Source organism: Bacillus sp. TCT6, from assembly GCF_056033845.1.
This window is the reverse complement of record NZ_JBVYHX010000002.1, coordinates 346,028-392,714: the sequence shown is the minus strand read 5'-3', so window position 1 is coordinate 392,714 and position 46,687 is coordinate 346,028. Positions and strand designations below refer to the sequence as shown.

Genomic DNA, 46,687 nt, shown 5'->3' with positions numbered 1-46,687 from the left:
TTAAAAACCATTATGTAAAGTACTCTAAAGCACATTTCCAAACTAAAGAAAGTATACCAAAAGAGATTTATTATTCTTCAGAAGGCTTTAAGGGCTATATACAGGCAAGTACCGTTTGGGATATGGGAGATCATTTCGCAACACTATATTCCGGAACCGTTATTCGATGTTAGACTTTTAATCCCTTCTCTCTTAATGCTTATAATGATCAGTAGCTTACTGCCAATACTGTAATATCTATTGTTCATAAAATAAACCACAAAATCTTTCGATTTCATGGTTTATCAAATATAAAAATAATGCTAAACAAATACTCTAACATTACCTTCCCCAAAGTTAATTATAGAGTATTTTCAAAAAAAAGACACTCTTGTAGTGTCTTTTTTTTATTATTTAAAAAATTACACCTACTAACATCTTATTGTTGAGACTATTCATTTATTTCAATATGATACTTTTTCATCTCGTATATGCAATAGACAATGATAGCTAAACTCCAACTGACACCATAATAATCATGTGTGTAGAAGTCATATCCCGCCTTAATACCTTTCTCTATTACAACAAATGTAAATCCTAAAGCCACCCATTTGTTAATTTTCATCTTTATAAACGTTAAAGAGATAATTATTAAAAATAAAATATTTGTAAGATGATCTATCATTAGCTCATATTTTTGAATGTATACTGCCATTATACAAGCAACGCTATTAGTCGCAATACCAAAGGCAACCACCGCTCTCCAAATCCTGTCCGAAAGTCCCACTCCTGAGTCAGTCCCTTCCTAAACAAATATCCTTTTCTTTAATTCGTTCCTACACCCTATTCAAGGTATGCTAAATTATCCTTGTCTGATGAATATCTATTTATCTTTTCATATAGAGCAAACAAAATCTCTACTCATAATTTTTTCTTTATTAGACAAACTATGTCTAAGCCGTTTGAACTAGCGGCTTCACTCTTCTGGTAATGGGATAGCAATTTATTGCATTGACTAACTCATTCAACCCACTGGCACCAGCAGACAACAAAATAGTTGTCTGCCATTTTCATGTATCCTTTTTCTAATTTCATTACAAACCAAGTGTGTGCTGTAATGATTTCAAAAAGGACGGAATTTCATTTTTGAAAATGTAAAAAAGATGAGATTCTGTCTACTTTTGGTATAGAACTTTTTCTTTTCACATATGCTATTTTGGAACCTGTTTACCAATACGTGTCCTTATGGTGTCTTGAATTCCTCCTAAAAAGGGCTGCAGATACGACTGCATGCCCTTTTTATTTACGTTGCTAATATGTATTCAATAAAATAATTAAAAACTAAAAATGTAATATAACATATTTTATCAGTTCAGATTATGTTAAGATTTACTTCATAGTCGAATTATGGTTTCTTATCTAATTCAGCAATATGTGAACTGTTTACCTAAAGAAAAGACACCCAGAAGGTGTCTTTTCTTCTTTTAATCTAAAAAACATTTTTCCTTTTCAGTAAGAACCAATTATCCCTCTAATATAAACCTCATATTTAAAGGAAATTTAATCATGGTACTCAAGAGTTTTCGTTTAATTCAATATACCAATAACTTAATTTTCAATCACATTTCCAGCACTATATTTGCTTTCTTATAGATTTTCTGTCTTGTTCTTAATTCTGTCAAAATCCTCATGTAGCTATACAAAGAATATATGCTATTATGATTCTAAGAAACTATGCGTTCCCTTAACCCTGTATCCGAACCTGTATTTTTACAGGGTCTTTGTTTATTTTATTTACTTTTATTGGCTTTTAAGAGTTAATGCACAACCAATTTCAAATAAATCGTTTAAATGTTAGTTAGAATTTGAAATAATATAGCTATTAGCTTTTTCAACAAATGAAATCTAATATCAGATTTCTAAATGTATACTGTACTAAATGCAAGTTAACACTATATACATAGTGTTAACTATATTAATTGAATATTGGTAATAGAAAGTCTAAACATTATCAATTTACTATATATTACATATATGTAAAAATAGATGTATGTTAAGCTTATTCAAAATCTTTCCCCTAATAAAGATTTGAAGTAGCATTTCATGATTCTCCTTACTGTTAACATGCCTTGAAAGAGAACCCTATAGGGTTCTTTTTCTTTTCATTATAACCCTCAGTCAGTCCTTATTTAACGTGAATTAAATACTTAACACTTTATTGTATTAGGCATTTATACAAACTAAACATACCATTATCAATCCCCTGTTTTTTACTATTAATTCCTATCATATAAGATTATCTTTCCTTTTTAGTAATAATTTATTAAACCATATTTCTCTAAAAGGATTTTATTACCCTGCCATTCAGTTCAATAAGCATTATTTCATTGTACTCAAAAATATAACTATAAAGTCTTTTAAATCTAAGAGTTATTTAAGAATCACTCCTTAACCGGTACAGTTTATACTTCATCCTTGCCCCGTACCTCTTGCGGCCAAACAACTTACAATAAATTACAGAGATTACTCACAATTGTATAGAATTCAGCTATCCCCCATCCTAACTCTCTATCTTTAAAAAACTTTTTAACAGAATCTTTCACACAATATGCCATATTTGACAAGCGATTTTAGCACTATTTCAATACATTGTAGGATATTATAACCAAAATAGAATCGATACCCCACAAGTAATTGAAAATCAGGCTAAAGAAGTAGCTTAGATTCAACTTTTCTTATCCAAATATTAACTCAAATCCATCCTATTCCTTCTGTAGTTACTATTAATACATTTAGAATTAATTCCTTTTTTTATACTTAGTATAAAAAAAAGGAATTAACAAACTATATATCTTGAATGAACAATTCAATAATTATAAGGAGAGATGAATGAATGTCAAACATTTATCAAGAAATATGGGATGCGGATATGCATGGAAATGGCATCAAAGCCACTTTCAATAAAGAAGATGTAGATATTCAAAAAGGATACGTTCTAGTTGAACCTACTAAGGTTAGGGGGAAAGAAGAAAAACAAAATCATATGTTATTAAAAGAGGTAGTAATACCTGAAAACAAGAAAAATTCATATGATTTGGTCGAAAAATTATTTAATAATTTCTACTTAGATCCACATTTAAGAGAAGACAATACTGTTGAAGAACAACAAGAAGTAGATGCATTATTAAAACATGCTATACAGTCTGAACCTATGAAGATTTGTAGGACTTTTGTTGAGTCTAGGAAGGGTACAAATTTATCTGACGAGCAGTGGTATACTTATTTGCATAACATTTGGTTTCTACAGTTCGATAGTGGTTCTGGTATTAGCCTAAATGGATTTGAACATGTATTTATTGGAGAAGAAAAGAAAGAAGGTAGTAGCCTAAATGGATATCACTTCTGGTATAAATATTATCTTGAAGATCAAACTGGGCCAAATGATAAAATAGTCTATTTAGGACCAAAAGATAAGAATAGCGTTCCTGACGTTATTACTTTTGGTTATACATTAGAAGCTTCAGATGTTCATATTAATAACGTTTTACTCTTTAAGAAAAAGGGTGGTTTTTTTATAGGCCTTAGCCCAGAAGGATTATTAGCTTTAGGAGTTGCACGTTTTGCCGACACTCTTAGTGAACATAATACTATTGAGATAAATAATCAAGAATATGATTTGGCACTATATTCTTTTGGTAAAAGATCTATGCGAACTTTTTTCCCTATTTATAAATAAAAATCATTTACCTTTATTTATAAGAGATTCGTTCCAAATAAAATACTATGTAAAACAGAAAAGTTTTCTAACTCAAAAAACCTTGTATGGTTATTCTGCCATATAGCATTTTTATTATGTATAAAACTTTAAACTATAAAATTTTTTTAATCGCAAAGATAAATATTCACCTTATACATTTGAACTATCTCAATAAAATTGACAACATAATAAGAGCTTTTTAAAAATTAAATATTGAAGAGATGGCTCCAATATTGTACCGGAGTCCTCTCTTTTTATATCTTTTAATAACAATAGTAACTATATGTACCTTTATAAATTCAATTCTTATTTTAATGTACAGGAATGCTTAACGATTTTATATGCGAATTTATCTCTCATATAGCTGAAAAAAAACTTCATTCAAGCTTATCTAAACAGTGTCCTCTTTATGACATCGATTTTTAGAATCTAACAACTTGACTACATATGAACTATGTCCCCCTAATCATTCTTGCAATTTCCGCCATCGTTTCCCCCTAGATTCTTACATATCGTATATTCTTATATGGCTTTTTCCATACATTCATGTTGATTCCTAAAGAATTCCTCCGTCATTAAGTTATATTCGTGCATGATTAGTCCGCTTGATATTTAATTTATTTTGACTCCCTTCTTGTTTCCAAATAATTTCATGCCAGTTTAATGAATTGCATATCACATTTTTATTGTTTCTTCAAATGATTTTTTAAGTTCATTTACATTCTTTTTTATCACTTAATGCATTCATTTGAACGAGCCTCACTTTTATGAAACTACTATAAATACCTATTTCATACAAAATATCGTATATAGAAATAATGGCTTTTTATTGAGAAGCAAATCGATATTTTTTGTATTACGGGTATATATTTTCATAATGTGATTAGCGTTTCTTTTTCAGTACCGCCCTTTCGATTTCCTCTAAATACAATATGAATTTCCGCTTTCTTTAGTTTTTTTCTAAATAACAATTAAATTAGAATGAGGACGACTTGTACGTCCCTTCCCATGCAGTTCTTCGAAGAGATGTTCTTTTTCAGACTGTTCATAGACTTTCTACCAACGAATTAGGCATAATTTCAATTTACCCTTTCCAATTATATACAAAAGTTATTCTAAAAAGAAATTTGTGTAGATTCTTTACATTTTTTTAGTTGTTTCTAATGACTTTCATTATAAAATAAGATAACTTAATTTCCGTTTATCTTTTACATTGTTTGAGCGAAGAATAAGATATAAATCCATATAAAAACCCCAGATAGGCAATTTATTTGATGTTTGCACTACCTGGGTATGATTAACCAATATATTACGTATTGACGTTAATTACGATAAAGTAAGTGTCGTACAATATCTCCAGGGTGTACCACAAATAAGGGTCCCCAAGAAGGATTAGAATCATGCATTGCTTTTAACGACGTAATCATCCTATCAAAAATAACAGCAACATCTCCATCTTTCGAAATAGCGGCTGTAACAGCAGCAGCAACTATATGAGCCGCATAAATTCCTGATTTGTATTCTTCAGGCAACGAACCCAATGTATTTAATGAAGAGCGTAACTGAGCAACAATTAACTCATCTTTATTTTTCCAGTTTTGAATCTGATTTAAACTATGATTTTCCAAACTAATTAATTTTCTCTTCACTATAGTAGAAGCAACAATTTGAGCTGATTTCTTAGCCTCATCATTACTTATTGCTATTCCCTCTAGTTGAATCTCTGAGAGATCTTTATCTACTTCAGTTTCAATTATCTTCTCCCATTCTTTCGCTTGATCAAATTCAAGCAACCCTACAGCATACGCTCCTAAATACCCTCTTAATATATCAGCTGGATGAGGATCTTGATCAGGTCCCTCATTTCTAAGGATAGCTTGTCTTATAAAGGCCGCATTTAAACCACGAAAATAACCGACTAAACCTATCGCTGCCGCAGGACCTAAATTCAATATACCTAAAACATCAGACGCAGTTTCATCAATACGGGAAGCCCAATATTCAGATAAATCATGTCCAAAATTTTGTTCCTCCAACTCTGTTCTTACACTTTCAGCTAACTCAGCCAGTAATCCAGTATCAGCATGTAATATGTCATGACCGCCTGTTTCATGTCCTATACTTGACCAAGCCAAAAGACCTTGTGTCGCATTAACTGGCGGGAGATTAACAACAGCTACCTCCACCCCAAAAATAGAAGTTGCATCTACTGGCCAAGTATATGGGCCAGCCTTTGGATTTCCCCATTTAACAAGTGGCGGAATAATACTCAAATCTGGTGGTTTAACTCCTGCTCTATCTTCTAAGCTCAAAAAACCATCATAAAGATCACTTACTAATTCTTGAAAAGCCCCTGTAGCATTAGGTTTATACCCTTCGCCATGCTGAAGAATAGCCTGAGCAATGTCTAGCATTAAACCTGCTTTTTTTTCTCTTTTTGGGTCCCTCAATAATATTCTAGTAAACCCTTCTTGTCCCAATTCATTGAGTTTTTTGATAAAAGGTTTATACATTGTATCACGGTATAAAGGAGGCAACTTATCTCGTAAAGTTTCTAATCTCCCACGTAGTTCATGGTAATTAGTTGGATCCTCTGGTCCATCAATATTGGTTAATGCTGCTTTTCTAACATCTTCAATACAATTTTTAAGATTACTTATATCTGGTTTACCTGTGACTAAATTTTTCTTTGTACCATCTAGATTTTTCATTATTCGACCTCCAAACAAGATTTATCACAAGTATTATTTCCCTCCCCTAAAAATATATTCCAAACCATTAACTTCAATTCGAACGATTAAGATGGCTTCCTGTCATCCCTTGCCCGATGCCATTTCATCTCACACCTACATAATTTCGTGTTAAAGTAATTACATCCTCTCTTCTAACAAGGTAACCCCTATCCCACAAGTCCGCCTGGCCTCCTGCATATAACCAGTCTCCTACCTGATTTTTATTCTTAAGCCTCTCATCCAGGTGCCCGTTATCACATCTATCCAACTGTATATTTTTTCTACATCGGTATTATTTACTCCATAAAACGCAAATTTCCGTTCTTTATTCATAACAATTAAAAAATGTGTAAATGCATAAATTTTAGCTCTTTCTAATGCAATTTGACTTATATCTTCACGTAAACACGGAAATGAAATAGGAAACTCTTCTCCTAAGAAAATAGGATCAAATCCTTCATTTGAACCCATTATAGAAAAGCCTCCTTCTCTACAAATTTTATGTAGATTATTTTTTCTTCCTGCTGCAAAAAGCCTAGGAATAAATCTCTATGTAGCATTTATAATCTGTAAATATGTTGATTACCCCATCGATTTTTTTAGTTAAAACAAATTTGCCACACCGTTTAGATTCTCCTATTATTTACGATATTTATGCATATCAAAGTAAAAACTATAATCTAACGATTATATCGATTATTATCCAATTTAAAAGGATTGGTTTTTAATCTTTTAGCGGTCACTTAGATTTAATTCTTTCTGTAATAAAAACCCAAATAACAGTTAATACTACACTTTGAGTTGGAGGTTTTTAAAATGATAAACCATTCAAACCCTCTCAATTTGACTAATGAAAATGCGCAAATTAAAAATGAAGCCCTTTTCTCAAAACGGTAGAGTTATACCCACAAATAGAGGAGGATTGGCAAGAATCTTAAGAACGTTCGGGACTTTCCCTGCTTTTTTGGCTATCTTTGGAAAGCCCTCTACGATTCTCAGGCATTAGAATTTTAAATATCTGAGAATATTTTCGAGTTTCAAAGGTTTTATGGATTAGCAGAAACTAAGACGTTTACTGAGCGGACTCGTGAGCTAATGACAAAGTCCACATGCGGAGTACCCGATATACTAGCGGTTACAGCAATAGACTTTTCAGCACTATGTCCCTGGGACGAGAAACGGATAGCCTATGCATTTGATATTGAAACGAAAGATATTTCTAAAAAATGGGGAACGCGATACGACTTGCCTTCAAGTCGTGAGAAGACACTACTTCAATAATATTATGGGAGGTTTTGATAATAGTGAGCACACTTGAAGTATTGGGACTTCTCCGAACGCATTTGATGTAGAACTGTTGCATTGCGCGAAATGGGACATATATTAGGTTTAGCTCATTCCAATGGTCCATGAGCGATTATGTTTCCTTCAAATTCTCCAAACCTTATTAAGAATGTCCTGTCACTAGATATTATTGCAGGAACAGAAAGACTTTATCAAATTCATAAACTGAAAAATAACTTTCTCATTCGAGGATGCTGGTGTAGTGAAAATCTGGATCCTAATTGTTAATGTAATAGTTTCGTCTGAATCTGAGCAGAATCAGATGTTTAAATCCGTCTACTATTTACCAATAAAAATCAATTAAGAGAGGAATAATCATAATGACAATTGTAAGACGTTTTCATTCTCCAGGTAACTTAAAGGACTTTGACTCTATCCCTAATCAGGTTGAGGCTTGGCATGAAATCATCTCCGATTTTTTCAATAGTAACATCCAGGACGTTCAACAGGAATTGGCGGCATTAGGAGGTATACCCCAATTCTATAATCCGTCTATCACTGAAACTTCATCGGACATGCAAACGCTTGACATTACTTGGAACGCCTTTCCACGAGTGATTCAAATCCGTAATCACAACAATCCAGATTTATATCTGCCAGCGGCAGAAAAATTGAATCCTAATGGAATTCGGCAACATGATGAGTATTGCGAGTGGCATACAGAAAGAGACCAAGAAAATAAAGTGTTACGAGTCACCTTTACTTGTGAGGGACCTGAGTATTGGCAAGCATTAGCGGATGGGTATCCTACAAGATATAGTGGTCCTAGAACGGCAGGCGCTCAGGGTAGTAAAGACGTACTCTTGGCAATGTATCAAAAATACATTAGCAAGGACGTAAGCTTGACGGATCTCCTGAATCCAGATGGGACCTATAACCCTAACAACAAGTGGAATACCACGCATGGCGCGATGCATCTAATCCAACCAAACAACACTTTATCTGCTGAAATTAACATTGCAGCTCGCGCAACAATTTTGCGTAAGGACGCTCATGGGGAAATGATTAATGAGCCAACTGCTCTAATCAATTGCTCCCGTTTCGGTGAAGCTCAACGATTCAGCGATCCGACTATCGGATTTCAGGTAAATAAATTGGCTCAGCAAGGATTGATGATTACACTGCAAGATCCCGTAGGTCTCTATATTTCCGACTTAGATACAAGCGGTTTTGAAGCGCCTGATGGTAGTGATCCCGCTCAGTACTGGACCATTTTGCGCGGTCAGAAAGGACAGGTTTTACGAGCCGTGTATGAAGTTCCTGCATCTGCAAATTTCAAAGTAGGTGATATGACAATCGATGGCCGCCCTATCGAATTTGGTGGACAAATTGCTGAAAGTATTACCATGAAATTGACTGGAGTAGCCAGTAAGCATCATTCTATACAAAACCCGTTGCTTACATGTCCTGGTTCATCGGATGATGCGGTTAGACCCGCAGGTCTTGTCGCTGGAGACAATGAAATATTACCAACGCGCGTCATCAGGTAAAAAGGAGGAAAGTTGCTATGGCACCCTTTGAAAACGAAGAGCTCAATAAAAATAATGTAGCCCCTCTAGAGCAAGAACCTTTATTGCATGTAAATCAGATTCAAGGTAATATCTTGGGTGGATTCAACAAAGACTTTCAGCAATTTCTCTTTTTCGAAATTGTTGACCCTAATTTGGCGAAACAATGGATTCAGTCCATCAGTTCACAGATTTCCACCACACAAGAGGTTGTGACGTTCAATCGTTTGTATCAAATGATGTGGGCCAGGAGAGGATCGGAACCAACTGGCTTAATTGCTACTTGGATGAATATTGCCTTTTCATATGCTGGACTAAAAAAACTGGTTTCGGAAGAATCACTTAAGGACTTTTCAAAAAATGGACCTTTTGCACTTGGAATGAAAAAGCGTTCGGGAAAGCTTGGAGACCCTAGGGACCAAACTTCGGAAGGGAACCCTAAAAACTGGGTGATTGGAGGCGACGCTAATTCCCCAGAGATTCTTCTCATTATTGCCAGTGACTCGGAGTTGGAGCTCGATAAAAAGGTGCAAGAGATAAAGAAGAATTCAACCATCGAAAGCGGCTTGAAATTAGTTTATGAAGAAGCTGGGAGAAATCGTAACGACCTGCCAGGGCATGAACATTTCGGTTTTCGGGACGGGATTTCACAACCAGCCGTAAGGGGACGTTTCTCCACTGCATCAGGAGATATGCTCACCAAACGTTGGATTGACCCATCAGATAAAGCATTTCTCACTGATGCAGAACCGGGTGAAAAATTAGTATGGCCAGGGGAGTTCGTTTTCGGATATCCAAGCCAAAACGATCAATCTCTAGATCCAGTTCCCGTAGAGAACGAAGACTTGCCTATAAAATATGGTGTGCCTGTTTGGGCAAACAACGGTTCCTTTCTGGTCGTGCGTAGACTTCGCCAGGATGTAGCAGGCTTTTGGGAATTTGTATTAGAGAAGGCCAAAGAGTTAAATATGTGCCCGACACTTATGGGAACGAAAATGGTAGGGCGTTGGCCAAGCGGGGCACCGCTTATGCGTTCTCCTGAAACAGATAACCAGGAGTTAGCTGAAGATAATCACGCAAACAACCATTTCTTATATGGATCTGATACTACCAATATAAAATTGAGCCCCAACTTGAATTACGCTGACCCTTTCCCACAAGCGAAAGAAGATTCTTTTGGCAGACGGTGCCCTATATCGGCACATATCCGAAAGGTTAACCCAAGGGACTCGGCTACAGATATAGTAAGTGAATTTTCCAGCCTGACCCGACGAATACTCAGACGCGGGATTCCTTTTGGCAGCCCACTAAACGTGAACCTTTCAATGCCTCCATATAACGATATGGAAAATGGTAACCGGGGATTGATGTTTTTGTGTTATCAGACCAGAATCGATTTTCAATTTGAGTTTCTGACCAAGGGATGGGCCAATTCACCGGAATTGCCTGTTGGCTCTAAATGTACTAACTCAGGCGATATTTGCCCGCCACCCGGAGAGGACCCAATTATTGGACAAAATGGTGATGGAAATAGGGGCCGCACTTTCACGTATACGACGAACAAATCGATGGATATCATGAAGGAGTTTGTTATTCCTACAGGTGGAGAATATTATTTCCAGCCCTCGGTCGATGCGTTGAAAACAGTCATAGGGAGCCAGGCTTAAACATAGATGCAGTCCATTGATGATAAATATTAATTCAAAACCCCGATCCTCCGTTACCGGACTTAATCGGGGTTTTATTGTACGTGTTCCTTTTTACACATGTGATATGTTGGTTGGTTAAGCAAACTTATTTAGCCCCCCTAAAACTTAGCAGAAGAGTGTAGAGCTGCTTTAATTTTTCCACATCATGCTCAAATCAATTGTATCAACATCACTATCATTCATATGTAATCCTAGTAAATCATTTAATTCACTAATATGTACTTTACCTTCTACAACAACATGTTCTTTAATCATTTGCTGAATCGGTGAAAGCTCATCTCCATAATATTCATCACGGATATCACCTAAAATTCTTCAATTGTTACCTAACCAGCTGTACCGCCATATTTATCATATAATACAGCAAATGGTATACGTTTCTTTTGCATTTTTCATAATAGATCATGTATTGGTATGGTTTCATTTGCTTCAATATCTCGTAAGTATATGGCTATGTAAGAAAGGTTTGAGGTCGCTTACTCTGGCACTCACCCAATTATAAATAGACAATCAGCTAAAAGGTATACAATCAAATATAGTATTATAAAAACTAAGTTTAAGATAAGGAGTGATTGTCTTTGTATTATCGTCAATATCAACATGAATATCCACCTGAATATTATGAATGTATGAAAAAATGCGAAAATCCACCTTATTCATACCCTTCTTATGAATGTGATATGCATTGTGCCCCTAAATACCCACCAAGACCTAGCTACTTGTCCATTCCATACTCAATGCAGACCTCACAAACACCTACAGCACTCTATGGATATAACCCTTACTCAATACTAGTAACTCGGCCTCCTTGGGAAAATAATCCTTGTTATATAGAATGCAGAAGATTGGGAGTGGATGATTATCACTGTAGAATTAGATGCGAGTGGTTGTAACAAACAAACTTAGAATAAAAATTTAAAAAATCCATCTTATCTAAGGTGGGTTTTCTTATTTTATCTAATGTAACAAGCTACATGAAAAGTTACATTCGTTACGCTTATTTTAATAGGATTGTATAAAAAGCTTGTTATGCTAGGGCTAATTAAAAAATATGTTACATTCAAAACATTGATTTCAAAGAGATTGAGGCAATGGCGGATAATTCAAAAGAAATTAAAGACGTACAACCTATAGAACATTAGAGAAGTTAAATAATATGAAATGGGTACTAAAACGCCACTATTCAGAACTTGACTACATACTATTTCTTCTAGGTTTCTTGGCGTAAATAGGCAAAAAAGAGGCAAACCCTTCATGTAGGAAATTCTGCCGTTATAAATGGCTTATTTCACGTGTAACTTTTCTTTTACTTTCGCAGGAAGTTCGACTTTCTTAACCTCTTCCCAAGCTGTTACGCCTTTTTTATCAGAATGGAACACGCGTAAGAATGCTTCTTTCCGAAGTTATTTAAATCCATTAAGTTTCACCGCTTTTTCATTACCTTTTCGTCAAGCCCTTGTAATTCATAATTATACTCTGTGTATTTATTTCTTTCTTTAGATACACTCGACTTTACCAGCTTCCCCGCTGCCATGAAGAATTGTACAATGAATTACATTAATAGACATGCTAACACTTATTGAGAAAATAGTATGTACATCATTATGTTTTTCCGCTTAAATAATCTTTGAAGAAATAGTTATACAGCTAGGTTATGTAGTCTAATATTATTAATTAGAAGGGATACTGATGTACTTTTTATAAAATAAAATTAAATTGAACCTCTTTACACTTAATGAATAATATAGGCAATAGAGGTGAAATAGCATGATATATATAGTTAAACCTGGCGACACTTTAGCTGGAATTGCTGCACAGTTTGGCTTCACGCCCAAAACCATTATGGAAAATAATGTGATTTGTAATCCCAATTTAATTTTTATTGATCAGCCAATTTATATTCCCAATCCTGCCATAGAATACGGCAAAGTAGGTGGATACCCTTACTATGTAGTACAATTCGGCGATACTTTAGAGTGCTTAGCAGCCCATTTTAATCAAACTGTAACAAACCTAGCTGCAGCTAATCAACTTTCTAATCCTAATCAGATTTTTGTTGGTGATGAGTTGCTAGTTGGAGTCAATAGACCTAATCCTGAAGTACTTTTTTCTCGTTGGAATCCAGATGATTGTGAATATACCAATAATAATATTGCCTTTGATTATCATTTAAGTGGATCCTATCTATGGGAATCCCTTGGTGAAAATGCAGTACCCTATCTAATTCGATTATTAAAACATAAATGCGCGACTATACGTTTTTTTGCGGTAGTAAGTCTTGGAAGAATCGCAACAGGAGACAGTACGCGCCTAGCGTTAGAAAAGGCTTTAAAAGATGAAGATTCTAAGGTAATAGAATTAGCTCATTTGGCCTTGTATCGAACAGAATTGGTGAAAACATATACAAAAAGACTGCATTTAGTTACCAATAATCTAGAGCTTATGCCAGAACCTAAATTTGAATCTCCTTCGGTTTCTGTTCCTGTTCCTAGAGGTACTGAAGTCATCTCTTTGAGATGGAAAATCCCAAGCACAACCGATGAAGAAGGACCATGGGGTGGTGCTCTATTCTATGACCAAGTACAAATTTTGAAAAGTGGAAAAGTGGGCTATCTTCCTCGATTAGGTTTGGGGCTAATATAAAATAAATCACTGTTGTATGATATTGATAGAGAATTGAACTACTAACACTTTAAACAGTCCAGCAAAGTGTTAAGCGTTAAGTAGTTCAATTCAATCCATAAATAAACAAAAAGTTTAGTTTTTTTAGATGGTTATTTTCGTTTCCGTATTCGGTTTCATGCGGCTAAATTTGCCAACCAAGTACAGGACATAATATTTGTACTATTCGCTGTTATCTAATTAAAGATTATTTTACAGATATAACTTTTAATCTAATTTAAGAACAAGGCTGCCAATGCTGATTTCCTTCATGCTCCTATTCCCCTACATTACTTGCCAAACTCCGGTAAATAGAATTAGCAAAAGCAAAGCGATCAAGAAATCCAGGGTCACCTGCAAGTTCAAATGAACACTCAAAAGCAATTACTGCTTGATAAATGCTCATTTTCTTTAAGCTTTCGTAACCACCAAAGGCATTCAAAAATGTCGCACCTACCCAACCTGTCTCTCCTTTTAAATCTTTCAAAATGTATTCAAGTTGAAACTGTAAATCCCATTCCCGACCATGGGCACTACTCTTTAATTTATCCCAACGTCCTGGAGTTTCCCACTGACCAATACCTCGTCCAGGTCCACCACGGTCTTGATACGTTGTTGGTTTCATTCTAGACTCTTGTTGTAAGTTACCCATAATACCAGCAGTTGCTGTAGCTGAAAACCCTTCATTTATAAAGAAATTCCAAACTTTATGATGGATTGAAGTTATTACAACATGTTCAGATGATATTGGTATGCTTGCGGTAGGTATAACGATTATAGTTCCTTCGCTAGGTTTATTGTTTATTCCTGGATTCGCATCTTTAATCGTAGCTTGTTTTATTTTGAATTTTCTTGCTATTGCCTCGATGGTGTCATTACGGTTACCGTAGTGATGAACCCTATACAAGAACGCGCTAGCAGGATCGTTACTAGGTTCTCTTGCATCAATGGGGATATTGACCGTAGACCCAATTTCGAGATTCTTTGCGTCAATACCTGGATTTGCTTTTTTCATCTCCTCCTCATTGACACCATATTGCTTTCCTATTAAAAACAGGGTCTCACCTTCTTGAACTATATGCTTTCGTATTTTAGGTGTGGCGTTTCCAGGTTCTCTTGCATCAATAGGGATATTGACCGTAGATCCAATTTCTAGATTCTTTGCGTCAATACCTGGATTTGCTTTTTTCATCTCCTCCTCATTGACACCATATTGCTTTCCTATTAAAAACAGGGTCTCACCTTCTTGAACTATATGCTTTCGTACTTTAGGTGCGGCATTACCAGATTCCCCCGTACTAACCTCATCTAAATATTCAGGACGTCCAAAACCAACGATTTTCCACTTTGGAGTTCCGCTAATGGAACGCTTACGACGTTGTACTTGTCCACCATCAGCGTTCGAACCACTTCCTGTGTTACCCTCGATAGTTTGTACGGTGTCACTATCAATAACTTTCTCTACCCATCCGATATGGCAAATGCGCTTGCCATTATGGAAGAATGCATAATCACCTTTTTGCGGGTTTGTGTACCACGCGCCTTTGTTCTTAAAAAAACTAGCATGATACGGAGTGTAAGCAAACTTACCGCATATATCCGTAGCCCCTACTTGATTTGCACACCATGCTTGAAACATATCACACCACGGTTGACCGTCTTGTCCGTACCACTTTCCGTATTTTGTTTTATTTGAATCAGCTGGCGTTTCGGTACTGCCAATTTCTGCTGCTATAACAGCGCCGAGCTCTGAAATTTTACATGCCATTAGTGATCGCCTCCTAGATATTTCGGGGTTTGTTCAGGTTGATTTTCTGGGTCTGCCTCAGATAGTCTATTACCAGTATCTTCTAGCAAACCTTGCTTGATAAGGTCCTCATCACTCATTATTTCATTTTTAGTATCTGTCATTACGTCTGAAAGGACTGGCGTCAGTTCTTCTGAATAGTCATCGTCTCCTAGATATTTCGGAGTTTGTTCAGGTTGATTTTCTGGGTCTGCCTCAGATAGTTTATTACCGGTATCTTCCAGAAAACCTTGCTTGATAAGGTCCTCATCACTCATTATTTCGTTTGTAGTATCTGTCATTACGTCTGAAAGGACTGGCGTCAGTTCTTTTGAAGCTTCTGTTTGGTATTGTAGTGTGTTTGCTGGTCGTTGTCTTGTTAATCTGTCAGACAGAATATTTTTGGACAAGTAACGATGGAACATGTATTCAAATAATGCAACACCAATAGCAGCGATGAGCGACATAATCAACTCATCATCCCCGTATGTTAGGTTCTCACTCATCAACCAGATGACTACAAATGCCAAACCAAAATCAATAATTGTTGCCACGGTATTATTTGTTCTAGGTAATATCAATAAATCACCAATTAAATACGCTGCAGCACACAAAACAAGTGTTATTAAAAAGATGTTTCTAAATTGCATGTTAAAAAAGAAACCGAGAATGACGGACAAAAGGATAAGATTTGATACAAATTTTACTGCAAAAGCCTTAACATGTTTCATGTAAAGAACTCCTCCTTTTTTCGTAGTGTGCTAAAACTTTTAAAATTTTTTCAAGCTTCGAGTTCATATTTTAAATATTCACTCTTCTGTTTTCGTCCTCACTTTTTCATTTATAAGAGATTTTAGAAAACACGACTTTATTAAGGGGAGTGAAATCTAACCATACCTATCATTTGTTATACAACAAGGTAATATAAGTGCTAGTTCTTACCAGAATGATTAAGGATAAAAAATACAAGTAACAAAGAAAAAAGCCCTATTGTGAGGATTTTTCTTTATTATAAATTAAGGATATAGTTGTTGAAGCTTTGAAATAAAGTTTGATTAAAATGAAGTCTTTCCTTGTGAATTACTATGTAATTTTTATAAAAAGTACGATTGTTTTGTTATCCATTATTTTGTTTTGTTCTCCGCTAATTTAGTATCTTTCTTTACATTATATTGACTATTAACCATTATATTAGAGATAATAAATGTAATGATATAAATAATGCCATGGAGGTTTAGAATATGAAAAACATAATGGAATTCCTCAACAATCCATATATTAAATATCCATTAACTGTGATTTCAGCTATAGCTATAATAAAAACAGGTTATGATTTAGGTTCCTTTATTACAAAGTTAAAATATTTTTAAATCGTAAAAAAGAAATTGACTTTGTAACAAAAGAATAATTTCCTTAAATGATATAAAAAAGCACTGCTGAAATCTTCAGCAATGCTTTCCCATTAAACGTGCTATGATAATAAAAGTCTATTTTTTTCTGCTCATGAGTTCTGTATACTCATATATATTTATTTTAGCTTTAAGATACGTTCTATTTCTTCCACACTCAACTTACTTGCTTTTGCAATAGTTTCAAGTGGTACACCAATTTCATGCATTCCTCGAATCATCTGCATCTTACCTTGCTCAATGCCTTTTTCCATGCCCTCTTGTTCTGCATGAGCTAACTTAGCTTGTTCATCTAGAAGTAATTTCTCTCGAGCTTCATATGCTGTTCGGAAAGAAGAATCATGGCTCATATTTTCCCATTTATTTATTGCCTTTTGTAAAATTGGATCTTGATTCATCGCAATCTCCTCCAATGTTTGAGTTAAATGTTCATCTTCATGTGCTGGTAATAATAACATCCAACGAACAAATGTATTTTCCCATGGGTTTACTTTTTCTTCACGCCATTGTTTTACTAATTTCGGTATCTCTACAAAATGGATTTCAATGTCGTCACTTAAGAGTTGCTGTAATTTTGTATTCCATAATTGTCCGATGGTATGAAATTCATCATCCTGAGAAAATAAAATAAAGTCTAGTAAGTTAATGGTAATTGTTTTCCGAAGTGAACGATATGGCATTCCTTCTTGTATTTGGGAAGTATAAAGTTTACTCCAGTAATATAAGGAGCGCTTCACCATATCATGTGTATTTCGAAGCTGGATTTCGATATTTACTTGCGCCCCATTATCCAGTGTTGCTAATAGGTCTAAAATCGATAACTTATCATCTTCATAAGATTTATGGAGATGTGGATCATCTAATTGTAGCGAAGTAATAGGTGCATCTAAAGATTCTTCTAAAATTGCATTTAGGAAACCCGTTAAAATTTCCTCATTTCCTTTTGTTCCAAATAGCTGTTTAAAAGCAAAATCAATGCGTAAATTTACTAATTTAGTGGACATGGATTTCCTCTCCCTGTCTATATCATCTCTTATTACTATTGTACATAAAAAAAGGTAGAACATGCAAACAGGCTCTTACGTTACCTCACATAAGAGCCTGCCTACATTTACAAAAAATTAGTGGTTCTTAGCAAAAACAATTGCAAGTAACATCGTTTTTGCCCAGAACCTTTATTTTCATTTATTCTTTTTCCGGCCAAATTTTCGCATTTGGTTCTAATAACCACTTATGTTCTTCCTCCATGATACGATCATCCCATGGGTTATTCTCAAGGTGTCGAATCATCCAGCAAAAATACATTGCATATCCAGGCGCCGTTGCTTGTGGATGGTCTAACCCACCAGGAATTGTAATAAAGCTATTATGTACAACGCGATAAGCATCCTCACCAACCATTGCACATCCAAATCCCTGGGGTTTGTTAAAGCGATAATAATATACCTCTGGCTGATCATGGTGGTGTGGTGGATAACTGGACCATCGCCCTGGATAAGAAATAACCTCTCCTACTACCATATTAGAATACGCTGCATTGTTATAGTCAAAAATTGTACGAATAACACGCTGCGCTGTTCCCTCCCATACTCCTTCTCCAGCTACAACACTTTGACACTCATTTGGAGTATACAACTTGGACGCAAATTCTTGATCATTATCTGTTTTTTGAACAAGCACTTCACTATCTGAAAGAGCAGTAATTGTAACCTTCACATTTTTAGCCACATGTAAGCACCAAGGGTTTTCTTCAAATACAGATTGTCTTTGAAGAACTTGTTCCATCCCTTCCCATTCTAAACGTATTGCCCCTTCTAGTAAAAGAACTGCCGTTTCATTCTTATTATCAAATAGCAACTCTTCTTTTCCATTAGACATCTTATATATGCCTATATCCATTAACATATCACTGCATTGACCGTTCATTTCTGTTAATACATTATAGCCTTCATTTAATTCACCTAATTTTCCTAACATGATGTTCTCCCCCTTTTTTTAATGGCTACTTTATTATTCTCTACCTTTGTCAGCTAACTAAATTATGAGTTCCTTCTATTATTTAATGAAGAAAGCTTTTCTGGTTATGCTTTGTTTTCACTTCCGAATATGAGCATATGATTTTTAACGTTTTCGTATACGGCCTCAATTACATCTTGATGATACGTAAAGTAATCTGAATAAGGAGTATTTAGGGCAGCAGTGTTAACCGCAGCAATTACATTCTGAAACGTCGCTGTTGCTACATTAATTTTTCGAACACCATGTTGAATACATTGCTTGAAATCCTCTGGACTAATGCCAGAGCCACCATGTAAAACGAGTGGGATATGAACTACCTCATTAATTTCCTGCAAGCGGTCTAATCGTAAAGCAGGATCTCCATTGTACATACCATGCGCATTTCCAATTGCAACAGCTAATGCATCTACGTCCGTTTCTTCTGCAAATCGTTTTGCTTCTGTAGTGCTTGTCAGCAACATTTCAATATCTTCTGACCCGTCCTCACTACCACCTACTCTGCCAATCTCAGCTTCTACTGTCGCTCCATACTGTTTCGCAAGCGCTACAATTTCTTTTGTCCTTTGGATATTCTCCTCTAATGGGAAGTGAGAGCCATCAAACATAACCGAACTAAAACCAATTTCTAACGTCTCTTTAATTGTTTTAAATGTTATACCGTGATCAAAGTGAACTGCTACTGGGACAGTCGCTTTTTTCGCCGCAGCTACCATCAAAGGACCAATCAGATGAATCGGCGAATGATTCAAACGAACTTCCGCAATTTGTAGAATAAGCGGTGAACTTAACTCTTCTGCTGCTTTGATAGCTCCCATTACCATTTCCATATTAGCAACACTGAAAGCTCCGACCCCATAATTCTCTTGATTTGCCTTAATTAAAATATCCTTCATTTGCACTAATGGCATTACACATTCACCTGTTTCAATATTATTTATAAATAGAAAACAAACGTCTCGTCTTTTTACTCCATTTGTAAGAGGACATGTCGATTGCCGAATCATTAACTTAGATATAGTCTCAAAATGCTGAAACTAAAGACCTGCTTTTTCTTGTATAAATTTTCGGGCTTTTAATGCGTATTCAAAAGGATTCGCTAAAGCTGGGTCTTGCTCTGCTTCTACCACAAACCACCCTTTATAATCAGAGTTTGCAAGAATAGTAAACACTTCATCAAATACAATTACGCCATCCCCGGGAACTGTAAATGCACCATTCTTCACTGCCTGTAAGAAGCTTAATTCGTTTTCCTTTACAGCATCTACTACTTCCTTACGAATATCTTTTAAATGTACATGTTTAATACGAGGTAAATATTTTTTCAGAATATAAAGCGGCTCTTCTCCTGAAAAAACAAGATGACCTGTATCAAAAAGCAGAGATACCAGATTTGGATCCGTTATATCCATTAACTTTTCAATTTCCGCCGTTGTTTGAACACCCGTGCCCATATGATGATGGTATACAATATGTAGACCCTTTTCCTGAGCTAATTTACCGAGGTGATGTAACCCATCTACAAGCTTATCCCACTCTTCGTCTGTAAAAACGGGCTTATTTTGAAATAACGGTACGTCGATTAAACCTTGAATACTATGCCCTTGCTCTGAAACAACGATGACCTTTGCACCCATGTCATGCAAAAAATCCCTATGCTTAATAAATTCTTGTACCGTCTCTTCAAGCGGCTTCGTTGTCAAGAATGTACTAAACCATGCACTAGCAATCTCCAAGTTTCGTAATTCCAAAGATTTTTTTAATACAACAGTATTTCTCGGATATTTATTCCCCACTTCACTTCCATTAAATCCAGCTAGTGCCATCTCACTAATACATTGTTCAAATGTATTTTCTGCCCCTAGCTCCGGCATATCATCATTTGTCCAAGCAATTGGTGCAATTCCAAGCTTAATTGTATGTTCTTTGAACATCCCCTTGTCTCTCCTCTTTACAAAATGTGATAGAATTTCGCCAAATTCTCTTAACTGGTCATTAAATAGAGAGCTTTCTAATCAATATGCATGTAGATAAAAAGTTCTCTTTGTGTCTCAATCTAATAAGACCTTGCCTGTTGCAAGTTACTTACTTTACCCTCGTACGCAGCTTGTACACTTTGACTTTTAGATACTTCTGCAACACCCACATGCCACCATGACTCGTATCCATTTGTCATTGTTTTTGGTAATACTTTAATATCAAGTAATGTAGAAACTGTTTGTTTTTTCGCATCTATAAGCGCTTCTTGTAATTGTTCTAGTGATGTAACATGATATGTTTTCACACCATACCCAGCTGCGCTAGCTGCAAAATCAATTTTCATAATTGTCCCGTCTAATTTACGAGTTTCCTGGTTTCGGTAGCGAAACTCTGTTCCAAAGCTCCCCATGCCATTGCCCATTTGTAAGTTATTAATGCAACCAAATCCGGAGTTATCAAACAATAAGACGTTAATTTTTTTGTTTTCTTGAAGACTTGTGACAAGCTCAGAATGAAGCATCTGGTAACTACCATCCCCTACCATTGCATATACTTCCTTCGATGCTTCAGCTATCTTTGCACCTAGTGCGCCCGCAACCTCATAGCCCATGCAAGAGTATCCATACTCCATGTGATATGTATTTGGTTTTCTTGATGCCCACATTCTTTGTAAATCACCTGGAAGACTTCCTGCCGCTCCAACGATAATTGCATCTTCATCAAGTAATGTATTGATTTGTCCAATGACTGCAGTCTGTGTTAATTGTGTACCAAGTGCGTCTACATACTCATTTAAATTTTCATCGAAATGGCCTTCGACTTCTGGTGTAAAATCTTGACCTGTAAAGCGAATATTATGTAGACGTGATAATTCTGTTTCCCAAGCATCTTTTGCATCAGCAATTTCTACTGTATAACTAGATTGATAATCAATTTCTTGCAGTTCATCTATTAGAGCAAGAAGTGCTTCTTTCGCGTCCGCTATAACCTTTAATGCATCCAGCTTATTCGCATGGAATTCTGAAATGTTGATGTTTAAAAACTCAACTTCTTCATTTTGAAATAATTGTTTCGATGCCGTTGTAAAATCAGTAAATCTCGTCCCGATGCCAATAACAAGATCCGCTTCCTTTGCAATTGTATTAGCTGCTACATTTCCCGTTACCCCAATGCCGCCTAGATTATATCGATGACTACTTTCAATCGCACTTTTTCCAGCTTGTGTTTCTCCAAATGGAATGTGGAATGTTTCAGCAAACTGTTTTAACTCTTCTGCCGCTTCTGCGTATCTTACACCACCACCGCAAATCATAACTGGCTTTTTCTTTCTCTTAATCATTTCCACTGCATCCGCTAGGCTGGCTTTTGTAGGTAGACGGCGTTCAATACGGTGAACACGCTTTTGGAAGAAGTAACTTGGAAAATCCCATGCTTCTCCTTGGACATCTTGTGGTAAACAAATTGTTACAGCTCCTGTATCTGCCGGATTCTTTAAAACACGCATCGCTTGAATCATAGCGGTCATCAATTGTTCAGGACGATTTATCCGGTCCCAGTACTTACTTACTGCACGAAAAGCATCATTTGTAGAAATAGATAAGTCATGTGTTTGTTCAATTTGTTGAAGAACAGGATCAGGTTGTCTCGTTGCAAATACATCTCCTGGAAGTAATAAAACGGGAATATTATTTGCAGAAGCTGTTGCTGCAGAGGTAATCATATTTGCTGATCCAGGACCAACTGAAGAAGTACATGCCATAATTTGTTTTCTATGTTTTTGTTTTGCAAAAGCCATCGCAGCATTTGCCATTCCTTGTTCATTTCTCCCTTGATATACCTCTAATTCCCCTGCGTCTTCTTCTAAAGCTTGACCTAGGCCTACTACATTTCCATGACCAAAAATCGTAAAGATTCCCTTAATAAACTTTTGTTGCGTTCCATCAAACTCTACGTATTGCTGATTCAAAAATTTCACCAATGCTTGCGCCGTCGTCATTCTAACAGTTTGCATGTGATTTGCTCCTTTCTATCTCTAACAGTCATTCTGTATATGAAAAAGGAGTATTAGGAATTTGATAGACTCCTAATACTTCCTTCTTATGTTTTACCACTTGCGTTACTTTCGCTTACAAACAACTAGAAAGAGTCTACCTCTCTCTTAATGATTACTTTTCCCAACGAGATGTAAGCATTTTCTTTCTTGTATAAAACTCAACGCCGTCAGTACCATTCGCATGAAGATCACCATAGAAAGAGTCTTTCCAGCCAGAGAACGGGAAGAATGCCATTGGCGCCGGAACCCCAACATTCACACCTAACATACCTGATTCAATTGTTTCACGGAATTGACGTACACTTGCCCCACTATCTGTATAAATGCAAGCTCCATTTGCAAAACGAGACTCATTGGCAATTTCAATCGCTTCATCCAATGATTTCACACGAACAATAGATAAAACAGGAGCAAAAATCTCATCTTGCCAGATTTTCATTTCTTTTGTAACATGGTCAAAAATTGTTGGCCCAACGAAGTAACCAGCTCCTTTTACAGCTGTATCTTCGCGTCCATCACGAACTAATGTAGCGCCCTGTTCTACACCTGAATCGATGTAACCAATTGTGCGCTCTTTATGATTTTCACGAATAACTGGCCCTAAAAATACATCTTCATCAAGTCCATTGCCGATTACAATTTTATTTACTTCTTCTACTAGTCTTCCAACTAATTGATCTGCAATATCTTCTTCTACTGTTACTACAGAAGCAGCCATACAACGCTCACCAGCTGAACCAAATGCAGCACTAATAATTTGCTTTGTTGCTAGTTCAAGATTTGCATCATTTAATACAATGGAATGGTTTTTCGCACCTGCTAATGCTTGCACGCGTTTTAAGTTTTCTGTTCCTTTTTTATATACATATTCTGCGACAGGCTGAGAACCTACAAATGAAATTGCCTTCACTAATTTATGTTCCAGAAGACCGTTTACTACATCGTGAGCGCCATTTACGATATTTAATACACCTTTTGGTAAGCCCGCTTCTTCAGCTAATACTGCTAATCTTGCTGCTAGAAGTGGTGTACGCTCTGAAGATTTTAATACAAATGTATTGCCACAAGCAATCGCAAGTGGGAACATCCAGCATGGAACCATCATTGGGAAGTTAAAAGGTGTAATGCCACCTATAACACCAATTGGATAACGATACATACCAGACTCAATACCTGTTGCAATATCCGGTAGCTGTTTTCCCATCATTAATGTCGGAGCACCCGCTGCAAACTCCACACACTCAATACCACGAAGAACTTCACCGTAAGCCTCGTTATAGCTTTTTCCGTTTTCAATCGTAATAAGTTTCGCTAACTCTTCCCAATTATCTACTAGTAATTGTTGATATTTAAATAGAATACGAGCGCGCTTTGGTACTGCAGTTTTAGACCAAGATTTGAAAGCTTCATTTGCTGCTAATACAGCTTGTTCAACATCTACTTTTGTTGAAAGTGGTACTTGAGCGATTACTTCTCCTGTTGCAGGATTATATACAGCTTCCATCTTAGTTGAAATAGATTCTACCCATTCGCCGCCAATGTAGTTTTTTACAATTTGTGCTGTTTGTACTGTCATATTCATTCTCTCCCTTTTATGTAATGTAGAAGCGTATATAAGATACGCCCTTTCTTAATTAATGGTTTATGATGTTTCTATACAATTTCCTCAGCCGTTTCCATGAATGCGGAAATCTCCGCCCTTGTTGGCATTGCATCAGAACAGCTATGTTTCGAAATAACAATTGAAGCAGAAGCGCCACCTAATCGCATCGCTTGAGGAATCTCAAGCCCTTGCATTAGGCCATAAATAAACGCAGAAGCATACGAGTCGCCAGCGCCAAACGTCTTTAACACCTTTGTTTTAAAGATACCGCCGCGGTGAGATTGACCGTCTCTCGTATAAGCGATTGAACCATCCCCGCCGTGCTTAATTACGACGATTTTGGCATGATGAGAAAACCATCTTTCAGCCGTAACTTGGTCATTAGATTGTTCGTAGTTTAATAGTTTTTCCATCATATCGAATTCTTCACGCGTTCCAATAATGACATCAGATTTTTCAGCCGCTAGGTTGTAATACACAGCCGTTTCAGCTTCTGACTGCCATGTATAAGCGCGGTAATCCACATCAAAAAATACAACTACATCATACTTACGCGCATATTCTAATGCTAAAAATACCGCCTCGCGAGAAGGGCTTTTCGCTAAAGCTGTTCCTGAAATTAAGAGTGCTTTTGATTGTTTAATATAGGCCTCAGATATCTCTGTTGGATCAAGGTTTAAATCTGCGACATTGTCGCGGTACATTAAAATACTGCAATCCTCAGGGCTTTTAATTTCTGTAAATGCTAGACCTGTCACTGCACCTGTACGGTCGATACATATCTGATTTGTATTAATCTTATTGTCCTGTAGATACCCTGTAATAAAGCGGCCCATTTGATCGTCGGACACTTTACCGATAAATCCTGTCTGTAAGCCAAGACGTGCCGCACCAATCGCAATATTTGCAGGAGATCCTCCCACATATTTAGTAAACGTTCTTGTTTCTTCCATAGGACGTTGTGTTTCATTGGCATTTAAATCTACGCATAAACGTCCAACTGCAATTAGGTCTAATGGACAATCTTCTTTAAAAATAAGTGGATTCATTATTACTACCTCCCATGCTTTATGAATGAATGATAAGGTTCATATTTTTTAAACCTACTATTCATTACTCTTTATATATACCTAGAAGTAAGCGCTCTCTTTATTGATTTAATGCAGGCTGTTTATATTCAATTTGTACAGGTTTTCCTGTTAATAAGGATTCCTTCGCAGCCTTCGCAATTCGCTCTGCTTGTAATCCATCATTACCACTGCAAATAACAGCTTGTCCTTCTATAATTGACTTTGTAAATTGTGTTACTTCCTCAATGTAAGCCTGCGTGTAACGCTCTAAGAAGAAATAAAGCGGCTTATCTTTTACAACACCTTCTGTTTTTGACACTTGAACTGTAGTCGGGCAGCAATTATCCGCAGCAACCGCGCCTTTTTCACCAAACACTTCCACACGCTGGTCATATCCATAAACAGCTTGGCGGCTATTATCAATTACCCCTAAAGCTCCATTCGCAAATTTTAATGTGACAATTGCTGTATCAACATCATTCACTTCCTGAATGGATGGATCAATTAATGTTGTTCCATATGCAAATACTTCAACGACTTCACTATTCATCACATAACGAGCCATATCAAAATCGTGAATCATCATATCCATAAACAATCCGCCTGAAGAACGAACATATTCTATACTTGGCGGTTGTGGATCGCGTGACGTAATTTTTAAAATATGCGGCTGCCCCACTTCGCCTTGTTGAATAAGATCATATACTTTCCTGAAGTTAGGATCAAAACGACGATTAAAACCTACTTGAAGAGATACTCCCTGTTCTTTTACCACTTCTAATGCTTCTAATGTTTCTTCTACCGAAAAACTAACAGGCTTTTCGCAGAAGATATGTTTTTTCGCAAGAGCCGCTTCTTTAATAATTTGCGCATGTGTATTTGTTGGTGAACAAATAAAGACAGCATCAATTTCTGGATCTGCTAATAAATCCTGATAGTTTGTAGTCAGAGTGGAAATCCCTTTATCCTGAGCCCACTTTTCTAGATGACTAATTACTACATCTGAAACCGCTTTAATTTTTACTTGTGGCATAAGCTGCAAATTATCAACATGTAGTTTCCCAATTCGTCCAGCACCAATAATCCCAATTTTTAAAACGTTCATATGATTTCTCCCTCTATATTAAAATTTAAGAAACAAAATGAAGGTCTATAGGGTTTAGCGTATCAAATTAGTTAAGCGCTTTCCCTATTTTTCTTCATTATACACACTTGATTCTAAATTGAAAACATTTTTATTTTTTTGAATGCTCCTCTTTTCATCCGAATTTTACATTCCCTCAATAAACGTATTACATAAAAATAAAAAATAATAATTAGAAATAAATCATCAAAAAAGCTACAAATATAATCTTTTAAAATACTGATATAACAAAGATAACGAAGCCTTTTATATAGTAACCCTCCATCTATAAGGTATTTCTTTCTTTTCATACTCACTATTATTTTATTGTCCAATAAGTAAATAGAATGACTCTATAAAAGAAAGTTGTAAATTGTCAAAAAATTCAATTGACGACCTCATAATGTAAGCGTATACTTTTTTTATTAAAAAGAATTAAGCGCTTAACCAAAAAATAACTTATCGGTGGTGGGAGAATGAACGCTATTAGTTCAAACAAAACATTTATGGACAAGATTGGGATCCCTTCTAATTTAACTTGGGGATACATAGGGATTATCGTTTTTATGATTGGGGACGGGTTAGAACAGGGATGGTTATCCCCTTATCTCGTTGAAAAAGGACTAACGCTAGAACACGCTGCTTTCCTGTTTACTATTTACGGAATTACTGTATCTGCTTCTTCTTGGTTTTCTGGGGTATTTGTACAAATGTGGGGACCAAGAAAAGTCATGACATTTGGTTTAGTATCATTCATTTTAGGCTCAATCGGGTTCATAGGTATAGGAATTCAACATATGAATTATCCCGTAATATTAATTTGCTATGCCCTACGAGGGTTTGGTTATCCCTTATTTGCTTATTCTTTCCTAGTTTGGGTATCTTACAGTACGCCTCAACAAATGCTTTCAAGAGCTGTTGGCTGGTTCTGGTTCGTATTCCAGCTAGGGCTTAGTGTTATTGGAGCCTTTTATTCTAGCTATATGGTTCCGAAAATCGGAGAAATCGCTACTTTATGGAGCGCTTTAATTTTTGTTGTCGTAGGGGGATTATTCTCAATCGTTGTAAATAAAGACAAATTTAAAGCACAAACCGTAAGCGCTAACAAATCTAGTGAATTACTAAAAGGCATTACTATCGCATTTGAAAATCCTAAAGTTGGTATAGGCGGTATTGTAAAAATTATAAACTCGGCCGCTCAGTTTGGATTTGTTGTTTTCTTACCTACCTATATGATGAAATATAATTTTACGATGACAGAATGGCTTCAAATTTGGGGTACTCTATTCTTTGTAAATATGGTGTTTAATATTATTTTTGGTATTGTTGGAGACAAGTTTGGTTGGGTAAATACGATTAAATGGTTCGGAGGAGTCGGTTGCGGAATTGTAACTCTTGCACTCTATTATGTACCACAAATGGTAGGACATAATTATTGGGCAATATTATTTGTTGCTTGTTGCTATGGAGCAACACTTGCCGGCTATGTACCTCTTACCGCATTAGTCCCATCTTTATCTCCTGAAAATAAAGGAGCTGCAATGTCTGTCTTAAATTTAGGTTCAGGATTATCAGCATTTGTTGGACCATTAGTAGTAACTGCCTTCATCGGTCCTTTAGGTGTTGGCGGCGTGATGTGGATCTTTGCTGGTTTGTATTTCTTTGGTGCATTTTTAACTCATTTCCTTACTATTCCAAAGGAGAATGAGATGAAGCAGGATTTAAATACGAAAAGCGGTGAGCAATTCTCAGTATAAATCCTAAATATAAAAGAAGGTCATCCTAACTATACTTAGTTACGATGACCTTCTTTTGTTACATTCAAATAGGCTTATAAAAACTCTATCATGTAATATCCTTTACTGAGGATCGCTCTACTAACTGAGGAATAATTGTAATTTTTTGCTTAGCATGCTCCTTCATTTCCATCGTTTTTAGCAGTTGTTCAAATGTACAGGCTGCCATTTGTTTAATTGGCTGTTCAATTGTTGTTAACCCCGGATCTGCAATCTCAGCATAGATTGTATTATCAAATCCGATAATTGATAAATCTTCCGGAATTGAAAGCCCTTGTTTTCTTGCTTCATTCATAAGGCATATAGCAATTAAATCTGTACAAGCAAAAACCGCTGTAGGCCTGTTAGGCAAATGAAGTAATTCCTTACTTGCACGTTTACTATCTTCCACTGTCGAATAGCAGCTAATGATAGCCTCATCATCTAACGAAATCCCCGAATCCGTAAGAGCTTGTTTGAAACCATTCAATCTCCCTAAGCTACTTTTTCTATCCTTCTCCATCATAATTGTTAAAGATGAATGGCCTTTCTGCGTTAGATAACTTCCAGCTAGATAGCCTCCCCTCATATCATCAGTTGTCACAACATGAGTCGTGATGGAAGGATGATCTACAGTGAATAATACAAGTGGCAAATCTCGATTCACAATTTTTTTAACAAGTTTATAATCATTTAGCTCCGTCGCAATAATAATGCCATCTACTTGCTTTTTAAATAATAAATCAATGTATTCATGCTCACGTTTTGTTTGATGGTCTGTACTACATAAAATGAGTGTATACCCTGATTCTCGTGCACTATTTTCAAAAGCTCTTGCTACTTCTGCAAAAAATGGGTTTGAGATATCTGGGACAAGTACCCCAATTGTATATGTTTTTTTACCAGTTAACGCTGCTGCTACACTACTAGGCTGGTAATCTAATTCATCCATTACCTGATTTACTTTGTTTATTGTTTTTTCACTAATACGACCAGTTTGATTAATTACCTTGGATACAGTTGCTATTGATACACCTGCTTTTTCCGCAACATCATAAATTGTTGGTTTCACTTTGATTGTCCCTTCTTAATCATCTTTTTCTATATTTTATCATAAATATATTTTGCTTCTTGGTACACAAATGGAATTCTTTTAAAATTTGTAAGTATTTCTATCTTATAGCATAACGCTTCATACTTACGAGCTAATCAACCTTGATAAAGCACCGGTAGAAAAGTATTTGACTAATTTGATTATTAGACATTTAATATCCACATGCAAGACACTACAATATTACTCATAAAATTATGTAATACAATTGACTACATCTTAAGTCGCTAAAAAGAATTATCTCCTTTATTTTTTATCGTCACCCTTCCATAGTACCTCCATATGTTGTATAGAGATATCTCCTTCTACATTTCATTGATGCCTCTTTCAAGTCCTAATACACACCTTAAAAAGAGCACTTTTAAAAAGTGCTCTTTTTACTTTGCATGTCACTCATCCTACAATGAAGTAAGATCTTAACTTATGAATAATTTATTGAACCCCTGCTAATAATATAAATAAATTGGTAATAGCCAATCTGTATCCATAATGAATCTCTAATTTTCTTGAATTCTCCCTGAGGCAAGGCGGCTATTTTTTATAGCTGCCTTTCTTGCATGAATTTTGAACTACCCCCACTTTCACTTTGTTTAGAAGTGAGGGATTCCTAAGTAAAGAGTTATACCGAACTCTAATTGATTAGGCTAACCCCGCAGTCCTTGCGGTTAGAAGCCTTATCGCTTCATTCTTTATATTGATACTTGCGTTAATATCCCTATCATGGTGTATACGACAAGAAGGACAGTCCCATTCACGTAGGTTTAAATTTTTAACGTCTTTATTTTGATATCCACAACAAGAACATAATTGACTGGAAGCAAATGTTTTCGATACGACGATGACTTGTTTGCCATACCATTTTGCTTTATATTCCAACATAGTTCGAAATTGTGACCATGATACCTCACTAATTGCTTTTGCTAACTTATGATTCTTTAACATATTCGATACTTGCAAATCCTCTATACCGATAACATCGTGGTTTTTGATGATTTCGGTTGAGATTTTGTCCAAGTAATCTTTTCTAGCATTTGATATGTATTCATGAATTCTAGCTACCTTGACTCGTTGTTTATTCCACCAAGAAGATCCTTTCATTCTTCTAGAAAGAACACGCTGTGCTTTCGCCAACTTATCTTCTAATGATCGGAAAAACTTCGGATTTTTATAGGGTGTTCCATCTGACAAAATAGCGAAATCTTTTAGTCCTACATCTATTCCAATGTAAGAATGTGTTTTCGGAAGTTCTTGTACTTCTGTTTCAACTAATAGTGACACAAAATATCTGCCAGAAGGGTTTCGTCTAACAGTGGCACTTACAATACGTCCCTCTACTTCACGAATTTTGGCACATCGAACAAGGCCTAGTTTCGGCAACTTTATTTTGTTCCCTACAACGGCAATATTTTCATTTGTTTGTTTTGTGGTATAAGATTGTACGTTGTTCTTCTTAGATTTAAAGCGCGGGGCGCTGTTTTGTTTTTTGAAAAAGCGCGTATAAGCATCCGCAAGGTTGCGAACAGACGACTGAATCGCAATACTATCCACTTCTTTGAGTCAAACAAAATCTTTCTTCATGGCAGGGAGTTTGGCAGAGCATGTACCATAGGTCAAGCCTTGTCCTGTCTCTTTGTATGCGTGATCCCATAAGGATAGGAAATGATTGAATACAAAGCGGGGACAACCAATCGTTTTGTTGATTAGAATTGCTTGTGCTTGATTTGGATAGATACGAAACTTATAGGCTTTATTAATCATCATTTCATTCACCTCCATTTCGGTATATAACTATTATAAACCAAACGTATATTCGATATATAGTAAAGTAACACTTTCTATATGTCGAACAATTAAGATGGCTTCCTGCCATCCCTTGTTCGAAGCCAATTCAGCTCCCACCTACTCCTGGGCTGTTGCCCTTCACACACTCCTTGAGGAAGGAATCTTCTTGGCTAAAATGATAAATATATGCACATACTATTAACGGAAGGCTTGAATCATTGTCATTGAAAATGTTCAGCACTTCCGCTCCTTAAGAGAACAGTCTACGCAACTGTTCTCTTTCCTATTTCCTTTTTTCACGCATATAATCTGACAAGCATTATTAACTCTAACTCCCCTACAATCAATCGCATTGCAACATTTTCAATATTCCCTCAACAAATTCTCAATATTTTTCACGGACAACAGCACACTTTCTCAACGGTTTTAATATCTTAATATTAGATACTCAAAGGAGGTATTGAAAAATGACTTGGTTCATTATTTTAGGATTTATGCTTATTTTAATAATAAGCGGTTTTCATGCACATAGTATTCATATCGTTTTCAAAATAGGTTCAGATACAAAAACTGTGCCAAGTTGGTCTTTCGTTAATAAAATAAACTTCCAAACATTAAAAGAATTAATAAAAGGACTAAATAAGGATAAGCTTAAAATCCTTACAATAGGAGAACTTGTTATTCCTTTAAGTTTCTTTAATAGATTATTTAGCAAAACATTAATTTTTCTATTCCTATTCTTTTACTCTCAATACTTAAACTAACGTAATTTAAGATCAGTTAAAGAATAACAATCACTAAGCTTAGCAAGCCAACATTATTCAATCACCTATGATGAACTGGCCCCAAAGAGTTAAACAAAAATTAAGCGACCATCTGAATGTGAGTCCGGTATTGTACTGGACTCATTCCTTTTAACTGTACTTTGATTCTTTTGCGATTGTAATGACCTAGATAATTATCTAATACTATCTTAATATGTTTCATACTTTCAAATTTCATAAGATAAATTACTTTTGCTTTGTCTTGTTCTGGAATTCCTTCTCTTTTTCAACTAAAACCTTTAACTTTTTTAAATAATCTATTTCCATACGTAAACATTCATTTTGACCTTTTAATGCCTCTATAGCCCCTTCAATAGCTGCATTATCTAACTTTGATCTTGTATTTGTAATTCCCATAGCTGGATCCCCTTTCTTCTTTTATATAGGAAATCCATGTCTTATAAATCATATATTCCCCTTCATCTACGGACTGTTTCAATGAATTCCTTAAGAAAAACGATTCTTTTATTTCCTTTGTTTTTAATCTATTTCTAAACATTTCAGATATACTCTTTGAAAAATCCCACTATATTCATTCCATATTTTTCTCTCCTAAATGAACCGTAGTACATATTATCCACAACATATTTATAGGTTTTAATAGTATTTTTAACAAAATCTGCTTACATTTAAATAGACATACCACTTTAATCTGTCAACTCCACCTATATTGATAAATATGAAAAATCAAATTCATTTGACATTTCGATGACTTATAACAGGAAAATATATACATCAAATGAAACCTGATATATCTTTAGTTTGTAAGTTGTAGTTAGTTGGCCAACTTTCCATACAATTTAAGAATATAAAATAAGGGGAGTCTAAAATGAATCCAATATTAAGAAAAAGTAAGAAAAAAATGATGTATCTAGTTGGTTCACTTCTAATTTCTCTATCAATGTTTTCAAATACTAGTTTTGCAGCTACAGAAGGCGCTGTAAAAAGTGTTACAAATAGTACCTATACCGGAATTGCAGCTGATATAAATCTACCAAAATCAGTTGTTGTTAAAGATGGGTATGTGAATTGGTATTTAGGTATTGGGGCATCTAAAGTTGAGGGTGGTATTTCCAAAACACCAAGTGGATATAAAGTATTTCTAAATTCAGGATATAATGAATCAGGTCAAAACAGTAAGTATTGGAACACACAGTTTGATGCGTCAATTAAAGATGGTGATCGAGTAAATCTTAAAATAGTTAATAACGGAAATGGTACGGTTACTATGTATGTAAATGGAAACCCTAGATATGCTAATCAGCCTGTATATGGCTCATTTTCTCAATATGAACCAGTAAAAATGGTTCAGGGGGTTGAAGATACTGGACGTAACTCCTTTAGCCAAGCTAGCTTTTCAAATGTACTTCTAAGAACAGATACATCCGGGGCTACCTACAAAAGTTGGAACAGTTTAATTTCTTCCTCATTTTCAAGACACGGTACTTATGGTAACAATTTCACAGTTTATTCTCAAGTACCATTAAGCGCAAGTTTACGCTAAAGGTTTTATTTGAATAATAATGTTTTTGTGAAAAAGTAGTTGCACTTGCAGCTACTTTTTTCTATAGAGTACATTGTAATAAATATCCACGCCAATATAAATAACATCTTTCAACTTTTTCAAAAAACAAGCTGTTTATTTAAATGTTATGTACAAAAAAACGTAGAAATATTTAATTCCTACGTTTTTATAGGTTAATCAATTAATTCATTTACTATTACAATTCAAAGTCATACTTCGTTTGATAAGCCACTAAGTAAAAATAATACTCCAAAAAAATAACCCCAACTGGCTTTACGCATATATCTCTTGAAAAAACAAGAAACCACCCATTTGGATGGCCTCTAAATTTACTAGTTTTAATATTTTTCTGCTACTAAAATATAATCAAAGTTATTATCTTCATTCCCTCTTACCGATGAACTTACTTCAATATAATAGTCTTCCCATTCTTCCGCTTCAAAAATAATTTTTTCCATATCATTAGAAAGGTTCAAAGATTTTTTTATTATTTTACCTTTCGAATTTCGTACAAATAGATCAAAATCATTATCATCATGCATTCCTTGCAAAGTAACTTCAACTTTCATAGTATCACTTGGGGAAAATCTAAAGATATCTATACCGTCTTTATCGTTTAAATTTAAATTGCCATAAACCACACAATCATACCCCAAATCTAGTCTATTGGCTGTTTCAAGAGTATTATTTGGCTCCGTATCTCTAAATTCTTTCTGTTTTCTAGCAGCGTCCACAAAATTTGTACTACTAAACACAAGTGTTACGGTTCCTAATAATATAATCCCTAATTGTTTTAAATTCATTTTCCTCATCCCCTCTTTATTTTTTGTGTTTATTATGAAATTACATACCTATATTTTACTATTTTGTAAATATTTTTACTATTGAGAAAATCTATTTATCCTTCTTTATTTATTTTACAATCATTTTATAGATGTTTTCTAAGAGTCGAAGTTTTCGAGTCGGTATGTTAAAATTTGTTTCCCCAGCTTTTAGAGCTCAAAAAAATAGGTGGATTCAGCGGATTAATTTGTAATAAAAAATAGAAATAGACAGTCGTGATGGCCTATCTCGTCTTTTTAGATGTATTAAGTGGCTTTTATTTAGCTCTTAATCCTTCAATTTTCTTACCCTTCACCTTAATATCCTCTCGAAAAGATAATATAACCGTGTATAATTTTTTCACGGTTATAATTTTCCACTGTTTAATTAGGAATTTTATATGTTGACCATTTACGCCTAGCATTTTTCTTTCCCCATTTCGCACGACAGTTCCTTTTTGCTCTACGGTAACAATTTCACACATACACATCTTACTTTCCATTTGAATGATAAATTATTAAATCATGATTTATTATTATGCAAAATTACATTTCAATTATAGTTGATAATCATTCTTATTGTAACTATAATGATTACATGTTAGGTGATATACGAAAGTTATTTACGAATTAAACCTAACTGCGTATTTAACTACAACCGGAATGGAGATGTTATAAGGTATGAAAAAAATCATTTTAGCTGGTGCATTAGGAATTGCAGCTCTTGCAGGCACAAATCTACCAGGATTAGAAGTAACAAAAGCAAGTGCAGCTTCTATCGAGTCAAATTTATCAACAATTGAAGGGCGTGTAGTTGAGGTTACTGATAATGTTATCTCTGTTGAGTCAACAAAGTATTCAGAACCTATTAGTATCTATTTAAACTCTACACCAAATGTAAAAGTTGGTGATCAAGTAAAAGCTACTGGTGCAATGATGCGTAATTTTACGGACTATATGGTTGCAGAGTCAATTGAAAAGGTTCAAGATACTGATACATTACACCAGGGAAGTTATTTAAAACATGTTTTTGCATATGAATATGAAATAGGACATGTTACAAAAGTAGATAAGTTTAAATCTGGAATAGAAGAATATAATTATGTAATTGTTCAATATACTGGAAATGACGGAAGTAAACGTAATGTTACAGTTTATTTGACACACGGGCAGAAATTTAATGTAGGTGAAAAGGTTAAAGTTCATATGGCGAACGCTGAAAGAAGTAATGAGTGGTCGATAACAGATGAGATTGAAAAAGTTAATGATTCTCAAGCATTAACTGATGATCGATGGATTTGGTCTTAATATAAAATTGTATTTTTTCTCTTATTGAAAAGAATTATTTGTCTTAGTTAATTTCTTCTGTTAGTAATATGAAGAATTGAAATATTATCCAACCAACTAAATGTATAAACCTTTTAATCGAAAAGAACTTGTAGATAAAACTACAAGTTCTTTTTACTTTTCCAAATAACAAGCGAAAGTAAACAAATATTCAAAACTTCATATTTATAAACCAATCTGTTCAAAATCGATAGTATATTCTATAGCAATATTGGTTCTTTAATGGTTGGTAAAAACTCGATACTCATAGCGTAATGTAATAGCAAATTGATATATTCTTGATTTGGCTCTAAACAATGTATATTCTTCAAATATCTTTGCGTGTATAAACAAGATGGTATAGCTACTGATAGCTCTTCTACAGATTCTAATAAAGGCATTATGAGCTCTAAAGCTTTCTGTTCATCAGTAGTTAAATTTGTATTAAAAAACTTCTCTATATACTTCTCTTGTTTCATTAACAGGATATCGTATCCAAAAGCTTGTAAACTATTAATAAATTGATCCCATTTAAGCTGATTTGGATTACAGATATGCATGGTTTTATTTACTGTATTGACCTTATAAGATAATTCAGTAATAGCTAAACTTCCATAGTCTACAGGCGTTAAATCTACATACGTATTGACGTCAGGAGCTATGCTAGATAGGCATATCCCTTTTAATAATCTATAAAATGCGTTTTCATTAATATTGTATTGAAATTTACCTGTTTTAGAGTTACCCACTAAATTCCCCACACGATATATTGTGGCACGAACTCCTTTTTCCATTGCTTCTCTAACCATTTTCTCGCCTTGAAACTTACTTTCTAGGTACAGATTATCTAAATTTTGCCCTCTATCAAAATTAGACTCAAAGAATTCAAATTCTTTTGGATCGCTTTCAGCCTGACCTACTACACTTAAAGTCGATATATAATGAAAACGTGCATTTGTGTTCTTAGCTAATTCCAATAAGTATTTTGTAGACTGAACATTTACCTTTTGAAAATGCTCACGTTCTCCATAGTGTCTAACTTCTCCACCACAATGTATGATTGACTCTATCCTATTCTTTAAATGGTCCAATTGCTTTGAATCTAGACCTAGATTCATCAAGGATAAATCTCCTTCAATTAATTCTACTCTCTCCTTCAACTTTTGGAGGATTTCTTTACCAAAATAAAACTCCATTCTTTCGTTTAACTTTGCACCAATTACTTGATCCTCATTTTTTCTTACTAAACAGTAAATAGTAGTAGTTGGCAACTGTAATAACCTTTCTAAAATATGTGCCCCTAAATATCCTGTTGCCCCTGTAAGGAAAACTGTTTTTGGATAATTCACCATATCTAACTCACATTCTTCTAATTTAGTTCTTTCATAAACAGAAGTCGTTTTCGTTTCATTTTCCATACATGCCACATTCATATTTTTATCTTTCTTGGACGACATATCTTCCATCTCTTCAATATGAGAGGCTAATTCTTTTATTGTTCTATACTTAAAGAAATCTTGAATTTTCAAGTTAGGGTATAACGGTTTTAATTTGACTAATGCCGGCATAACTTTTAAAGAATGTCCACCCAAATTAAAGAAATCATCTTTTAAACCTATAGATTTTACGTTTAGAACTTCAGACCATACCTTTGCAATGTTTTTTTGCACTTTAGTTTGAGGTTTAAGTTTACACTCATCATTTTGCTCATAATCAAACTCTATTTCTGGTAGTTTTTCAAAATCAATTTTCCCATTCGCCGTTATAGGTATTTCTAACACATGAGAGTAATATTTAGGGATCATATATTCTGGCAATACATTTGATAAATGTATTGCTAGCTTATTTTTCTCTATCCCTATACCGTCCACTGTTTTATAATAAGCTTGCAGTAACATTCCATCTTTCGTTTGTGTTACCACAGCCTGACCTATCCCCTCAAGTTGTAACATTGCATCTTCTATTTCTCCTAATTCAATTCTGTGCCCTCTAATTTTAACCTGCTTATCTTTTCTTCCCATAAATTCTATATTTCCATTTGGTAACCATCTTGCTAAGTCACCTGTTCGATATAATCTTTTACTATTGTCTTCTGAAAATGGATTTGAAATAAATGCCTGTTTTGTTTTCTCTTCCTGCTTCCAATACCCTTGGGCCAATCCTAAACTTTCAATATATAATTCACCCATGCTCCCTACCGGACAATGTTGCATATATGAATTCAATATATGAACCTTTGTATTAGAAATTGGAATACCAATCGGTATGCTTCCTAAAAGATTATTTTCGCCTTCTAATACTGGTATGAAATAATACATTGCTGAGACTGTTGCTTCAGTAGGGCCATACTCATTTACCAGCTGTACTTGGTTTTTAAAAGTATTTTGCCAACTTCTAATGGCATTTGTTGATGCAGCTTCCCCTCCCATTATTATAAATCTTAAAGAACGTATCTTTTCGCTATCCAGTTTAGTTAATGAAGACGATAATTCATTGAAAAATACTGTTGGTATGTCAGAAATAGTTGCTTGTGTTTCTTGAATGGCTTGAGCATATGCGACAGTTGAATAGCGCTGTTCATCACTTAATAAACATAGTTCCGCCCCATTTAACAAGGTAGAAAAAATTTCCGATACAGAAGAATCAAAACTATGGGAATAAAACTGTGTTACTTTATCATTTGGAGAAATCTCAAATACTTCATTTCTCCATTCAACTAAATTTAATACTCCTTTATGCGTTAATAATGTACCTTTTGGTTTTCCTGTTGATCCTGAAGTATAAATTACATATGCCAAGTCATCTGGTTTATTTAAAATTTTCACATCATCATTTATAGTCGTACGATATATATCCTCTATTATTGAAACCTTATAATCACTTAAATTCAAATGACTTTTGTATTTGTTACTCGTTATAATTCTACATGCCTCACTGTTACAAACTATATAATTTATTCTATCCTCAGGGTATTTTACATCGATTGGTATATAGGCAGCACCGGCTTTTAATATTCCAAGCATAGAAACGATACTATTCATGCTTCTATCTAAAAATATGGCTACCTTATCACCTCTTTTTATACCTTTTTCGAGTAAATGTTGAGCTACTTGATTAGAGCTCATATTTAATTGTCTATATGTTAAAGATTCCGTTTCAGTCGCTATAGCAATCCGATTGGGTTGTCTATCTACTTGCATATAGAATTGCTCCTGTATATTTTGAAAATAAAGATATGGTCTTTCTGTCTGATTTACCTTTTTATATAGAGATTCTTCTTCCTGTGATAGGAATGAAAGATTTTCATATGCTACTGTTCGTTGATGAATAAATGCGTCCAGTATATTAAGTAAATTTTGAGTAAATCTATTAATTGACTTTTCCTTGAAAAGGGTAAGATCATACTCAAATGAAATCCCTAGATAATCCAATCCTTCTTCAACAGCTAAAGAAATGTCAAACTTACTAATATCTTGTTTATTAGGTAACAACTGAAGCTTATACGCATCATGTTGCTGCAGAATATCTTTCTGATAACTAAACATAGTAGAAAAAATCGGGTTATTTCCAAAGCTTCTATCAGGATTTATTTGTTCAATTACTTTATCAAATGGGTACGATTGGTTTTGGAATGAATTCAAACATTTCTCTCTTACTACTTTTAATAGCTGTGTTAAATTTTTCACATCATTCAATTGTGTTCTAATCGCTAAGGTATTTACAAAAAATCCTTGTATTTTTTCAAATTCTTGATGATTCCTTCCAACAACCGGTGTACCTACAATAATATCTTTTTGATCCGTTAGATAATGTAACAATTGAATATACGCTGCCAAAAATAGCATATACATAGAAACATTCTCTTGTTCACATACTTGTTTCAAAGACTCTTTCATTTCATTATCTAACTTCATTTCAAATACTGTACCTTTATTTTTTTTATTTGTACTTTGACGATTCCTACTAAAATCTAAAGGAAGATTTAATATAGGAAGAGGTGCTGCAAGTTCGGCCATCCAATAAGATTTTTCTGTATCCCACCAACCTAGATTTAACTGCTCTTGTTCCCACTCAACATAATCTACATATCGATTAGAGATAGTTGGCAACTCAGGATTTCTTCGTTTAGCAAAGGCACTATATACCTTCATTAATTCATCTAATAAATTCCTTACACTCCACTCATCAGTAATAATGTGATGTAAATTGATATATATATAGGATTTTTTCTTATCAAGATTAAAAATTCTAATCCGGAAAAGCGGTCCATTTTCCAAATCAAATGGTGTATGATCCGTTTGATTTATTGTTCTACGTATATATTCTTGTTGTTCCTTTTTAGCCATGTGTTCAATCTCATGGTGTATCAAGTCAATCGCTATTGATTTTAATATGACTTGTCTAGGCTCCCCATTTTTTTCAATAAACACTGTGCGGAGCATCTCGTGTCGTTCAACTAAAAACCTTATGGCGTCCTGTAAAATATCTTTTTTCAAACTCGGCTCAATATATATGTGTAGTGGTGTATCGTATACTCTATTAATAGCGTTTGATTTATTTAAAAACCAGATTCTTTTTTGAGCACTTGATAACTGATAACTTTCCTTATCTGCAACTTTTAATATTTGCATCTTCTGTTCTTCCCTATCATGATTTACTGCCATTAATTTATCGATGTAAGCAGATAGACTAGCAATAGTTGTATGCTCAAAAATATCTCTAATTTCAATTTTTAGATGAAACTCTTTTTGAATTTGATTTAACACTTGCACAGCAATTAATGAATGTCCCCCAAGTTTAAAAAAGTCATCATCTCTGCTGACTCTATATTTCCCTAAATTTAAAATATCAGCCCATGTTTTTGCCAACCTTTTTTCTGTTTCACTTATCGGTGGTACATATTGCTTTTGCATGTTTTCAAGTAAAGATGGGATTTGTAATTCTAATTTTTTTCTATCAATCTTACCACTTGGTGATAATGGAAATGTTTTAAGATGAAATATATAATTTGGCATCATAAAATCTGGTAAACTTTTACTTAATAATGTTTTTAGGTCCTCTTGTTTTATCTCCTTATTGTCTTTTGATAAATAAAAGCTAGCAATTTTGTCATTTTGATAAGTTACCACTACTGTATCCTTTACCTCTGGTTGTTTAAATAATGCTCTTTCAATTTCATCAAGCTCAATACGATAACCACGTAGTTTTACTTGATTATCTTTCCTTCCGATAAATTCTAAGTTTCCATTTGGCAAAAGACGTACTAGATCTCCAGTACAATACATCTTTTTATCATGATTATAGGATTTATCGAAAGAAATAAAAGCCTCTTCTGTTTTTTCCTTTTGATTTAAATATCCGTTGGCTACTCCATCACCGCCAATGAATAACTCACCTACTACACCTGACGGACATAACGTATTAAACGGACTAACCACGAAAACTTCACTATTAGCGATTGGTTTACCTATTGGAATATTAGAAGATTCTTTTTGTATCTCATGATTTACTTTATAAATGGTTGCACATACAGTAGTTTCAGTAGGACCATATGCGTTAAGAACCGGAATCTTTAACCCTAATTTACTTTGCCATTTATGAACTGATTCAGCAGGTAAGGTTTCCCCTCCCACAAATACACATTTTATAGAATTTAATTTAAGCAACATTTCTTTTGGCATATCAGCTATTAATTTAAAAAATGCTGTTGGTAAAAGAACATATGTAATACCATTCTTTTGAATTACATTTATAAATTCCTCTGCTGAACGTTTTTCGATTTCAGAAATTAAATGTATTCTCCCTCCGCATAACAAAATCGGAAACATTTCCATAATAGAGGCATCAAAAATCATCGTTGCAAATTGTAAAAACACATCATTTTTGTCTAAATTAAATTGATTCATTAATGAATATGATAAATTAATTACTCCTTTATGTGGCACAACTACTCCTTTTGGTAAACCTGTTGAACCAGAAGTGTAGATAATATAAGCTGCATCTTCTATGGTATGTGTAGGTGCAATATTATCTATAGAATTAGCGTAATGAAAATCCTCTAGATAAATTGTATGAATCGCAAAACTTTCAATCAATCCCCTGTATTCTTTCTTTGTAATAATCATTTGACTTTCACTATCTTTTAAGATGTATTCTATTCTTTTTTCAGGAAACTTGGGATCGATTGGTACATAAACTCCACCTGATTTTAGGATGCCTAGAATCCACACAATTGTATCAATTTCTCTCACCATAGTAACGCTTACACGTTGTCCCTTTTTTATATCATTTTCACGTAAATAATTCGCTATTTGATTTGACCTTTGCTGCAAGTCATAATAGGTAATCGATCTATCTTCCATAGAAATCGCTATTTGATTTGGTGATTTTAATGCTTGTAGATCGATTAATTGATCTAGTGTTTTTGAATTAGGATATGCAAGAGTATTCGAGTTTATATCTTTGTATAAACGATGATCCTTTTTTAAAAGTAAATCCAATGAATGGATAGGTTCGTTCACCTGCTTCATTAGTTTTTGTAACAAATATATATATCTTTCAACTAAATCATTAATACTCTCTGGCTTATATAAGGCAGAGTTATAGTCAACCTCAATTTTATTCCCTGTTTCCCCTTCATATCTCATTATTCTCCAGGTCATGTTAAAAGGATTTACTCTTTTACAATCTGTTAAAACTACGGACTCAATATCAGGAATTTTCAATTGAGGCAACCTTACCGTATTAAATGCCGTTGCATATATCATATTATGGTGTGTATTTTTATTTAGATTTAAATCTTTTACGATATGTGAATACGGATTATGTTTATATTTAATAGCTAAATGAACAAATTTGTTCACCTTGTTAAGTATTTGCCTAAATGTATCCCCTTTTTCTATTGTTATACGTATAGGTAATGTATTAACAAAATAGCCAAAAGCATTCATTTCTTCCGTATGTGGTCTAGTATTAATCGGAATACCTACAATAATTTCTTCAGCATTTGTCATTTGATGAAGCAAGATACAATACGTACTTAACATAACCCGATAGACACTTATGTTATTACTTTTAGCAAAACATTGTATTTGATAAAAGAGAGCGGAATCTATACTCTTGCTTATATTTTTGTTCGTATATCTCTGTTCATCCCTTTTATTTACAGTAACAGGAAACTCCGTAGGAGGTAATTCACCTTGTAAATAATCTTGCCAATAGGATGATCCTTCTCTATATATTGCGCTGTCAATAAAACCTTCCTCAAATTCTACAAGGCTCTTATAAGGAGATTCTAATACTAAACCCGTATTTTCTTGAAGTAATTCACAATACGTATTAGATAATTGTCGGACAAAAATTCCTAAACTACATCCATCATAAATAATGTGATGAAAAATCATATGCAAAATAAATTCATCTTCACTTAATTTAATGATGTGGAATTTAAACAAAGGGCCTTCTTCTAAATTAAACTTCTCATTCACTCTAGATTCTACGAATTTTTTTAAAATAGATTTTTGTTCTTTATTTTTAAAAGCAGTTAAATCCTTAATTGGTATATCAAAATCTATACTCTTTCGAATTAATTGTTTAATTTTTCCGTCCTTTTTCATAAATAGTGTACGCAGCGCCGGATAAGATTGCACTATTAAAGTAAGCGTTTTCTTAAAGGTCTCTATTTGAAGATTTCCTTTTAGCTTTATAATAGTAGGTTCATTGTTCATTCCTTTTTCTAATTCCATTTGATGCGCTATCCATAATGCTTCTTGCCCTACTGTTGCATCCAATTCTTCTACAATTTCATATTGCTTTTGTATTTCTTTCATATGAATTTCTCCTTTTATAAATATTTCAAAACGGATAATATTTACATTTATAACTATATGTACAGATTCTACGATTTGTACATATATATTTTCCGACTAAATTCAACATTTATTTCGCTTAATGCATAGTTATTAAAATTATGAATAAAGTTCATATTTATACCGTAAAAATCCATACTTTTATTCAATTCAAGCATAAAAAACCATTTAACTAATAATTCTAATTACTTTTTATAAAATATTTATATGTATATTTATTAAGATATCTAATCCATATCCAGAAAACAAATTCTAGAATATTCCATCTGTTCGCTATATATATTTCTAATAACATAAACTGAAAAGGAGGAGTCCGTACATAATGGAATATAGATTATTAGGAAACACTGGATTAATTGTTTCAGAGATAGGATTCGGTTCTTGGGCAATTGGTGGAGATGAATGGGGAGCAGTAAAAGATAATGAATCCATTGATGCAATAAATAAAGCGATTGATCTAGGGGTTAATTTTATTGACACTGCTGATGTTTATGGACTAGGTCATAGTGAAACGTTAGTTGCAAAAGCTATAAATAATCGCAGACAGGATATAATTCTTTCTACAAAAGGTGGATTAATTGGTCATCATTATGACCAAAATCAACCAGCCGTTTATGGAGATCCTCAAAAGATCATTGATGCGTTTGAGGCTAGTTTACTGCGGCTTAAAACGGACTATATAGATGTGTACTTTTGTCATATTTGGTGGGATAAACCTGAAGAAACAGAAGCCTTTCTACAAGCTTTCCACACCTTAAAAAAATCTGGCAAAGTAAGAGCTGTTGGCGTTTCTACTAATGATTTAGATTATATTAAACATTTTAATCAGAATGATGATTTAGATGTTGTACAATTAGATTATAGTATTCTGAATAAAGAACCTGAAAAAGACATCCTTCCTTATATTGAAAAACATAATTTAGGTGCTGTGATAAGAGGTCCACTTAAGATGGGAATTTTAACTGGGAAATTTAATCATGAAACTCAATTTCCAGACGATGATTTAAGAAAAGATTGGCCAAAAGAAAAGTGGTTTAAAGATAGCATAAACAAAGTAGAGAAGTTACGTTCACTTGTACGATCAAATCGAAGTTTAGCGCAAGTTGCTTTACGTTATGTTTTAAGTCACCCTGCCGTTTCAGTTGCTATTCCTGGTGCAAAAAATTCTACTCAGGTTGAAGAAAACTCTTCACATTTAATTCGCCCATTATTATTAGATAATGAAATTGAATTCATTAAACAACTTTGATCAAATAATTATTCTTCCATAAAAAATCATGCTGATTTTTCTACCAAATCCATACTACTACTTCTTCTCCACTAGAACATATCTTTAGCACTTCCACCCTATTTTTTTATCTTTTCCCAACAATATCTACAGTTTATAAGGTAGTTGAATCCTTTTATTCAACTACCTTATAATACGTTCTACATTATATTAAAATATCTACTACACTAGTTGTATACATGCTAAGGCAACATGCAAACCGAATAAACAATTAATTCAGACATATTTTTAGAAACTTCATTATCTCACAATTACTTTTTTTAAAATAAATCAAAAAATTTTTCTTTACTTTAAATTCCATAATTCATATAATCTTCTATGGAATTACATTTTTTTCTAAATAGCTCCTCATTTCTAAGTATTCAAAAGGGCAATTACAAATTATTATACCCTTATGTTTAACCAAGTAAAATAAAAATCCAGTTTTTCACAAGGAGAAGTGACTGCATGCAAGATATTTTAAAGCTATTTCCGAGCGTTGACGGAAATGAAGAAAAACAACAACTTTTATTAGAATCTATGCAGAAAATAATCAAAAATCTTGACCAATTAAAAAATGAAGAGCGAGCTACTTTAGGTAAATGTGAGGAAAAATCAGAAGGATACTACAATAGCTTAATTCAACAAAGTCATATACCACTAGATGGCATCACTATGTCTGAGGTTATAGAAGAGCTAAACCAATTTATGAATGGTCATCCTTATCCAAATAAGTATTACTTGTCTAACGCGGTACCACTACCAAGTATACCTTCACTATTAGGTGTAATGACCATGGCCCTTCTAAATGGTAATGGTGTTTGGGATGTATATGGTCCGGGAGCAGCTGAAGCAGAAGTAAAAGTTGTATCTATGCTTTCAAAACTGATTGGTTATAATCCGCATAATAGCGGTGGCTATACAACATGGGGTGGACAAGGATGCGTGTTTTCGAGCTTGCGCTTAGCAATTTCTAAACAATTCCCATCAGCAAAAGAACATGGTGCTCCACAAAATGTATATTGCTTTGCTTCTGAAAATGCACATTATAGTTTATTAAAGTCAGCTGAAGCAACTGGCATTGGGTCAAATCACTTAATAAAAGTGAAAACTGATCCTTATACAAGTTCTATGGATATAGAAGACTTAGAGGCTAAAATGATACAAGTTATTAACAATGGCGGTATCCCCCTTTATATTCTAGCTACTATGGGATCAACAGACACATTTACTATTGATGATATAAGAAAAATTAAAGAAAGCGCTGAAGCAATACAGAAAAAATATAAATTAAAACCTATTTATATCCATGCTGATTCTGCAATGGGCGGATTCTATAGTTTCTTTAATAATTATAGTTTTGAAGAAAATTCACTCTCATTTGAACCTAATGTGAAAAATGCCTTACAATACGTACAAGATAAAATGCAATATATGTCCCTTGCAGACAGTGTATGTTTTGATTTTCATAAATTAGGACAAACACCTTATGCTTCAAGTATTTTAATCGTAAAAAATCATACTGATTTACAACTGATGGACATTGAACAAGATGATACACCTTATCTTGGTAATAGATCATATGGAAGTTATCATACAGGCTATACCTTAGAATGTTCACGAGCTGGTAGCGCTATTCCGATGTATATCAATCTTTT

At 34.3% G+C, this 46,687-nt stretch carries 29 protein-coding genes and 3 pseudogenes (1 of these 32 only partly in view); 11 read left to right on the top strand and 21 right to left on the bottom strand.

All coding sequences use genetic code 11. The features are described 5' to 3' along the window. Positions 1-430: 430 nt before the first annotated feature. A complete protein-coding gene (locus AC0ONG_RS28730; protein ID WP_474205128.1) occupies positions 431-766 on the bottom strand; it encodes a hypothetical protein in 336 nt (111 codons plus the stop codon). A gap of 2,106 nt (positions 767-2,872) precedes the next feature. On the opposite strand from AC0ONG_RS28730, the gene AC0ONG_RS28725 reads away from it, so the two are divergent. Beyond that, positions 2,873-3,715 carry a hypothetical protein gene (locus tag AC0ONG_RS28725; RefSeq protein WP_098438201.1) on the top strand — a complete coding sequence of 281 codons (843 nt, stop codon included), beginning with the start codon at positions 2,873-2,875 and terminating at the stop codon, positions 3,713-3,715. 1,343 nt (positions 3,716-5,058) lie between these two features. Here the strand turns inward: AC0ONG_RS28725 and AC0ONG_RS28720 are convergent. Then, on the bottom strand, positions 5,059-6,447 hold the full coding sequence (locus AC0ONG_RS28720) for a hypothetical protein (RefSeq protein ID WP_474205126.1): 1,389 nt from the start codon (positions 6,445-6,447) through the stop codon (positions 5,059-5,061). 231 nt (positions 6,448-6,678) lie between these two features. Then, positions 6,679-6,939, bottom strand: a complete 261-nt coding sequence (locus AC0ONG_RS28715; protein ID WP_097961510.1) for a hypothetical protein — start codon at positions 6,937-6,939, stop codon at positions 6,679-6,681. A gap of 624 nt (positions 6,940-7,563) precedes the next feature. Here AC0ONG_RS28715 and AC0ONG_RS28710 point away from each other — a divergent pair. From AC0ONG_RS28710 to AC0ONG_RS28700, 3 genes are all read left to right on the top strand, one after another. Further along, positions 7,564-7,749 (top strand): hypothetical protein, encoded by a 186-nt coding sequence (locus AC0ONG_RS28710; RefSeq protein ID WP_141550226.1) that lies wholly within the window; start codon positions 7,564-7,566, stop codon positions 7,747-7,749. Positions 7,750-8,132: 383 nt separating this feature from the next. After that, a complete protein-coding gene (locus AC0ONG_RS28705; RefSeq protein WP_063538514.1) occupies positions 8,133-9,302 on the top strand; it encodes a hypothetical protein in 1,170 nt (389 codons plus the stop codon). Between the two features lie 17 nt (positions 9,303-9,319). Further along, complete coding sequence (locus AC0ONG_RS28700) at positions 9,320-10,987, top strand: Dyp-type peroxidase (RefSeq protein WP_474205123.1); 1,668 nt, start codon at positions 9,320-9,322, stop codon at positions 10,985-10,987. A gap of 174 nt (positions 10,988-11,161) precedes the next feature. Here the strand turns inward: AC0ONG_RS28700 and AC0ONG_RS28695 are convergent. Further along, a pseudogene (locus AC0ONG_RS28695) lies at positions 11,162-11,496 on the bottom strand (hypothetical protein); the annotation flags it as partial. Between the two features lie 816 nt (positions 11,497-12,312). Then, positions 12,313-12,432: pseudogene (locus tag AC0ONG_RS28690) on the bottom strand (YxeA family protein); the annotation flags it as partial. A gap of 364 nt (positions 12,433-12,796) precedes the next feature. Between AC0ONG_RS28690 and AC0ONG_RS28685 the strand changes: the two are divergent. After that, positions 12,797-13,672: a LysM peptidoglycan-binding domain-containing protein gene (locus AC0ONG_RS28685; protein WP_474205121.1), complete on the top strand. Its 876-nt coding sequence runs from the start codon at positions 12,797-12,799 to the stop codon at positions 13,670-13,672. Positions 13,673-13,967: 295 nt separating this feature from the next. Here the strand turns inward: AC0ONG_RS28685 and AC0ONG_RS28680 are convergent, their stop codons facing one another. The 10 genes from AC0ONG_RS28680 to iolG form a co-directional block, all read right to left on the bottom strand. Next, complete coding sequence (locus AC0ONG_RS28680) at positions 13,968-15,458, bottom strand: phage tail tip lysozyme (RefSeq protein ID WP_474205119.1); 1,491 nt, start codon at positions 15,456-15,458, stop codon at positions 13,968-13,970. Then, a complete protein-coding gene (locus tag AC0ONG_RS28675) occupies positions 15,458-16,207 on the bottom strand; it encodes a YndM family protein (RefSeq protein ID WP_474205117.1) in 750 nt (249 codons plus the stop codon). The genes AC0ONG_RS28680 and AC0ONG_RS28675 overlap by 1 nt, the downstream gene beginning before the upstream one ends. A 797-nt stretch (positions 16,208-17,004) precedes the next feature. Continuing rightward, a complete protein-coding gene (locus AC0ONG_RS28670; RefSeq protein WP_474205115.1) occupies positions 17,005-17,889 on the bottom strand; it encodes an Rpn family recombination-promoting nuclease/putative transposase in 885 nt (294 codons plus the stop codon). Positions 17,890-18,070: 181 nt separating this feature from the next. Next, on the bottom strand, positions 18,071-18,862 hold the full coding sequence (locus AC0ONG_RS28665; protein WP_474205113.1) for a 5-deoxy-glucuronate isomerase: 792 nt from the start codon (positions 18,860-18,862) through the stop codon (positions 18,071-18,073). Positions 18,863-18,966: 104 nt separating this feature from the next. Further along, positions 18,967-19,812: a class II fructose-bisphosphate aldolase gene (locus AC0ONG_RS28660; RefSeq protein ID WP_150190504.1), complete on the bottom strand. Its 846-nt coding sequence runs from the start codon at positions 19,810-19,812 to the stop codon at positions 18,967-18,969. A gap of 126 nt (positions 19,813-19,938) precedes the next feature. Next, complete coding sequence (gene iolE, locus AC0ONG_RS28655; RefSeq protein WP_474205111.1) at positions 19,939-20,835, bottom strand: myo-inosose-2 dehydratase; 897 nt, start codon at positions 20,833-20,835, stop codon at positions 19,939-19,941. Between the two features lie 122 nt (positions 20,836-20,957). Continuing rightward, the gene (gene iolD, locus AC0ONG_RS28650) at positions 20,958-22,892 is read right to left on the bottom strand and encodes a 3D-(3,5/4)-trihydroxycyclohexane-1,2-dione acylhydrolase (decyclizing) (RefSeq protein ID WP_474205109.1); all 1,935 of its coding nucleotides are present in this window, start codon (positions 22,890-22,892) and stop codon (positions 20,958-20,960) included. A gap of 154 nt (positions 22,893-23,046) precedes the next feature. Beyond that, a complete protein-coding gene (locus AC0ONG_RS28645; RefSeq protein ID WP_474205107.1) occupies positions 23,047-24,510 on the bottom strand; it encodes a CoA-acylating methylmalonate-semialdehyde dehydrogenase in 1,464 nt (487 codons plus the stop codon). Between the two features lie 77 nt (positions 24,511-24,587). Next, entirely contained in the window at positions 24,588-25,586 is a 999-nt protein-coding gene (gene iolC, locus AC0ONG_RS28640) for a 5-dehydro-2-deoxygluconokinase (RefSeq protein ID WP_427340080.1), read from the bottom strand. Between the two features lie 100 nt (positions 25,587-25,686). After that, on the bottom strand, positions 25,687-26,712 hold the full coding sequence (gene iolG, locus AC0ONG_RS28635) for an inositol 2-dehydrogenase (protein ID WP_474205105.1): 1,026 nt from the start codon (positions 26,710-26,712) through the stop codon (positions 25,687-25,689). Between the two features lie 494 nt (positions 26,713-27,206). Here iolG and AC0ONG_RS28630 point away from each other — a divergent pair, with 494 nt between their 5' ends. Beyond that, entirely contained in the window at positions 27,207-28,487 is a 1,281-nt protein-coding gene (locus tag AC0ONG_RS28630) for an MFS transporter (protein WP_144514368.1), read from the top strand. Positions 28,488-28,575: 88 nt separating this feature from the next. Here AC0ONG_RS28630 and AC0ONG_RS28625 read toward each other — a convergent pair whose 3' ends face one another. Next, positions 28,576-29,577: a LacI family DNA-binding transcriptional regulator gene (locus AC0ONG_RS28625; RefSeq protein WP_088610094.1), complete on the bottom strand. Its 1,002-nt coding sequence runs from the start codon at positions 29,575-29,577 to the stop codon at positions 28,576-28,578. Between the two features lie 678 nt (positions 29,578-30,255). Then, positions 30,256-31,377: pseudogene (gene tnpB / locus AC0ONG_RS28620) on the bottom strand (IS200/IS605 family element RNA-guided endonuclease TnpB). A gap of 488 nt (positions 31,378-31,865) precedes the next feature. On the opposite strand from tnpB, the gene AC0ONG_RS28615 reads away from it, so the two are divergent. Then, complete coding sequence (locus AC0ONG_RS28615; RefSeq protein WP_474205102.1) at positions 31,866-32,162, top strand: hypothetical protein; 297 nt, start codon at positions 31,866-31,868, stop codon at positions 32,160-32,162. Between the two features lie 100 nt (positions 32,163-32,262). Here AC0ONG_RS28615 and AC0ONG_RS28610 read toward each other — a convergent pair whose 3' ends face one another. Both AC0ONG_RS28610 and AC0ONG_RS28605 read right to left on the bottom strand, forming a co-directional pair. Then, on the bottom strand, positions 32,263-32,385 hold the full coding sequence (locus AC0ONG_RS28610; protein ID WP_199670361.1) for an IS3 family transposase: 123 nt from the start codon (positions 32,383-32,385) through the stop codon (positions 32,263-32,265). A gap of 23 nt (positions 32,386-32,408) precedes the next feature. Then, positions 32,409-32,579, bottom strand: a complete 171-nt coding sequence (locus AC0ONG_RS28605) for a hypothetical protein (protein WP_176519910.1) — start codon at positions 32,577-32,579, stop codon at positions 32,409-32,411. Positions 32,580-33,051: 472 nt separating this feature from the next. On the opposite strand from AC0ONG_RS28605, the gene AC0ONG_RS28600 reads away from it, so the two are divergent. Beyond that, entirely contained in the window at positions 33,052-33,726 is a 675-nt protein-coding gene (locus tag AC0ONG_RS28600; RefSeq protein ID WP_474205100.1) for a hypothetical protein, read from the top strand. Positions 33,727-34,085: 359 nt separating this feature from the next. Here the strand turns inward: AC0ONG_RS28600 and AC0ONG_RS28595 are convergent, their stop codons facing one another. Further along, entirely contained in the window at positions 34,086-34,550 is a 465-nt protein-coding gene (locus AC0ONG_RS28595; RefSeq protein ID WP_474205098.1) for a hypothetical protein, read from the bottom strand. A gap of 699 nt (positions 34,551-35,249) precedes the next feature. Between AC0ONG_RS28595 and AC0ONG_RS28590 the strand changes: the two genes are divergently transcribed. Then, on the top strand, positions 35,250-35,876 hold the full coding sequence (locus AC0ONG_RS28590; RefSeq protein ID WP_474205096.1) for a hypothetical protein: 627 nt from the start codon (positions 35,250-35,252) through the stop codon (positions 35,874-35,876). Positions 35,877-36,115: 239 nt separating this feature from the next. Here AC0ONG_RS28590 and AC0ONG_RS28585 read toward each other — a convergent pair whose 3' ends face one another. Further along, the gene (locus tag AC0ONG_RS28585; RefSeq protein ID WP_474205094.1) at positions 36,116-43,723 is read right to left on the bottom strand and encodes a non-ribosomal peptide synthetase; all 7,608 of its coding nucleotides are present in this window, start codon (positions 43,721-43,723) and stop codon (positions 36,116-36,118) included. Between the two features lie 361 nt (positions 43,724-44,084). Here AC0ONG_RS28585 and AC0ONG_RS28580 point away from each other — a divergent pair, with 361 nt between their 5' ends. Beyond that, positions 44,085-45,011 (top strand): aldo/keto reductase, encoded by a 927-nt coding sequence (locus AC0ONG_RS28580; protein WP_098033637.1) that lies wholly within the window; start codon positions 44,085-44,087, stop codon positions 45,009-45,011. Positions 45,012-45,497: 486 nt separating this feature from the next. Next, a protein-coding gene (locus AC0ONG_RS28575; RefSeq protein ID WP_098033636.1) for a pyridoxal phosphate-dependent decarboxylase family protein crosses the window boundary here: on the top strand, positions 45,498-46,687 show its 5' portion. 463 nt of this gene lie beyond the right edge of the window; the window shows 1,190 of its 1,653 coding nt (coding positions 1-1,190); the start codon lies at positions 45,498-45,500; its stop codon lies beyond the right edge, outside the window.

Bases quoted from the DNA above. Each gene is read 5' to 3' on its own strand.
- AC0ONG_RS28725 (WP_098438201.1), top strand. From the start codon at position 2,873: ATGTCAAACATTTATCAAGAAATATGGGATGCGGATATGCATGGAAAT.
- AC0ONG_RS28720 (WP_474205126.1), bottom strand. From the start codon at position 6,447: ATGAAAAATCTAGATGGTACAAAGAAAAATTTAGTCACAGGTAAACCA.
- AC0ONG_RS28715 (WP_097961510.1), bottom strand. From the start codon at position 6,939: ATGGGTTCAAATGAAGGATTTGATCCTATTTTCTTAGGAGAAGAGTTT.
- AC0ONG_RS28710 (WP_141550226.1), top strand. From the start codon at position 7,564: ATGACAAAGTCCACATGCGGAGTACCCGATATACTAGCGGTTACAGCA.
- AC0ONG_RS28705 (WP_063538514.1), top strand. From the start codon at position 8,133: ATGACAATTGTAAGACGTTTTCATTCTCCAGGTAACTTAAAGGACTTT.
- AC0ONG_RS28700 (WP_474205123.1), top strand. From the start codon at position 9,320: ATGGCACCCTTTGAAAACGAAGAGCTCAATAAAAATAATGTAGCCCCT.
- AC0ONG_RS28685 (WP_474205121.1), top strand. From the start codon at position 12,797: ATGATATATATAGTTAAACCTGGCGACACTTTAGCTGGAATTGCTGCA.
- AC0ONG_RS28680 (WP_474205119.1), bottom strand. From the start codon at position 15,458: ATGGCATGTAAAATTTCAGAGCTCGGCGCTGTTATAGCAGCAGAAATT.
- AC0ONG_RS28675 (WP_474205117.1), bottom strand. From the start codon at position 16,207: ATGAAACATGTTAAGGCTTTTGCAGTAAAATTTGTATCAAATCTTATC.
- AC0ONG_RS28670 (WP_474205115.1), bottom strand. From the start codon at position 17,889: ATGTCCACTAAATTAGTAAATTTACGCATTGATTTTGCTTTTAAACAG.
- AC0ONG_RS28665 (WP_474205113.1), bottom strand. From the start codon at position 18,862: ATGTTAGGAAAATTAGGTGAATTAAATGAAGGCTATAATGTATTAACA.
- AC0ONG_RS28660 (WP_150190504.1), bottom strand. From the start codon at position 19,812: ATGCCATTAGTGCAAATGAAGGATATTTTAATTAAGGCAAATCAAGAG.
- iolE (WP_474205111.1), bottom strand. From the start codon at position 20,835: ATGTTCAAAGAACATACAATTAAGCTTGGAATTGCACCAATTGCTTGG.
- iolD (WP_474205109.1), bottom strand. From the start codon at position 22,892: ATGCAAACTGTTAGAATGACGACGGCGCAAGCATTGGTGAAATTTTTG.
- AC0ONG_RS28645 (WP_474205107.1), bottom strand. From the start codon at position 24,510: ATGACAGTACAAACAGCACAAATTGTAAAAAACTACATTGGCGGCGAA.
- iolC (WP_427340080.1), bottom strand. From the start codon at position 25,586: ATGAATCCACTTATTTTTAAAGAAGATTGTCCATTAGACCTAATTGCA.
- iolG (WP_474205105.1), bottom strand. From the start codon at position 26,712: ATGAACGTTTTAAAAATTGGGATTATTGGTGCTGGACGAATTGGGAAA.
- AC0ONG_RS28630 (WP_144514368.1), top strand. From the start codon at position 27,207: ATGAACGCTATTAGTTCAAACAAAACATTTATGGACAAGATTGGGATC.
- AC0ONG_RS28615 (WP_474205102.1), top strand. From the start codon at position 31,866: ATGACTTGGTTCATTATTTTAGGATTTATGCTTATTTTAATAATAAGC.
- AC0ONG_RS28610 (WP_199670361.1), bottom strand. From the start codon at position 32,385: ATGAAACATATTAAGATAGTATTAGATAATTATCTAGGTCATTACAAT.
- AC0ONG_RS28605 (WP_176519910.1), bottom strand. From the start codon at position 32,579: ATGGGAATTACAAATACAAGATCAAAGTTAGATAATGCAGCTATTGAA.
- AC0ONG_RS28600 (WP_474205100.1), top strand. From the start codon at position 33,052: ATGAATCCAATATTAAGAAAAAGTAAGAAAAAAATGATGTATCTAGTT.
- AC0ONG_RS28595 (WP_474205098.1), bottom strand. From the start codon at position 34,550: ATGAATTTAAAACAATTAGGGATTATATTATTAGGAACCGTAACACTT.
- AC0ONG_RS28590 (WP_474205096.1), top strand. From the start codon at position 35,250: ATGAAAAAAATCATTTTAGCTGGTGCATTAGGAATTGCAGCTCTTGCA.
- AC0ONG_RS28585 (WP_474205094.1), bottom strand. From the start codon at position 43,723: ATGAAAGAAATACAAAAGCAATATGAAATTGTAGAAGAATTGGATGCA.
- AC0ONG_RS28580 (WP_098033637.1), top strand. From the start codon at position 44,085: ATGGAATATAGATTATTAGGAAACACTGGATTAATTGTTTCAGAGATA.